Origin of the sequence: Serratia sp. CY83965 (assembly GCF_052166375.1) — a bacterium.
Lineage (GTDB): Bacteria > Pseudomonadota > Gammaproteobacteria > Enterobacterales > Enterobacteriaceae > Serratia > Serratia marcescens.
Window position 1 is genome coordinate 1 of sequence record NZ_JBJNOV010000011.1, and the last position, 57,115, is coordinate 57,115.

Here is a 57,115-nt window from a genome sequence, read left to right on the forward strand (position 1 = left end):
TCTCGCTGACCCGGCGGCTTGTCAGTCGTTGTTCCCGGTCAGTGGAGGCGCATTATAGGGAGTTCTCGGCAGGCCGCAACCCCTAATTGCAAAAAACTTTTCAAGCGCGTTTTTTTTCAACAAAAGGGCGAAAAAGCGGCGAATTTATGTCACTTTTTCAGGCAAACAGCCATAAAAGCTGGCGATCACTGGAGTAAAATAGAAATAACGATGTCAGTAAGGATCCGCAGCCATGCCGTTAAATGCACAACAACAGGCCGCCCAACGCAATCTTTCTTATCTGCTTGCAGAAAAACTCGGCCAACAAATTCTGGCAGGCGATTATCAGGCCGGCAGCATCCTGCCTGGTGAAATGGAACTGGGCGAGCAATTCGGCGTCAGCCGTACCGCAGTGCGCGAAGCGGTGAAGATGTTAGCCGCCAAAGGCATGTTATTGCCGCGCCCGCGCATTGGCACCCGCGTGATGCCGCAAAGCCAATGGAATTTCCTCGATCAAGATTTACTGACCTGGTGGATGACGCGGGAAAACTTCGATCAGGTGATGCAACACTTCCTTATCTTGCGCACCTCGCTGGAGCCGCAGGCCTGCGCATTGGCGGCAAACCACGCCAGCCCGCAGCAAACCAAGTTGCTGGCGGGGCTGATGGCGGAAATGCGCGCGCTGCATACCCAGTTTGATCGCGAGCGTTGGATCCAGGTCGATACCCAATTCCACCAGCTCATCTACGAGGCCAGCGGCAACCCGTTCCTGACCTCGTTCGCCAACCTGTTCAGTTCGGTGTACCAAAGCTACTTCCGCGCCATCACCGGCAATGAAGTGATCAAGCTGCGCCATCATCAGGCTATCGTCGATGCGATACTCGCCGGAGACAGCGCAGGCGCCCTCGTCGCCTGCCAGGTATTGCTGAAAGAGAAAGACTAGACACGCTCCCCGCTTATATATAGAAGAAAGAGACGAGGGACAGACGACCATTTAACCAGGACCGACCATGACCCAATCCGCGCGCAGTATGGCAGGACTACCGTGGATCGCCGCAATGGCGTTCTTTATGCAGGCGCTGGACGCCACTATCCTCAACACCGCGCTGCCGGCGATCGCCCAAAGCCTGGGGCGTTCGCCGCTGGCGATGCAATCGGCCGTCATCAGCTACACGCTGACGGTGGCAATGCTGATCCCGGTCAGCGGCTGGCTGGCGGATCGCTTCGGCACTCGACGGGTATTCATCTTCGCTGTCACGTTATTCACCCTCGGTTCGCTGCTGTGCGCCTTGTCTCCTACGTTGAGCGCGCTGGTTGCCTCTCGCGTGCTGCAGGGCATCGGCGGCGCGATGATGATGCCGGTCGCGCGCTTGGCGCTGCTGCGCGCCTACCCGCGCAGCGAACTGCTGCCGGTGCTGAACTTCGTCACCATGCCCGGCCTGGTCGGGCCGATTCTGGGGCCGCTGCTGGGCGGCTGGCTGGTAACCTACGCCACCTGGCACTGGATTTTCCTGATCAATATCCCTATCGGTCTGCTCGGCATCTTCTATGCACGCAAATACATGCCGGACTTCACCACGCCCAAACGCCGCTTCGATTTCCTTGGCTTTATGCTATTCGGCCTGAGCCTGGTGCTGATCTCCACCGGGCTGGAGCTGTTTGGCGAGCGGGTGCTGGCCAGCTACGTTTCGCTGGGCATTCTGCTCAGCGGCTTCGTAATGCTGTTCAGCTACATCGCGCACGCACGCCGCCATCCTCAGCCACTGATCGGTCTCGACCTGTTCAAAACCCGCACCTTCTCGGTCGGCATCGCTGGCAACGTCGCCTCCAGACTGGGCACCGGCTGCGTGCCGTTTTTAATGCCGCTCATGCTGCAGGTGGGATTCGGCTACACGGCGATCGTCGCCGGTTGCATGATGGCGCCAACCGCCATCGGCTCGCTGATGGCGAAATCCACCGTCACTCAGGTACTGCGCTGGTTCGGCTACCGTAAAACGCTGGTCGGCATCACCGTTATCATCGGGGTGCTGATCGCCCAGTTCGCCCTGCAAAGCCCGGGCATGCCGCTGTGGCTGATGATCCTGCCGCTGTTCGTGCTGGGCATGGCGATGTCCACCCAGTTCACCGCCATGAACACCATCAGCCTGGCGGATTTGAACGACGCCAACGCCAGCGCCGGCAACAGCGTCCTGGCGGTCACCCAACAGCTGTCCATCAGCTTCGGCGTGGCGATCAGCGCGGCGGTGCTGCGTTTTTACGAATCCCTGTCGTTAGGCACCATGATCGACCACTTCCATTACACCTTTATCACCATGGGGATCGTCACCGTGGCGTCGGCGCTGGTGTTTATGTTGCTGAGAAGGAAAGATGGCCGCAATTTGATCAGCGGCCAGGAAAGCAAGAAAGAAGCGAAGGCGGCCAGTTAACGGCGCCCCACCGAGGCGCGTTCCACCAGCTCGGGCGTCAGCACCAGCACCTGGGGTGCGCGCTCCGGGTTCTGCAGGCGGTTGATCAGCGCATCGATCGCCAATTCGCCCAGCGAATCCTTCGGTTGGTGAATGGTGCTCAGCGGTGGCGCCAAATAACGCGCCAGCTCAATGTCATCGTAACCCATCACCGCCATATCCTGCGGCACGGAAAGCCCGGCCTGATACAGCGCCTGATAAACGCCTACCGCCACCGCGTCGTTGCCGGCGAACACCGCATGCGGCGGCTCGTCCAGCGCCAGCAGTTGGCGCATGGCGTTTACCCCGCCCTCAAACTCAAAGTCGCAATGCACTTCATACCCTGGCGGAACCGGCAATCCGGCGCGACGCATCGCGTTGCGATAACCTTCCAGTCGGTGACGGGCGGTGGTTTTATCCTGCGGGCCGGCGATGCAGGCGATCTTGCGGTAGCCGCGGGCGATCAGATGGTCGGTCGCCATCTCGCCGCCCAGCAGCGAGTTATCCTGAATAATGTCGTTGGCGCCCTCGAACGGCGCCCAGTCCATCATCACGATCGGCAATGACGGGTAGCGGCTCAGGGCATCTTGCGATGGCCGGTGGTTTTCGGTGCACATCAACAGCAAACCGTCGACGCGCTTTTGCAGCAGCGTCTCCATGCTGCGGTTCATGCGCGCGGCGTCTTCTTCGGTATTGCACAGAATTAAACTGTAGCCGCGTTCATAGCAGCTGCGCTCCACGCCGCGCACCACTTCGGCATAAAACGGGTTGTTGCTGGCGGTCACCAGCATGCCGATGGTGCGCGTCTGATTGAGCTTCAGGCTGCGCGCCAGCGCGGAAGGCGCATAGTTCAGCTGTTCCACGGCCGCCATGACCTTGTCGCGCACGCTGTCGCTGACAAAGCGATTGTTGTTGACCACATGCGAAACGGTAGAAGTTGAAACGCCCGCCAGGCGGGCGACATCTTTCATGGTGGCCAAAGGATCACCCCTGCTGCTGCAAGAAGGCGTCGATCTCTTCACGCCACGGCACCGAAGGCTGCGCGCCTGGGCGGGTCACGGCGATCGCCGCCGCCGCATGGGCGAAACGCACCGCGTCGGCCATGACCTTGCCTTCCAACAGGGCGGTCACCAGCGCACCGTTAAAGGTATCGCCGGCGGCGATGGTATCCACCGCTTGCACCTTGAAGCCGGGCACCCGTTTGCCGCTGCCGTTGCCGTTGCCGTTTTCGCTCAGCCACACGCCGCGGCTACCGAGGGTGATGATCACCGTCGCGATGCCCTTGTCGTGCAGCGCCTGCGCCGCACGCGCCGCATCGTCGTCGTTGTCCACGGCGATGCCGGTCAGGCGCTGGGCTTCGGTTTCATTCGGAGTGATGATATCGATCATGGCCAGCAGCTCGTCCGGCAGCTCGCGCGCCGGGGCCGGGTTGAGGATCACCTGCGTTTGATGTTGTTTCGCCAGGCGGGCGGCGGCGATCACCGTCTCCAGCGGCGACTCCAGCTGCATCAGCAGGGCATCGGCGTCAATCACTTTTTGTTGGTAGCGCGCCAGGTAATCCGGCGTCACCGCGGCGTTGGCGCCGGCATCAATGCCGATCACGTTCTCGCCTTCGGCGTTGACGAAGATCAGCGCCACGCCGGTGGTGCTGTCGGCGATGGCTTCAATCGGTTGAGTATCAATGCGATCGCTCGCCAGCTGCCGGCGGATACGCTCACCGATATCATCGGCGCCTACGCAGGCGATAAAGGCGATCTCCGCCCCGCTGCGCCCGGCCGCCACCGCCTGATTCGCGCCCTTGCCGCCAAACGCCACCTTATACTGTTTCCCGATCACCGTTTCGCCCGGGTGGGGGAACTGTTCAATATTGAGGATATGGTCGGCATTGATGCTGCCAAGAACCACCAGCTTACCTGTTTCCATCGCATTGATTCCTGAATTGCGCGCCATCGTAAACGCCCCGTTCCGATGGCGCTGGTATGACTTACTGAGTGACCAGCTTCAAATCCACCGGGATGGTCGCCGGCACTTTTTCGCCTTTCAGCACCTTATCGGCGGTTTCCACACCGATCACGCCGATCTGATCGGGGCGCTGCGCCACGGTCGCCGCCAGCTTGCCGCCTTCGACCGCTTTCACGCCGTCGGCGGTGCCGTCGAAGCCTACCACGATCACGTCGGTTTTACCGGCAGTTTGCAGCGCACGCAGCGCGCCCAACGCCATTTCATCGTTCTGGGCAAATACCGCCTGCACATCCGGGTGAGCGGTCAGCAGGTTCTGCATCACGTTCAGACCCTTGGTGCGATCGAAATCGGCCGGCTGGCTGGCCAACAGTGTGAATTTATTCTGATCCAGCGACTGTTTGAAGCCTTCGCCGCGTTCACGCGCGGCGGAGGTGCCGGCAATGCCTTCCAGCTGAATCACCTTGGCATCGGTGCCCGCTTTCTTGGCGATGAAGTCGCCGGCCATTTTGCCGCCCACGCGGTTATCCGAAGCGATGTGGCTCACCACGTCGCCCTTGCTCGCCACACGGTCCAGCGTGATGACCGGGATCTTAGCCTGGTTGGCCATCTTGATGGCGTTACCCACCGCGTCGGAGTCGGTCGGGTTGATCAACAGCAGCTTGGGCGCCCGCACCATCAGATCCTGCACGTTGGCCAGCTCTTTCGCCGGGTTGTTCTGGGAATCCAACACCACCAGGTTGTAGCCCAACTTGTTGGCCTCTTGCTGCGCCCCATCCTTCATCGAAACGAAGAACGGGTTGTTGAGGGTGGACACCACCAGCGCGATGGTGTCTTTGGCCATGGCATTGGCGCTCAGGGTGGCGCTCAGCGCGATGGCGGAGGCTAAGGTTGCCAGTTTTTTCATTTTCATCATCGTGATTCCTGTAGGGGGAGGTTACTTGTTGCTTTTGTTATCTACCAGAACCGCCAGCAGTATCACCACTGCCTTCACGATCATTTGGTAGTAGGAAGAAACACCCAATAAATTCAGGCCGTTGTTCAGGAAGCCGAGGATCAGCGCCCCGATCAGCGTGCCGACGATGCGCCCCTTGCCGCCGGCCAGGCTGGTGCCGCCCAGCACCACGGCGGCGATGGCGTCCAGCTCATAGCCGGTGCCGGCGGTTGGCTGCGCCGACGACAGGCGCGCCACTTCGATTACCCCAGCCAACGCCGCCAGCAGGCCGCACAGCGAGTAGACGATAATCTTCACTTTATCGACGCTGATGCCGGACAGACGGGTCGCCGCTTCGTTGCCGCCCAGGGCATAAATATAGCGGCCCAGGCGCGTATGGTGCAGCATATACCAGGCGGCGATGAACACGATCGCCATGATCCAGATCGGCGTAGGCACGCCCAGCGGACGGCCGATGCCGAACCAGCCGAAGGTGTCGGCCACATCGGTGAAACCGGTGTTGATCGGGCTGCCGTTGGTGTACACCATGGTGACGCCGCGCAGCAACAGCATCATCACCAGCGTGGCGATAAAGGCCTGCACTTTGCCTTTGGCGACGATCACTCCGGTGCAGGCGCCAACCGCGGCGCCCAGCGCCAGTGCCGCCGCCACCGCCACCAGCGCGTTGACCTCAAAGCCGACGATCGACGCCGCCACCGCGCCGGTCAGCGCCAGTAGCGATCCCACCGACAGATCGATGCCGGACGTGAGGATCACCAGCGTCATCCCCACCGCCATGATGGCGTTCACCGAGGTCTGTTGCAGAATATTGAACAGGTTGTTCAGGGTGAAGAAGTTCGGGCTCATGGAAGAGACCACGGCGATCAGCACCAGCAGCGCAATCAACGACTTCTGCTCTAACAGCCACTCTTTACTGAACCAGCGCTTAGCTGCGATAGTCTGGGAACTCATATCTGATTACTCCTGCTTTACGCCGTATTGCTTGCCGACGGCTGCCGCCATCAACGCTTCCTGGGTGGCCTGTTCAATCGGGAACTCGCCGCTGAGATGCCCTTCGTGCATCACCAGAATGCGATCGCTCATGCCCATCACCTCCGGCATTTCCGAAGACACCAGAATGATGCTCAGCCCTTCCTGTTTGAACTGGTTGATTAACTGATAGATCTCTTTTTTGGCGCCGACGTCGACGCCGCGCGTCGGCTCATCGAGGATCAGCACCTTCGGCCGGGTCATCAGGCCGCGGGCGATCGCCACTTTCTGCTGATTGCCGCCGGAAAGCAGACCGATCGGCTGCTCCATCGACGGCGTTTTGATATTGAACAGGCGGATGAAGTCCCCCACCGCCTGCCGCTCGTCGGCCTGCTTCAGGCTGCCGTCGGCGCGGCTGAAGTAACGCAGCGCGGTCAGCGACATGTTTTCCTTCACCGACATGCCCAGCACCAGGCCGTCGCGCTTGCGGTCTTCCGAGATATAGACGATGCCGTTCGCCAACCCATCCTGCGGCGAATGGGTGACCACCTCGCGGCCGTCCAGGCTGACGGTGCCGGCCTTGCGCGGCGCGGCGCCATACAGGATCTTCATCAATTCGGTGCGCCCGGCGCTCATCAGCCCGGCCACGCCGAGGATCTCGCCGCGATACAGCGTAAAGCTGATGTCTTCAACGCCGGGGCCGGAAAGGTGGCTGACGTCCAGCCGCTTTTCCCCGCGCGGCAAATCAAGGCGCGGGTATTGTTCTTCCAGCTTGCGGCCGACCATCATCTCAATCAGCGAATCTTCCTGCAGCTCGCTCACCGGCCGCTCGGCGATGAACTGCCCGTCGCGAAATACCGTCACGTCGTCGCAGATTTCAAAAATCTCTTTCAGGCGGTGCGAGATATACACGATGCCGCGCCCTTCGGCCTTCAGCTCGTTGATCACCTTGAACAGCGAGGCGGTTTCGGTATCGGTCAGCGCATCGGTCGGTTCGTCCATGATGATCACTTTCGATTCGAAGCTCAGCACCTTGGCGATCTCCACCATCTGCTGATCGCCGATCGACAGCTCGCCCACCAGCCGATGGCTGCTGTAGCGCAGGTTGAGGCGCGCCAGCAAGCGATCGGCCTCGGCGTACATGCGCTTCCAGTCAATGCGGCCGAAACGGTTGACGAACTCGCGGCCGAGGAAGATGTTTTCCGCAATCGTCAGTTGCGGGATCAGGTTCAGCTCCTGATGGATAATGCCGATGCCCGCTTCCTGCGAATCCTTGGGCCCGTTGAATACCACCTCTTTACCGAGAAAATACTGACTGCCGGCGTCTTTCTGGTAGATGCCGGTCAGCACTTTCATCATGGTGGACTTCCCGGCGCCGTTTTCCCCCACCAGCGCCATCACCTTGCCGGGATAGACGCTGAGGGCGGCGCCAGAAAGCGCCTTCACGCCGGGAAAGGCTTTATCAATCCCTTTCAGTTGCAGTAAAGGTTGCATAAACGCCTCAGAAAGTTACGCCGGCGCACAGGATCACGTTCGCGTAAGGCGAACACTCCCCGCTGCGAATCACCGCCCGGCTGTGCTCGGTTTGCGCTTTAAACGCCTGATGGCTGATATAGCGCACGCTGATGGTGTTACCCTGGCGTTGGCCCAGTGCGGTCAGTTCCGCCAGCAGCGCCTCGTGGAGCGACGGATTCTGTTTCACGATCTCTTCCGCCAGGATGGCGCTTTCTACCTGCATCTCTTGCGTGACCGCCGCGAACACCTGCATGAAGGTCGGCACGCCCTGCGTCAGCGCCAGATCGATGCGCTGCGTTTCCGCCGGTATCGGCAGGCCCGCGTCGCACAGAGTGAGCTGGTCGGTATGCCCCAGCCGGGCAATCACGGCAGACACGTCGGAATTCAGTAATACGCCTTTTTTCATCTTCTCACTCCGCTAGCGAAACGTTTCGCTCTTTGGAGGAGTTTAAAAAAACGGCAGGGGAAGGCAACCAGGACAATGCAGAAGTGTGATCGTTATCGAAACGTTTCGTTCGCACACGGACAAAGCGCAAACAAAAGGGGCTCAGCCATGCTGAGCCCCTGTCAGGCGGATTAGATCTCGACCTGCGTGCCGAGTTCGATGACCCGGTTCGGCGGAATTTCGAACTGATCCGGCGCGCGCAGCGCATTGCGGCTCAGAGCGACGAACAGTTTGCCGCGCAGGTAGAGGTACCATGGCCGCTTGGTGAGGATCAGCGATTCATGGGACATGAAGAACGACGTCTCCGACATGCGGCACGGCAACCCTTCCAGCCCGCAGCGGTGGAACACTTCCTCGACGTTCGGCGTTTCACGCCAGCCGTAGCTGGCCACCACCCGCCAGAAGGTCGGCGACAGCTGCTCGATGGTTACCCGGCGCACGTTGTGCACGTAAGGTGCATCCTCGGTGCGCAGCGTCAGCAGCACCACACGCTCGTGCAGCACCTTGTTGTGCTTCAGGTTGTGCAGCAGCGCAAAAGGAATGACGTTGGTGGCGCGCGACAAGAACACCGCGGTACCCGGCACCCGTACCGGCGGCGATTTCTCCAGCGAGGCAATCATCGCCTCCAGCGAGTTGCCGTGCTCATGCAGACGACGCAACAGGCGGAAACGCTCGCTCTTCCAGGTAGTCATAATGATGAACATCACCAGCGCCAAGGTCAGCGGCAGCCAGCCGCCGGAGAACAGCTTCAGGGCGTTGGCGGAGAACATCGGCACGTCGATGATCAGCAAGATGGTTACGATGCCGATCGCCAGGAAGCGGTTCCAATGCCAGTTATTAATCGCCACCGAAGTGACCAGAATGCTGGTCAGCACCATGGTGCCGGTAACGGCGATGCCGTACGCCGCCGCCAGGTTGCTGGAGTGTTCGAAGCCGATGATCACCAGCACCACCGAGATATACAGCGTCCAGTTGATCACCGGAATGTAGATCTGGCCGGATTCCATTTCCGAGGTGTGAATGATGCGCATCGGCGACAGGTAACCCAGACGCACCGCCTGGCGGGTCAGCGAGAAGACGCCGGAAATCACCGCCTGCGAGGCGATAACCGTCGCCAGGGTCGCCAGAATCAGCAGCGGGATCAGCGCCCAGTCGGGCGCCAACAGGAAGAACGGGTTTTTGATCGCCTCAGGGTTTTTCAGCAGCAGCGCGCCCTGGCCGAAGTAGTTGAGCACCAGCGAAGGCAGCACCACGGTGAACCAGGCCAAGCGAATAGGGAACTTGCCGAAGTGCCCCATATCGGCATATAGCGCCTCGACGCCGGTGATGGACAGCACCACTGCCCCCAGCGCGAAGAACGACACCTTCTTATATTCCATGAAGAAGTTGAGCGCCCATTTGGGGTTCAGCGCCTGCAGCACTTCCGGGTTCGAAATGATGCTGCGCGCGCCCAGCACCGCCAACACGATGAACCACAGCAGCATTACCGGGGCGAACAGCTTGCCGACGCTGCCGGTGCCGTGCTTTTGGATAACGAACAGCAGCGTCAGCACCAGAATGGAGAGCGGCACGATATAGGCGTCAAGCGCAGGCGCGGCGATTTCCAACCCCTCTATCGCCGACATCACCGAGATCGCCGGGGTGATCACCACCTCGCCATAGAAGAAGCTGCCGCCGATCAGGCCCAGTATCACCAACACCGCAGTGGTGCGCGCCGAGGTATTGCGCCCGGCCAGCGACATCAGCGTCAGAATGCCGCCCTCGCCGGCGTTGTCCGCGCGCATCACGTAGGTGAGATATTTGAGGGAAACGATCACGATCAGCATCCAGAAAATCAGCGACAGGAAGCCGAAAACCACGTCTGGACGAACATCGAAGCCGTAATGGCCGGAGAAACACTCTCTCAACGTATAGAGAGGGCTGGTGCCGATATCACCGTAGACCACGCCGATGGCAGCCAAGGTTACCGCCGATAAGGACTGCTTATGCTCTGCGCTCATAATTCGTTTCTTTATCAGAACATCCGTTAGCGATGCATCCGCATCAGGCAAAATACGGGCTCAAAGATCCGTCACGCCCACCAGAAAGCCGCACAGTATGCACCATTTATACCGCTTGCCTACCCTTATATCAGAGCCGAAAAATAAACAAAATGTGAACCGAATATCCGACTTAACTTAGAAAAATATTACTAATCAACAGGCTATACCACTAAAAATAATGGTGGTTTATCATCGGATTATCGACCAAGATTGGCTAACTCTCGGACAATGCGACAATTATATGACGCCATCATCCCTTCTGGCAGAACGAATTTCCCGCCTCAGCAACGCGCTGGAGAGCGGTCTTTATGAGCGGCAAGAGGCAATCCGTCTGTGCCTGCTGGCGGCGCTGAGCGGCGAAAGCGTATTCCTGCTCGGCCCGCCCGGCATCGCCAAGAGCCTGATCGCGCGCCGGCTGAAGTTTGCCTTCCGCAACGCCCGCTCCTTTGAATACCTGATGACGCGTTTTTCCACGCCGGAGGAGGTCTTCGGCCCGCTCTCGATTCAGGCGCTGAAAGATGAGGGGCGCTATCAGCGTCTGACCGCCGGCTATCTGCCGGAAGCGGAGATCGTGTTTCTGGACGAGATCTGGAAGGCCGGCCCGGCGATCCTTAACACCCTGCTGACGGCGATCAACGAACGCCGTTTTCGCAACGGCAACAGCGAAGAACCGATCCCGCTGCGCCTGCTGGTCACCGCCTCCAACGAACTGCCCGAAGCGGACAACAGCCTCGAAGCCTTATATGACCGCATGCTGATCCGTCTGTGGCTGGACAAGGTGCAGGATAAACAGAATTTCCGCTCGCTGCTGGTCAACCGCCAGAGCGAAAGCCAAAACCCGGTGCCGGCAGCGCTGAGCATCAGCGACGAAGAGTTTCTGCAGTGGCAACCGCAGATCGACAAAGTTGCGCTGCCGGAAGCCTGTTTTGAGCTGATCTTCCAGCTGCGCCAGCGGCTGGATGCGCTGGAGCAGGCGCCTTACGTCTCCGATCGGCGCTGGAAAAAAGCCCTGCGCCTGCTGCAAGCCTGCGCCTTCTTCAGCGGGCGCGACGCCATCGCCCCGCTCGACCTGATGCTATTGAAAGACTGCCTGTGGCACGATCTCACCTCGCTGAAGCTGCTGCAACAGCAGATCGATCAGTTGCTGACCGAGTCGGCCTATCAGCAACAATCGATGCTGATCCAGTTGCAACAGATCCACACCCGCTGGCTGCAGGACCAGCAACAGCAAAGCGATCGGCAGGCCATCAGCCTGGTGAAAAAGGGCGGCATGTTCAGCCGTAAACCGCAATACGCGCCGGCCACGCCGTTCCCCGGCGGCACCCTCACCCTGCTGCTGCAAAAACCGCTGCAGCTGCATGACATTCAGGTCAATCATCTGAGCATCGAAAGCAGCGCGCTGGACAACTGGCTGCAAAAAGGCGGCGACGTGCGCGCCAAGCTAAATGGCATCGGCTTCGCGCAGCCGATCGATTTGGACGTGGACGATCAACTGCACCTCACGGTGTTGGACGTCAGCCGCCAGCCATCGTTGCTGGCGCTGCCGGGCAAACAGGCCACCGCCACGCCACAGGCGCTGCTGGATGAAATGGACGGATTGGCCCAGCGCCTGGCGGAGCAACGCCGCGCCTTCAGCCAACATCAGCCCTGTCTGTTCACGCCCGCCGCCGGCCTGGCCAAGATCGAAGCCAGTCTGCTGCAGGTCGCGGAACAGGTTAAACAACAACTGCAGCAAATGCGCGGCCAGTAACCATGCTCAGTCTGGAGACGCTCGATCTGCTGCTGGCGATCACCGAAGGCGAGATGATCGAGGAGATGATCGTCGGCATGCTGGCGGCGCCGCAGCTGTCGGTATTCTTTAAAAAGTTTCCGGCTCTTCGCCGGGCGCTGGATCGCGATCTGCCGCGCTGGAAGCTGCAACTTAAGGAACGTCTGCAGGAGGCGATGGTGCCGCCGGCGCTGGCGCAGGAATTTTACCGCTACCAACAGTGCCAGTTGGAGAACAACACCCAGTTTTATCACAACCTCAACGACACGATGGAACTGCTGCGCCAGCTGGTCTCGCCGTTTTATGAACAGGCGCGCGCGCTGGTGGACGCCGCCGATCTGCCCAATCACCCGCTTGACGACAGCTTTCAAACCCTGTTTCTGCAGCGCTGGCGCATCAGCCTGACGCTGCAGGCCACCATGCTGCACCACCAGTTGCTGGAACAAGAGCGCGAGCAGCTGATGGCGGAGCTGCAGGAGCGCCTGGCGCTGAGCGGCGCGCTGGAGCCGCTGCTGTCGGAAAATGACACCGCTGCCGGCAAGCTGTGGGACATGAGCAAAGGCCAGCTGCAGCGTGGCGATTACCAGCGGCTGGTGGAGTACGGCAACTTTTTGCAGCAGCAGCCGGAGCTGAAAAAGCTGGCGCAACAGCTGGGCCGCAGCTATCAGGCCAAGGCGGTGCAGCAACAGGACGCGCAGCCGGAGCCGTTCAGGGTCATGGTGCAGGTGCCGGCCACGCTGCCGGAAGAAGTGAGCGGCATTCATCAGAGCGACGACATCCTGCGCCTGCTGCCGCCGGAGCTGGCGACGCTGGGGATAGAAGAGCTGGAATTCGAGTTCTACCGCCGCCTGTTGGAAAAGCGGCTGCTGAGCTACCGTCTGCAAGGCGACGTCTGGCAGGAACAGATCCTGATCCGCCAGGTCACTCACCAGCAGCAGGATCAACAGCCGCGCGGGCCGTTTATCGTCTGCGTGGACACCTCCGGATCGATGGGCGGTTTTAACGAACAGTGCGCCAAGGCCTTCTGTCTGGCGCTGCTGCGCATTGCGCTGGCGGACAACCGCCGCTGCTATATCATGCTGTTCGCCAACCAGATCGTGCATTACGAACTCACCGCCGCCAGCGGCATCGAACAAGCGGTGCGCTTTCTCGGCCAGCAGTTTCGCGGCGGCACCGATCTGGCGGCCTGCCTGAACGCCACCGTCACCAAAATGGCGGAGAGCGGCTGGTTCGACGCCGATGCGGTGATCATTTCCGATTTTATCGCCCAGCGGTTGCCGGAGGAGGTAATAAAGAAGGTGAAACAGCAGCAACAAAGCCACCAGCAACGTTTCCACGCGGTGGCGATGTCCGCTTACGGCAAACCCGGCATCATGCGCATCTTCGATCATATCTGGCGCTTTGATACCGGGTTGAAAAGCCGTTTGATGCGCCGCTGGCGGCGCTAGGCGGTTAGAGCAGGCCTTCGACCGCGTCGCGCACTTCCGGCGACCACACACCGCACTGCACCTGGCCGATATGCGACAGCTGCAACAGCAGCATCACCAAACGCGACTGACCGATGCCGCCGCCGATGGTCTGCGGCATATCGCCGCGCAGCAGCGACTGGTGCCATTCCAGCTTCATGCGCTCTTCGTCGCCGGTCAGCGCCAGCTGATGTTTCAGCGCCGCGGCGTCGACGCGAATGCCCATGGAAGACAGCTCGAAAGCGTCCTGCAGCACCGGGTTCCACACCACGATATCGCCGTTCAGGCCCGCCAGTCCATCCGCCGTCGGCGTAGTCCAGTCATCATAATCCGGCGCACGCACATCGTGCGATTTGCCGTGCGACAGCTTGCCACCGATGCCGATCAGGAACACCGCGCCCAATTCTTTGGCAATCGCTCGTTCACGCCCTTTGGCGTCCAGATCCGGATAGCGCTGCAGCAGGGTTTCGCTGTGCACGAAGTGGATCTGTTCCGGCAGGAATGGGGTCAGGCCATGCTCACGGCTGACTTCCGCCTCCGTCGCCTTGATCGCAGCGTAAATGCTGCGCACGGTGTTTTTCAGGTAGTCCAGGCTGCGCTCACCGTCGCCCATCACCCGCTCCCAGTCCCACTGATCGACGTACACCGAGTGGATTGGCGTCAGACGGTCTTCATCCGGGCGCAGCGCCTTCATATGGGTATACAGGCCTTCGCCGGCACCGAAATCGTAGCTGCCCAGGGTTTTGCGTTTCCATTTCGCCAGCGAATGCACCACTTCGAAGGTGGCGTCCGGCAAGGTTTTGACTTTGACCTGCACCGCTTTCTCGCTGCCGGAAAGGTTATCCTGCGTGCCGTCGCCCAGGCGGCTAAGGATCGGGGCCTGCACTTCGATCAGACCGAGCTGTTGCTCCAGCTGGCGGGAGAAGAAGGATTTGACCTGGCTGATTTGTTGTTGTTTTTGGATAAACTGTTTTTTCATTGCCGTATCTCTTGTAAACCTGTCTCTGTTGCCATCGATTAAGCAACAAAATGACACTACTATTCAATATCCATTAATCAATATTGCCTTTTCACTTTTAATCGTTCATTTTTACCCGGACAGAATTCAACAATCGTTAATTAATGGGGGATTAAATGGCGGAAATTTATCAGATCGATAATCTCGATCGCGGCATTCTCAACGCCCTGATGGACAATGCGCGCACACCGTACGCCGAACTGGCGAAAAACTTCGCCGTCAGCCCCGGCACTATTCATGTGCGGGTGGAGAAGATGAAGCAGGCCGGGATCATCACCGGCGCGCGCATCGACGTCAGCCCCAAACAGCTGGGCTACGACGTGTGCTGCTTTATCGGCATCATCTTAAAGAGCGCCAAGGATTACCCTTCGGCGCTGAAGAAGCTGGAAAGCCTGGAAGAAGTGGTGGAAGCCTATTACACCACCGGCCACTACAGCGTCTTTATTAAGGTAATGTGCCGATCGATCGACGCGTTGCAACAGGTACTTATCAACAAGATCCAGACCATCGACGAGATTCAGTCTACCGAAACGCTGATCTCGCTGCAGAACCCCATTATGCGCACCATCGTGCCGTAACCCGCCAAATTGCATACCCACATTATCCACAGGTAGATCCCAGCCGATTCACAGCGTACAATGCAGCCACTTTGAGTGAGAAGGTTGGGATCGTTGGTTCATGGCAGACATTACTCTGATCAGTGGCAGTACGCTTGGCAGTGCCGAATACGTGGCTGAACATTTGGCTGAAAAGCTGGAAGACGCGGGTTTCTCTACCGAGATGCTGCACGGCCCTGAACTGGATGAACTGCCGTTGACCGGCCGCTGGCTGGTGGTCTCTTCCACGCACGGCGCCGGCGAACTGCCGGATAACCTTCAACCGCTGCTGGAACAGATCGCTGAGCAGCAGCCGGATCTTTCCGAGGTGCAGTTCGGCGCCGTCGGTTTGGGCAGTTCGGAATACGACACCTTCTGCGGCGCGATCAAACAGATCGACGATCTGTTGATCGCCAGAGGCGCTAAAAGGATCGGCGATCGTCTCGAGATCGACGTGACCGAGCATGAAATTCCCGAGGATCCGGCCGAGGAATGGGTAAAAAACTGGATTAATTTACTCTAATTCGTCTAAAGATCGCGCGAACGATTGTGGATAACTAAGCTTAAAAGCAGGGTAAAAGCCGTAGTTATCCCAATAACAACCGTAGAGCGCTTTTTGTCCTGTGCATAACAAGCCTTTTAGATCCCAGCTTATCTGCGTCGGGATCACCGATCATTCACAGCAAACGATCCTCCTTAATCTGCTGATCTTCATCGTGAATAGTCACTTATCCACAGAGGATCGCGATCCTAATAAGAGATCTAATAAAGAGATCTTTAAATAAAAAAGATCTTCTTTTAATTACCGACGATCCGGACCACTTGGTCGATCGTCTAAACTTGAGTAGAATCCCCGACCCCAGGGCAAATACGATCGTTCGCAATACGGCGAGGTGCAGTTCCATGTTTTATCCAGATCAATTTGACGTCATCATCATCGGTGGTGGCCATGCAGGTACCGAGGCCGCCATGGCCGCGGCGCGCATGGGACGTCAGACTTTATTATTGACACACAATATCGATACGCTGGGACAGATGTCCTGTAACCCGGCGATTGGCGGTATTGGTAAAGGGCATCTGGTTAAGGAAATTGATGCGCTCGGCGGCTTGATGGCGACGGCGATCGACCATGCCGGCATCCAGTTTAGGATACTAAACGCCAGCAAAGGCCCTGCCGTTCGCGCCACTCGCGCTCAGGCGGATCGCGTCTTGTATCGCCAGGCGATCCGTACCGCGTTGGAGAACCAGCCCAACCTGATGATCTTCCAACAGCCGGTTGAGGATCTGATCGTCGAAAACGATCGCGTAGTCGGCGCCGTCACCCAAATGGGCCTGAAATTCCGCGCCAAGGCGGTGGTATTGACCGTAGGCACCTTCCTGGACGGCAAGATCCATATCGGCTTGGAGAATTACAGCGGCGGCCGCGCCGGGGATCCTCCTTCGATCTCGCTGTCGCAGCGTTTGCGTGAACTGCCGCTGCGCGTTAACCGCTTGAAAACCGGTACGCCGCCGCGCATCGACGCCCGCACTATCGATTTCAGCGTACTGGCGCCGCAACACGGTGATACGCCGGTGCCGGTATTCTCTTTCCTGGGCGATGCCAGCCAGCACCCGGAACAAATGGCGTGCTACATCACCCACACCAATGAAAAAACCCATGACGTGATCCGCAATAACCTCGATCGCAGCCCGATGTATGCCGGGATCATCGAAGGGATCGGCCCACGTTACTGCCCGTCGATCGAAGACAAGGTCATGCGTTTTGCCGATCGCAACGCGCACCAGATCTTCCTTGAGCCGGAAGGGCTGACCAGCAACGAGATTTACCCTAACGGGATTTCCACCAGCTTGCCTTTCGATGTGCAGATGCAGATCGTCCGTTCGATGGAAGGAATGCAGAACGCGCGTATTATTCGCCCTGGTTATGCCATCGAGTACGATTTCTTCGATCCGCGCGATCTGAAACCTACGCTGGAAAGCAAATTCATTCAGGGCCTGTTCTTCGCCGGCCAGATCAACGGCACCACCGGGTATGAAGAAGCCGCCGCGCAGGGCTTGCTGGCCGGTCTGAATGCCGGGCGTTTCGCCGATGAACAAGAGGGCTGGGCGCCACGTCGCGATCAGGCCTACCTCGGCGTGCTGGTGGACGATCTCAGCACCCTTGGTACCAAAGAGCCGTACCGCATGTTTACCTCTCGCGCCGAGTATCGTCTGATGCTGCGCGAAGACAACGCCGATCTCCGCCTGACGGAAAAAGGCCGCGAGCTGGGCCTGGTGGACGACGTGCGTTGGGCGCGTTACAGCGAGAAGCTGGAGCGAATCGAACGCGAACGTCAGCGCCTGCGCGACATCTGGATGCATCCGCACGCCGAGAACGTCGAACAGGTCAATGTGCTGCTGAAAGCGCCGCTGTCGCGTGAAGCGAACGGCGAAGAACTGCTGCGTCGCCCGGAGATGGATTACGCGCAGTTGACCGGCACCGACGCCTTCGCGCCGCCGCTGGACGACGTCCAAGCCGCCGAGCAGGTCGAGATCCAGGTCAAATACGAAGGCTACATCGCTCGCCAACAGGAAGAGATCGAAAAACAGCAGCGCAACGAGAATACCGTGCTGCCGCTGGATCTTGACTACCGTCAGGTTTCGGGACTGTCGAACGAAGTGATCGCCAAGCTGAACGATCACAAACCGAACTCCATCGGCCAGGCTTCGCGCATCTCCGGCATTACGCCAGCGGCGATCTCGATTTTGCTGATCTGGCTGAAAAAGCAGGGACTGCTGCGCCGCAGCGCATAAATCCCGCATCCAGGCGGCCGTTTGCTCAACCCGTAGCCAAACGGCCGCTGACATCACTTGCGCCCTGAATTATCATAGTCGCCTCATTGCGCCAGCTAACCATCCGCTGGTCGTTCAGCGCCTGCCAGAGGATCCGTTGTGCAAAAAAAATTAGACTCGCTGCTCGCGGCAGCAGGCATTGAGCTGCCCGATCAGCAGAAACAGCAGCTGCTGGGCTATGTCGGCATGCTGGATAAGTGGAACAAGGCTTATAACCTCACGTCGGTGCGCGATCCGCAACAAATGCTGGTGCGCCACATCCTCGACAGCATTGTGGTCAATCCGCATCTGCAGGGCTCGCGTTTTATCGATGTCGGCACCGGCCCCGGTTTACCGGGCATTCCGCTGGCGATCGTGCGCCCGGACGCGCATTTCACGCTGCTCGACAGCCTGGGCAAGCGCGTGCGTTTTCTGCGTCAGGTGCAGCATGAGCTGGGCCTGAACAATATCGAGCCGGTGCAGAGCCGCGTCGAAGCGTTTCCGGCCGAGCCGCCGTTCGATGGCGTGATCAGCCGGGCATTCGCTTCGCTGCAGGATATGCTGTCCTGGTGCCATCACCTGCCGGCGAAAGGGCAGGGGCGTTTTTACGCGTTGAAAGGCGTGCGTCCGGATGAAGAACTGACGCAGCTGCCGGCTGGCGTTAGCCTGGAGTCCATCGTGCGGCTGCAGGTGCCTGAACTGGAAGGCGAACGTCATCTGGTGATTCTTAAGGCAAACTGAGTTTGCTTTTGATCAAACAAGCGTGAATTAAAGGTCGTATCAAGCAGAAAGGTAAGCAGGCTAATTAGTTGGTCGCTTTTTTTAGTTAATTTACTTTCTATTAACACAAAAAACGCGGCTAATTAGCGACAATAGAGTAATTGCATTTGGAAATAGTCACGTTAGCAATCATGTGCGAAAGATTGGCGTTTGCTGCTAATGTTAATTGGCTGTTGGAATATTGCCCCGCTGCTTGTCAATAAAAGGTTTTCATCGGGTATACGGATTGTTTTTGAACAGTTAACTGGTAATGTTTTGATTTATATAATTTTTTGATCGCTCAAATTGCTAAAGACGGTTTGGTTGACCATCGGCTATAAATCAGGAAGGGACATTACTGTGATCGGCTTCGCGTTTCTAAACGCAACGCTGGAATAATCAGACAATTAAATGCGCCCTATTATTCCGACCGTTTTCTTGTGAAAATAGGCTGGAATAGGGAAATTTAAATAATTGTTCACCTTTTCGCTACTTATCGATTGAATTCGTTGGTATGCCCCGTATAATTTGCTCGTTTTTTGCTGCTTGACTCAGGACAGCAAAAACAGTTGTATACGTCACTCAGCATACCCCCTCTGGGGTACGGAGAGAACAAACGTCATGTCTGTGTCCCTTTACAGCGGGAAAGTCGCACGCAAACTGCTGTTTTTGCAGTTAATGACTTTTGTTCTGATCAGCGTTGCTTTCTGGCTGAAAAGCCCGGAATGGAGCGCTTCGGCGCTGGCAGGTGGTCTCGCCGCCTGGTTGCCGAGTGCAATGTTTATGCTGTTTGCCTTGCGCCATCAGGCGCAAACGCCGGCGCCCGGTAGGGTTGCCTGGTCGTTCGCCATCGGCGAGGGGCTAAAGGTCGTGATCACCATCGTTTTGCTGATCGTGGCGCTGGGGGTGTTCAAGGCGGAGTTTATACCGCTTGGCCTGACCTATTTAGCGGTGTTAGTGGTGCAGATAGTGGCACCGGCCGTGATTAACAGTTACCGAACTTAACTAAATAAGGGTAAGAGGCATCATGTCTGCAGGAGAAGTCTTGACTCCACAGGAGTATATCGGTCACCACCTGACGCAGCTTCAGGTCGGGACTGGGTTCTGGTCGATCAACATCGACTCGATGTTTTTCTCCGTCGTCCTCGGGGCGCTTTTCCTGGTGATCTTCCGCAAAGTGGCCAAAAACGCCACCAGCGGCGTGCCGGGTAAACTGCAAACCGCCGTGGAGCTGGTGGTCGGTTTCGTCGACAGCAGCGTGCGCGACATGTACCACGGCAAGAGCAAGGTGATTGCGCCGCTGGCGCTGACCGTGTTCGTCTGGGTGTTCCTGATGAACTTGATGGACCTGCTGCCCATCGACTTCCTGCCTTACGTTGGCGAACACATCCTCGGCCTGCCTGCGCTGCGCGTCGTGCCTACCGCCGATGTGAACGTCACGCTGTCGATGGCGCTGGGCGTGTTTATCCTGATTCTGTTCTATAGCATCAAAATGAAAGGCGTTGGCGGGTTTGTTAAAGAGTTGACCATGCAGCCGTTCAACCACCCTGTATTCATTCCTATCAACCTGATTCTTGAAGGTGTCAGCCTGCTGTCCAAACCTGTTTCACTGGGTCTGCGACTGTTCGGCAACATGTATGCGGGTGAGTTGATCTTCATCCTGATTGCCGGCCTGTTGCCGTGGTGGTCACAGTGGGTCCTGAGCTTGCCTTGGGCTATCTTCCACATCCTGATCATTACGCTTCAAGCCTTTATTTTCATGGTTCTGACGATCGTCTATCTGTCGATGGCGTCTGAAGAGCACTGATTTTCTTAAAACACTTGCACTTTTAAACTGAAACAAACTGGAGACTGTCATGGAAAACCTGAGTATGGATCTGCTGTACATGGCTGCCGCTGTGATGATGGGTTTAGCGGCAATCGGTGCTGCGATCGGTATCGGCATCCTGGGTGGTAAATTCTTGGAAGGCGCTGCTCGTCAGCCTGACCTGATTCCTCTGCTGCGTACACAGTTCTTTATCGTTATGGGTCTGGTCGACGCCATCCCGATGATCGCTGTAGGTCTGGGTCTGTACGTGATGTTCGCCGTCGCGTAAGTAGAGCAACCCTCTACGACGTAACCAAACTATTAACTTTTAAAGAGGCATTGTGCTGTGAATCTTAACGCAACAATCCTCGGCCAGGCCATCGCGTTCGTTCTGTTTGTCTGGTTCTGCATGAAGTACGTATGGCCGCCGATCATGGCTGCCATCGAGAAACGTCAGAAAGAAATCGCTGACGGCCTCGCTTCTGCAGAGCGTGCCAAAAAAGATCTGGACTTAGCGCAAGCCAATGCGACCGACCAGCTGAAAACTGCCAAAGCAGAAGCTCAGGTGATCATCGAGCAAGCGAACAAACGCAAAGCTCAGATCATGGATGAAGCGAAAGCCGAAGCCGAGCAGGAACGTAACAAAATCGTGGCGCAGGCTCAGGCTGAGATCGAAGCCGAACGTAAGCGCGCTCGTGAAGAGTTGCGTAAGCAAGTCGCGATGCTGGCAATTGCCGGCGCCGAGAAGATCATCGAACGTTCCGTGGATGAAGCTGCTAACAGCGACATCGTTGATAAACTGGTCGCTGAACTGTAAGGAGGGAGGGGCTGATGTCTGAATTTGTAACTGTAGCTCGCCCCTACGCCAAAGCAGCTTTTGACTTTGCCGTTGAGCACCAAAGCGTAGAGCGCTGGCAGGACATGCTGGCGTTTGCGGCTGAAGTCACTCGCAATGAACAGATTTCTGAACTGCTGTCTGGCGCGGTTGCGCCAGAAACGCTGTCCAAGACGTTCATCGCGGTTTGTGGCGATCGGCTCGACGAACATGGCCAGAACTTTATCCGTGTAATGGCCGAAAATGGACGTTTACTGGTTCTTCCTGCCGTGCTGCAGCAGTTCATCGAACTGCGCGCCTCGCTGGAATCCACCGTCGAAGTCGAAGTGCTCTCTGCGAGCGCGCTGAACGACGAACAGCAGGCGAAAATCGCCGCTGCGATGGAAAAACGTCTGTCACGCAAAGTTAAGCTGAATTGCAAAATTGACAAGTCTGTACTGGCCGGCATCGTTGTTCGCGCCGGCGATATGGTGATTGATGGCAGCGTTCGCGGTCGTCTTGAACGCCTGACAGACGTCTTGCAGTCTTAAGGGGACTGGAGCATGCAACTGAATTCCACCGAAATCAGCGAACTGATCAAGCAGCGCATTGCTCAGTTCAATGTAGTGAGCGAAGCTCACAATGAAGGTACTATCGTTTCCGTCAGCGACGGGATCATCCGCGTACACGGCCTGGCCGAAGTTATGCAGGGCGAAATGATCGCGCTGCCTGGCAACCGTTACGCAATCGCATTGAACCTGGAGCGCGACTCCGTCGGTGCCGTGGTCATGGGTCCGTACGCGGATCTGGCCGAAGGCATGAAGGTTAAATGCACCGGCCGTATCCTGGAAGTTCCAGTCGGTCGTGGTCTGCTGGGCCGCGTAGTTAACACCCTGGGCGCGCCAATCGACGGCAAAGGCCCGATTGAGAACGACGGCTTCTCTCCGGTAGAAGCTATCGCGCCAGGCGTTATCGAGCGTCAGTCCGTTGATCAGCCGGTTCAGACTGGCTACAAATCCGTTGACGCCATGATTCCAATCGGCCGTGGCCAGCGTGAGCTGGTGATCGGTGACCGTCAGACCGGTAAAACCGCGCTGGCGATCGATGCGATCATCAACCAACGCGACTCCGGCATCAAATGCGTTTACGTGGCTATCGGCCAGAAAGCGTCCACCATCGCTAACGTGGTGCGCAAACTGGAAGAGCACGGCGCACTGGCCAACACCATCGTGGTGGTGGCGACCGCTTCCGAATCCGCCGCACTGCAATACCTGGCGCCATACGCCGGTTGCGCAATGGGCGAATACTTCCGTGACCGCGGTGAAGACGCGCTGATCGTGTACGATGACCTGTCCAAACAGGCCGTTGCTTACCGCCAGATTTCCCTGCTGCTTCGTCGTCCGCCAGGTCGTGAAGCTTACCCAGGCGACGTATTCTACCTGCACTCCCGCTTGCTGGAGCGCGCAGCGCGCGTCAACGCCGAATACGTTGAAGCCTTCACCAAAGGTGAAGTTAAAGGCCAAACCGGTTCACTGACCGCTCTGCCGATCATTGAAACCCAGGCGGGTGACGTTTCCGCGTTCGTTCCGACCAACGTAATCTCGATTACCGATGGTCAGATCTTCCTGGAATCCAACCTGTTCAACTCCGGTATTCGTCCGGCAGTTAACCCGGGTATCTCCGTATCCCGTGTTGGTGGCGCCGCGCAGACCAAGATCATGAAGAAACTGTCCGGCGGTATCCGTACCGCGCTGGCGCAGTATCGTGAATTGGCTGCGTTCTCCCAGTTCGCCTCCGATCTGGACGACGCGACCCGCAAACAGCTGAGCCACGGTCAGAAAGTGACCGAGCTGCTGAAACAGAAACAGTATGCGCCGATGTCGGTTGCACAACAGTCTCTGGTGCTGTTTGCCGCAGAACGCGGTTACCTGAACGACGTCGAAGTCGCCAAAGTGGTGAGCTTCGAAGCCGCGCTGGTAGCCTATGCGGATCGCGAGCACGCCGAACTGCTGAACCACATCAACCAAACTGGCAACTTCAATGATGAGATCGAGGGCAAGTTGAAAGACGTCCTCGAGACCTTCAAGAAAACCCAGTCCTGGTAACGCCGAACGGTCCTGCTGTTGAAAGACAGCAGGCCGTCTGGCACTGAGGAGAAGCAGAGATGGCCGGCGCAAAAGAGATACGTAGTAAGATCGCTAGCGTGCAAAACACGCAAAAGATCACTAAAGCGATGGAAATGGTCGCCGCCTCCAAAATGCGTAAATCGCAGGATCGCATGGCGGCCAGCCGTCCTTATGCAGAGACCATGCGCAAAGTGATTGGTCACCTTGCGTTAGGGAATCTGGAGTACAAGCACCCGTACCTGGATGAGCGTGACGTTAAGCGCGTCGGGTATCTGGTGGTGTCTACTGACCGTGGTCTCTGCGGCGGCTTGAACATCAACCTGTTCAAAAAGCTGCTGGCGGAGATGAAAGCCTGGTCCGAAAAAGGCGTCGAAACCGACTTGGCGCTGATTGGCTCTAAAGCGGCCTCTTTCTTTGGTTCCGTGGGCGGCAACGTGGTTGCCCAGGTGACCGGCATGGGGGACAAACCTTCCCTGTCGGATCTGATCGGGCCGGTGAAAGTGATGCTGCAGGCCTACGACGAAGGTCGTTTGGACAAGCTGTACATTGTCAGCAACAAATTTGTTAATACGATGTCCCAAGAGCCGCAAGTGCTTCAGCTGCTGCCGTTACCGCCAGCCGATGACGAAGAGCTGAAGAAAACGCCTTGGGATTACCTGTATGAACCCGATCCAAAAGTGCTGCTTGATACCTTGCTGCGCCGCTATGTGGAGTCGCAGGTTTATCAGGGCGTCGTGGAAAACCTGGCCAGCGAGCAGGCCGCACGAATGGTCGCGATGAAAGCCGCAACCGATAACGGCGGTAGCCTGATCAAAGAGCTGCAGTTGGTATACAACAAGGCGCGTCAGGCCAGCATCACTCAGGAACTCACCGAGATCGTTTCGGGAGCCTCCGCGGTTTAAGCTAGGTTTACGAATTACGTAGAGGATTCAAGATGGCTACTGGAAAGATTATCCAGGTAATCGGCGCCGTGGTGGACGTCGAGTTCCCTCAGGATGCCGTACCGAAAGTGTACGACGCCCTTGAGGTAGAAAACGGCACCGAAAAACTGGTGTTGGAAGTTCAGCAACAGCTGGGCGGTGGCGTGGTTCGCTGTATCGCAATGGGGACCTCCGACGGTCTGCGTCGCGGTCTGAAAGTGAACAACCTGGACCACCCGATTGAAGTGCCGGTGGGTAAAGCTACCCTGGGTCGTATCATGAACGTATTGGGTCAACCGATCGACATGAAAGGCGACATCGGCGAAGAAGAGCGTTGGGCGATTCACCGCGCGGCGCCAAGCTACGAAGAGCTGTCCAGCTCCCAGGAACTGCTGGAAACCGGTATCAAGGTAATGGACCTGATTTGTCCGTTCGCCAAGGGCGGTAAAGTCGGTCTGTTCGGCGGTGCGGGCGTAGGTAAAACCGTAAACATGATGGAGCTGATCCGTAACATCGCGATCGAGCACTCCGGTTATTCCGTGTTTGCGGGCGTGGGCGAGCGTACTCGTGAGGGTAACGACTTCTACCACGAAATGACCGACTCCAACGTTCTGGACAAAGTATCCCTGGTTTACGGCCAGATGAACGAGCCACCAGGTAACCGTCTGCGCGTTGCGCTGACCGGTCTGACCATGGCGGAGAAATTCCGTGACGAAGGCCGTGACGTTCTGCTGTTCGTTGACAACATCTACCGTTACACCCTGGCCGGTACCGAAGTGTCCGCACTTCTGGGCCGTATGCCATCCGCGGTAGGTTATCAGCCAACGCTGGCGGAAGAGATGGGCGTTCTGCAAGAACGTATCACCTCGACCAAGACCGGTTCCATCACTTCCGTACAGGCCGTTTACGTTCCTGCGGATGACTTGACTGACCCGTCTCCAGCCACCACCTTTGCGCACTTGGACGCAACCGTGGTACTGAGCCGTAACATCGCTTCTCTGGGTATCTACCCGGCCGTTGACCCGCTGGATTCCACCAGCCGTCAGCTGGATCCGCTGGTCGTTGGCCAGGAGCACTACGACGTAGCGCGTGGCGTGCAGTCCATTCTGCAACGCTACCAGGAACTGAAAGATATCATCGCGATCCTGGGTATGGACGAGCTGTCTGAAGAAGACAAGCTGGTCGTATCCCGTGCGCGTAAGATCCAACGCTTCCTGTCTCAGCCGTTCTTCGTGGCAGAAGTCTTCACCGGTTCTCCGGGCAAGTTCGTATCGCTGAAAGACACCATCCGTGGTTTCAAAGGCATTATGGACGGCGACTATGACCACCTGCCGGAGCAGGCGTTCTACATGGTTGGCACCATTGAAGAAGCAGTGGAAAAAGCCAAGAAACTGTAACGCCTTGAGAGGAGGGTGATATGGCTATGACTTACCATCTGGATGTAGTCAGCGCGGAAAAACAGATGTTTTCCGGCCTGGTGCAGAAGATCCAGGTGACAGGCAGCGAAGGTGAACTGGGGATCTTCCCTGGCCATGCGCCGCTGCTGACTGCCATCAAGCCTGGCATGGTGCGTATTGTTAAGCAGCACGGTGAAGAAGAGTTCATCTACCTGTCCGGCGGCATCCTCGAGGTGCAGCCGAGCGTGGTTACCGTGCTGGCGGACACTGCTATCCGTGGTACTGACCTCGACGAAGCGAGAGCGTTGGAAGCTAAGCGTAAAGCTGAAGAACACATTCGCAGCTCTCATGGCGATGTCGACTATGCTCAGGCATCCGCTGAACTGGCGAAAGCGATCGCAAAACTGCGCGTTATCGAGCTCACCAGAAAAGCGATGTAATGTTTGGGTGCTCTGCACCCAACTTTAAGAAAGCGGCCCATAGGGTCGCTTTTTTTTTACTTTAAAATAAGCATTTCGGCCCGGCTGGCAGAGTGGTGTATAACCCCTGATATCGGGCAAGAAACGTCGCCGAACGCCGACAGTTTTTTTGCCCTGGAGCTGAATTGGGCATGGTGGTGACAGACCACGCGCCGCGCGGCCTGCGCCGGGTTCGTGATGAGAAATATGTAGTAATATCGTCGCTAAACGGTTTTACTTTCGTCTATCAAAATGGAGTTATCAGGTTGCTTATGTCGAACAGCGCAATGAGCGTAGTTATCCTCGCCGCAGGCAAGGGTACGCGCATGTATTCCGATCTTCCCAAAGTGTTGCACCCGTTGGCCGGCAAGCCGATGGTGCAACACGTCATTGATGCCGCGATGAAGCTGGGTGCGCAACATGTTCACCTGGTATACGGCCACGGCGGCGATTTGCTGAAAAGCACGTTGACTGACGGCGCGCTGAACTGGGTGCTGCAGGCCGAGCAACTGGGTACCGGTCACGCAATGCAGCAGGCCGCGCCGCATTTTGCCGATGATGAAGACGTGCTGATGCTGTACGGCGACGTGCCGCTGATCTCCGTCGATACGCTGCAACGCCTGTTGGCGGCTAAACCGCAGGGCGGCATCGGCCTGCTGACGGTCAAGCTGGACGATCCGAGCGGCTATGGCCGCATCGTGCGTGAGAACGGCGACGTGGTGGGCATCGTCGAGCATAAAGACGCCAGTGAAGCGCAGCGGCAGATCAACGAGATCAATACCGGCATCCTGGTGGCGAACGGGCGCGATCTGAAACGCTGGCTGGGAATGTTGAATAACGACAACGCACAGGGCGAGTTTTACATCACCGATATCATTGCGTTGGCCCATGCCGACGGCAAGAAAATCGAAGCCGTGCACCCGTCGCGTTTAAGTGAAGTGGAAGGTGTGAACAACCGTCTGCAGCTGGCGACTCTGGAGCGCGTATTCCAGTCGGAACAGTCTGAAAAGCTGCTGTTGGCCGGCGTGATGCTGCTGGATCCGGCGCGTTTCGATCTGCGCGGGGAACTTGTTCACGGCCGTGATATCACTATTGATGCGAATGTGATTATCGAAGGTCACGTCAAGCTGGGCGATCGGGTGAGAATCGGCGCCGGCTGCGTGCTGAAAAACTGCGTGATCGGTGATGACTGCGAGATCAGCCCTTACAGCGTGCTGGAAGACAGCGTGCTGGAAGCAGACTGCACGGTTGGGCCGTTCGCCCGCTTGCGCCCAGGCGCGGAGCTGGCGGCAGGGGCTCACGTCGGCAACTTCGTGGAAATGAAAAAGGCGCGCCTGGGCAAAGGCTCCAAGGCCGGTCACCTCAGCTACCTGGGCGATGCTGAAATCGGCGATGACGTGAATATCGGCGCCGGCACCATCACCTGCAACTACGATGGCGCCAACAAGCACAAGACGCTGATCGGCGACGGCGTGTTCGTCGGTTCCGATACTCAGCTGGTGGCGCCGGTGTCGGTCGGCAAAGGCTCCACCATCGCCGCCGGCACCACGGTGACGCGTGATATCGCCGAGAACGAACTGGTGTTGAGCCGCGTCAAGCAGGTGCACATTCAGGGCTGGCAACGTCCGGTGAAGAAGAAGTCATAGTGTGTTTTGCGTTGGGCTCCGTTCACGAGCCCAATACAAAACATAATAATCCCCACCATCTACAGGCTCGGGGGCGCACGGTAAAAACCGGCAAAAATCAGGTCAAGGCATCGAAAGCGCCCATGAAGGGCGTTCATTAGGAATATAACTGAATGTGTGGAATTGTAGGCGCAGTAGCGCAACGTGATATCGCAGAAATCCTGTTGGAAGGTTTACGTCGTCTCGAGTACCGCGGTTATGACTCCGCCGGTCTGGCGGTGGTCGATGAAAAAGGCAACGTCAGTCGCCTGCGTCGCGTTGGCAAGGTACAAAAGCTGGCCGAAGCGGCGGAACAAACCGATCTGCACGGCGGTACCGGCATCGCTCACACCCGTTGGGCTACGCACGGTGAACCGACCGAAGCGAACGCGCACCCGCATGTTTCCGACTACATTACCGTGGTGCATAACGGCATCATCGAAAACCACGAGCCGCTGCGCGAACTGCTGATTGAACGCGGTTACCGTTTCAGCTCTGAAACCGATACCGAAGTGATTGCGCACCTGGTGCACTGGGAACAACTGCAAGGCGGTACGCTGCTGGAAGTGGTTCAGCGCGTGATCCCGCAGCTGCGCGGCGCTTATGGCACCGTGGTGATGGACAGCCGCGATCCGAGCGTGCTGGTCGCGGCGCGTTCCGGCAGCCCGCTGGTTATCGGCCGCGGCGTTGGGGAAAACTTCATCGCTTCCGATCAGCTGGCGCTGCTGCCGGTCACCCGCCGCTTCATCTTCCTGGAAGAGGGCGACGTGGTGGAAGTGACTCGCCGCACCGTCAACATTTTCGACAAACAGGGCAACGCCATCGAGCGCCCTGAGATCGAGTCCCAGGTGCAGTATGACGCCGGCGACAAGGGCGCTTACCGCCACTACATGCAAAAAGAGATTTACGAACAGCCGCTGGCGCTGAAAAACACCCTGGAAGGGCGTTTCAGTCATGGCCAAATCAACCTGAGTGAGCTGGGGCCGCACGCCGACGAGCTGCTCGCCAAGGTGCAGCACGTGCAGATTATCGCCTGTGGCACTTCTTACCACTCCGGTATGGTGGCGCGTTACTGGTTCGAAGCGCTGGCCGGCGTGCCGTGCGATGTCGAGATCGCGTCCGAATTCCGTTACCGCAAATCGGCGGTGCGTCCGGGCAGCCTGATCATCACTCTGTCGCAGTCCGGCGAAACCGCCGACACTCTGGCGGCGCTGCGCCTGTCCAAAGAACTGGGTTATCTCGGTTCGCTGGCCGTTTGTAACGTTGCCGGCTCTTCGCTGGTGCGTGAATCCGATCTGGCGTTGATGACCAAAGCGGGCACGGAAATCGGCGTAGCCTCGACCAAAGCCTTCACCACGCAGCTCACCGTGCTGTTGATGCTGGTGGCGCGCCTGGGCCGTCTGAAAGGCATGGCGGAAAGCGTGGAGCACGAGATCGTGCATGGTCTGCAGGCGTTACCGGCGCGTATCGAGCAGATGCTGTCGATGGATAAAGATATCGAAGCGCTGGCGGAAGGCTTCTCCGACAAGCACCATGCGCTGTTCCTCGGCCGTGGCGATCAGTATCCGATCGCCATGGAAGGGGCGCTGAAGCTGAAAGAGATCTCCTATATTCACGCCGAAGCTTATGCGGCGGGCGAGTTGAAACACGGCCCGCTGGCGCTGATCGACGCCGATATGCCGGTGATTGTGGTGGCGCCGAACAACGAACTGCTGGAAAAGCTGAAGTCCAACATTGAAGAAGTGCGCGCGCGCGGCGGCCAGCTGTACGTGTTCGCCGATCAGGACGCCGGCTTCGTCAGCAGCGAAGGCATGACCATCATTCCTCTGCCGCACGTCGAGGAAATCGTCGCTCCGATCTTCTACACCGTGCCGTTGCAGCTGCTGTCTTACCATGTGGCGCTGATCAAAGGCACCGACGTTGACCAGCCGCGCAACCTGGCGAAGTCTGTCACCGTAGAGTAATTTGCCGCAGGTAAACTGCAAAAGCCGGCCTTAGCGCCGGCTTTTTTCATGAGTGACCTTAAAGATGACAGCGCTGCCGTTTCGGTGATAAACGTTGTCATATTCAAGCGGATAGGCCGCGCCAAGCCGGTTTTTTATTGCTTGGGAAATGTGCTGTTTCACGGCTAACCTTCTGATTTAAATACAAACAAACACTCATTAAATGCACTGTAATATAACTGTCATATTGCGTACATTTTTCTGTCACCAAACTGTCCTATTTTCCCTCCTGCAGCAATACTTACTCTGATTAAAACGACTCGAAGTCGATTTTAAGTATCCCATTAGGAGGGATTATGAAACTGATGCGTACCACCGTCGCCAGTATTGTGGCAGCGACCTTCTCCCTGACCGCCGTGTCCGCGTTCGCTGCTGCCAGCCTGACCGGTGCAGGTGCGACATTCCCCGCTCCGGTTTACGCCAAGTGGGCAGATTCTTATCAGAAAGAAACCGGCAACAAAGTTAACTATCAGGGCATCGGCTCCTCTGGCGGCGTAAAGCAAATCGTGGCCAACACCGTTGACTTTGGCGCTTCCGACGCCCCGCTGTCTGACGACAAGCTGGCGGCCGACGGCCTGTTCCAGTTCCCGACCGTGATCGGCGGCGTGGTGCTGGCGGTGAATATCCCGGGCATCAAATCCGGCGAACTGACGCTGGACGGCAAAACCCTGGGCGATATCTACCTGGGCAACGTCAAAAAATGGAACGATCCGGCTATCACCAAGCTGAACCCAGGCGTGAAACTGCCTGACCAAAACATCGCCGTAGTGCGCCGCGCCGACGGTTCCGGCACTTCGTTCGTGTTCACCAGCTACCTGTCCAAAGCCAATGCGCAGTGGAAAGAAAAGATTGGCGCCGGTTCTACCGTTAACTGGCCGACCGGTCTGGGCGGTAAAGGCAACGACGGCATCGCCGCCTTCGTTCAGCGTCTGCCAGGCTCTATCGGCTACGTAGAATACGCTTACGCCAAGCAGAACAACCTGGCTTACACCAAGCTGGTGTCCGCTGACGGCAAACCGGTCAGCCCGACCGAAGAGAGCTTCAGCAACGCCGCCAAAGGTGCAGATTGGAGCAAAACCTTTGCTCAGGATCTGACTGACCAGAAAGGCGACAACGTGTGGCCAATCACCTCCACCACCTTCATCCTGGTGCACAAAGAGCAGAAAAACCCTGTTCAGGGCGCCGAAGTGCTGAAGTTCTTCGACTGGGCCTACAAAACCGGTGCAAAACAAGCTAACGAGCTGGATTACGCCACCCTGCCGGCAGAAGTGGTTGAGCAGGTGCGTGCGGCCTGGAAAACCAACGTAAAAGACAGTTCAGGTAAAGCGCTGTACTAACAACGCAGGGGCGCGGGTTCGCCGCGCCCCACACAGTTCTTCAGGCTCCGATCCCGGTTGGGGCTGCCAGGGTTCAAACAGAGAGTAATCTATGGCTGAGTACAAGCCGACCATCAAAGCACCGGGCAAAAACGGTGACATCATTTTCAGCGCGCTGGTGAGACTGGCTGCGCTGATTACCCTATTGTTGCTGGGCGGCATCATTGTTTCGCTGATCTTCGCCTCCTGGCCAAGCATGCAGAAATTCGGTTTTGCGTTCCTGTGGACCAAAGAGTGGGACGCGCCGGCGGAGCAGTTCGGCGCGCTGGTGCCGATCTACGGCACCGTGGTCACCTCGCTTATCGCGTTGATCATCGCCGTGCCGGTGAGCTTCGGCATCGCGCTGTTCCTGACCGAACTGGCGCCGAACTGGCTGAAGCGGCCGCTGGGCATCGCCATTGAGCTGCTGGCGGCCATTCCGAGCATCGTCTACGGCATGTGGGGACTGTTCGTGTTCGCCCCGCTGTTCGCCGAATACTTCCAGACGCCGGTGGGCGACGTGCTGTCGGGCATTCCAATCGTCGGCGAGCTGTTCTCCGGCCCGGCCTTCGGCATCGGCATCCTGGCCGCCGGGGTGATCCTGGCGATCATGATCATTCCTTACATCGCCGCAGTGATGCGCGACGTGTTCGAACAGACCCCGGTGATGATGAAAGAGTCGGCCTACGGCATCGGCTGCACCACCTGGGAAGTCATCTGGCGCATCGTGCTGCCGTTCACCAAAAACGGCGTCATCGGCGGGGTGATGCTGGGCCTGGGCCGTGCGCTGGGGGAGACCATGGCGGTGACCTTTATCATCGGCAACACTTACCAGCTCGACAGCGCTTCGCTGTACATGCCGGGCAACAGCATCACCTCGGCGCTGGCCAACGAATTCGCCGAGGCCGAGTCCGGCGTGCACACCGCCGCACTGATGGAGCTGGGCCTGATTCTGTTTGTTATCACCTTTATCGTGCTGGCGCTGTCGAAACTGATGATCATGCGTCTGGCCAAGAATGAGGGGCGTTAACATGGCGACGATGGATATGCAAAACGCAGTCGTTCTGGCGGAAAGCCGCCGCAAAATGCAGGCCTGGCGCCGGCAGAAAAATCGCCTCGCGCTGTTCCTGTCGATGGCGACCATGGCGTTCGGGCTGTTCTGGCTGATCTGGATCCTGATCGCCACCGTCACCAAAGGCTTCGACGGCATGTCGCTGGCGCTGTTCACCGAGATGACCCCGCCGCCGAACACCGCGGGCGGCGGCCTGGCCAACGCCATCGCCGGCAGCGGCCTGTTGATCCTGTGGGCGACCCTCTTCGGTACGCCGCTGGGCATCATGGCCGGCATCTACCTGGCGGAATACGGCCGTAAATCTTGGCTGGCGGAAGTGATCCGCTTTATCAACGACATCCTGCTGTCCGCACCGTCGATCGTGGTGGGCCTGTTCGTTTACACCATTGTGGTGGCGAAGATGGAACACTTCTCCGGTTGGGCCGGCATCGTGGCGCTGGCGTTGCTGCAGGTGCCGATCGTCATTCGCACCACCGAGAACATGCTGAAGCTGGTGCCGGATACGCTGCGCGAGGCCGCCTATGCCCTGGGCACGCCGAAATGGCGCATGATTTCCGCCATCACGCTGAAGGCGTCGGTGTCCGGCATCATCACCGGCGTGCTGCTGGCGATTGCGCGCATCGCGGGGGAAACCGCGCCGCTGCTGTTCACCTCGCTGTCGAACCAGTTCTGGAGCACCGACCTGATGCAGCCGATCGCCAACCTGCCGGTGACCATCTTCAAATTCGCCATGAGCCCGTTCGCCGAATGGCAACAGTTGGCCTGGGCCGGGGTGCTGTTGATCACCCTGTGCGTACTGTTACTGAATATCCTGGCGCGCGTAATTTTCGCCAAGAAAAAGCATTCGTAAAATTTTGAGCGCCGCTTTGGCGGCGCTGATGAAAAGAGAGAAGTCTTGATGAGTATGGTTACTGACGCTTCCAGCAGCAAAATTCAGGTACGCGATCTGAACTTCTACTACGGCAAATTCCATGCGCTGAAGAACATCACGCTGGATATCGCCAAGAACAAGGTCACCGCGTTTATCGGCCCATCCGGCTGCGGCAAATCCACCCTGCTGCGCACCTTTAACAAGATGTACCAGCTGTACCCGGAACAGCGTGCGGAAGGCGGCATTCTGCTGGACGGCCAGAACATCCTGACCGACAACTCGGATATCGCGTTGCTGCGCGCCAAGGTCGGCATGGTGTTCCAGAAGCCGACGCCGTTCCCGATGTCGATTTACGACAACATCGCTTTCGGCGTTCGCCTGTTTGAAAAGCTGTCGCGCGCCGATATGGACGAGCGCGTGCAGTGGGCGCTGACCAAGGCCGCGCTGTGGAACGAAACCAAGGACAAGCTGCACCAGAGCGGTTACAGCCTCTCCGGCGGCCAGCAGCAGCGTCTGTGCATCGCCCGCGGCATCGCCATTCGTCCGGAAGTGCTGTTGCTGGATGAGCCTTGCTCGGCGCTGGATCCGATCTCTACCGGCAAGATTGAAGAGCTGATCAGTGAACTGAAGGCCGATTACACCGTGGTGATCGTGACGCACAACATGCAGCAGGCAGCGCGCTGCTCCGACTCTACCGCATTTATGTATCTGGGCGAGCTGATCGAGTTCAGTGATACTGATAACCTGTTCACTGCGCCGCAGAAAAAGCAGACTGAAGACTACATCACTGGCCGTTATGGTTGATAGGAAGCATCATGGATAACCTGAATTTAAACAAACACATTTCCGGCCAGTTCAACGCAGAGCTCGAGCATATCCGCACCCAGGTGTTGACCATGGGCGGGTTGGTGGAGCAACAGCTGACCGACGCCATCACCGCGATGCACAATCAGGATGGCGAGTTGGCCAAGCGCGTAATTGAAGGCGACGCCAAGGTCAACATGATGGAGGTGGCGATCGACGAAGCGTGCGTGCGCATCATCGCCAAGCGCCAGCCGACCGCCAGCGATCTGCGCCTGGTGATGGCGATCATCAAAACCATTTCCGAGCTGGAGCGCATCGGCGACGTGGCGGACAAGATCTGCCGCACCGCGCTGGAAAAGTTCTCGCACCAGCATCAGCCGCTGCTGGTCAGTCTGGAGTCGCTGGGGCGCCACACCGTGCAGATGCTGCACGACGTGCTGGACGCGTTCGCGCGCATGGATCTGGACGAAGCGATCCGTATTTACCGCGAAGATAAAAAGGTCGACCAGGAATACGAAGGCATCGTGCGTCAGCTGATGACCTACATGATGGAAGACTCGCGCACCATTCCGAGCGTGCTGACCGCGCTGTTCTGCGCCCGCTCTATCGAGCGTATCGGCGACCGCTGTCAGAACATCTGCGAATTTATCTTCTATTTCGTCAAGGGGCAGGATTTCCGTCATTTGGGCGGCGATGCCCTGGAAAAGCTGCTCTCTCCGGGCGGTAAAGACGAAAAGGCCGACTAACTCTTTCCGGGTAATATCCTTCAAAGGCGCGGTTTCCCGCGCCTTTATTCCATCTTAAGCGCGTAAAGATAAAAAGGTTATAAATATAGCTTTTTATATTATTTCCTGACCTATGTGGCGCTTGCTAGCTTATTCGCCAGCAGGACATCAACCACTTAGGAGCTTTCTATGAAACATCGCGCTTTGGCCTTAACGTTGTTAGCCAGTCTGACCGGCCTCGCCGCCGGCGCCGCGCACGCGGACAAACTTGACGATATCAAGCAAGCCGGCGTGGTGCGTATCGCGGTGTTCGACAGCAACCCGCCGTTCGGCTACATCGATCCGCAGAGCAAAAAGCTGGTGGGCTACGATGTGGACGTCGCCGACGCGATCGGCAAAGCGCTGGGGGTGAAAGTGGAGCTGCGCGCCACCAACCCGGCCAACCGCATTCCGCTGCTGGTGTCGAAGAAGGTTGACCTGATTGCCGCCAACTTCACCATTACCGACGAGCGCGCCAAGGAAGTGAACTTCAGCGTGCCGTATTTCGCCACCGGCCAGAAATTCATCGCCCGCAAAGGCGTATTGAAAACCCCGGAAGACATCAAGAAGCTGCGCATCGGCGCGGACAAGGGCACGGTGCAGGAAATCACCCTGCGCGAGCGTTTCCCGACGGCGAAAGTGATCTCTTACGATGATACCCCGCTGGCGTTCGTGGCGCTGCGCAACGGCAACGTGCAGGCGATCACTCAGGACGACGCCAAGCTGGTCGGCCTGCTCGGCAACCTGCCGGCGGCGCAGAAGGCGGAATTTGAAATTTCGCCGTTCAGCCTGACCAAAGAGTATCAGGGCGTGGGCATTCCCAAGGGCGAGGATCGCCTGACCGCCGCGGTGAATGAGACGCTGATCAAGCTGGAAAACGACGGCGAAGCGGTTAAGATTTACGATCGCTGGTTCGGGCCGGAAACCAAATCCGCCCAGCCGCGCGGCGATTTCAAAATCGCGCCTTTGGATCAGCAACCGAAAGCCTGATTTAACCGCTCGCGGTGAGATCGGTACGGAGGGGCGCAGCTTGCTGCGCCCCTGATGCATTCTGCAAGACAAGGATTGAACATGAACCTGGACTGGCTGCTGGCGCCGCAATACCTGAACTGGCTGTGGCACGGCTTTCTGCTGACGCTGTGGCTTTCCGCCTGCGCGGGCCTGGCGGCCACGCTGTTGGGCTTCGTGCTGGCGGCGATGCGCGACAGCAGCCTGCGGCCGTTGCGTTGGCTGGCGATGGGGTACAGCTCGTTGTTTCGCAATACGCCGCTGCTGGTGCAGCTGTTCTTCTGGTACTTCGCCGCCGGGCAAATCCTGCCGTCCGCCGCCATGCAGTGGCTGAACAGCGCACATCAGGTCGGCCCGCTTGAGTGGCCGTCGTTCGAGTTTCTCGCCGGTTTCTTCGGCCTGACGCTGTACTCCACCGCCTTTATCGCCGAAGAGATCCGCTCCGGCATTCGCGGCGTCGCCGGCGGGCAGAAATATGCCGCTCAGGCGCTGGGGCTGACCGGCTGGCAGGCGATGCGCTACGTGGTGCTGCCGCAGGCGCTGAAAATCGCGCTGCCGCCGCTGCTGGGGCAATACATGAACGTGATCAAGAACTCGTCGCTGACCATGGCGATCGGCGTTGCCGAACTCTCTTACGCCTCGCGTCAGGTCGAAACCGAAACCCTGCGCACCTTCCAGGCGTTCGGCGTGGCGACGGTACTGTATATCGCCATCATCGCGCTGCTGGAAGGTTGGGGCATGTGGCGACAACAGCGTAAACCGCTGGGAGGACATTGAGATGGATTTCAGCGTGATTCACGACAACCTGGGTTACCTGCTGTGGGGCACCTGGCCGGATGGGCCGCTGGGCGGCGCGGCGCTGACGTTGGCGATCAGCCTGATGGCCGGGGTCGCCTCGGCGGTGCTCGGCACCTTACTCGGCGTGGCGCTGGCAATGTCGCGCGGCGTCGCCGCCGGGCTGCTGGCGGCGGTGTTGGGCTTTTTCCGCGCCATTCCGGTCATCATGCTGATCTTCTGGACCTATTTCCTGCTGCCGATGGTGTTTGGCGTCGAGATCCCGGAAATTACCACCGTGGTGTGTGCGCTGGCGCTGATCGCCTCGGCCTATCTGGCTCATGCGGTGAAGGCCGGCATCGCCGCGATCGGTCCCGGCCAGTGGCAGGCCGGGCTTTCTCTGGGGCTGACGCGCTGGCAGACGCTGCGCATGATCGTGCTGCCGCAGGCGCTGCGCATGATGGTGCCGTCGTTCATCAACCAGTGGATTTCTCTGATCAAAGACACCTCGTTGGCTTATATCGTCGGCGTTGGCGAATTGACCTTCCTGGCGACCCAGGTTAACAACCGCAGCATGGTCTATCCGATGGAAGTGTTCCTGTTTGTGGCGCTGGTCTATTTCGTATTCTGCCTGGCGCTCGATCTGCTGGCCAACGCGGTCAACCGCCGCTTCGGCGCGCAAACCCGCGCGCTGAAGCGGTCCTGGCGCTGGTGGCGCAACAAGCCGCCGTTGCCGGCCAGTTAATCGGCCGTCAGCCGCCAGCCGCGTTCGCGCCACAGCGCGGGCAATTGAGCCAGGTCGTCAAACGTGGTCACCAGCGGGTGATCGATCGGCGGATTATGCGGATCGGCGCAGAAGTAAAAGACCGGAATGCCGGCATTGATGCCGGCCTGCGCGCCGGCGGGCGAATCGTCCACCAGGATGCAGCGCGTCACCGGCACCCGCATCTGTTCGGCGGCGTGAAACACGATCGCCGGATCCGGCTTCCAGCGCTGAATGTCATAGCCGCTGAACAACCGGTCATCAAAATAAGGCAGCATGCCGGTCAGGCCGAGCGAGTGCTGCATCTTGCTGACCGGCCCGTTGGAGACGGTGCAGACAGGCACCGTCACCTGCGCCAGCAGCTCGCGGGCGCCGGCAATCTGTTGCAGCTCGCTGTCGAACAGCCGCGCCACTTCCTGCCGATACAGCGGCACCAGCGTCTCTTTTTCCAGGTCAGTGCCCTGCTCGGCATTGACCCGATCGATAATCTCGTACAGCTTCACCCCTTTGTATTTCTTGAATACCTCTTCCAGCGACAGATGAATGCCGTAGTGGGCGAACATATGGACATAGGCTTTGCTGCACAGCACTTCGCTGTCCACCAGCGTGCCGTCGCAGTCGAACAAAATGCAGTCAATCTGATTCATGCGGGACAGGTTCCTTCGGGTTAACGCCGCTGAGGCGACTCAGCGATCACTTGATCAGGTTACGCGCCTTGAGATCGTGCAAAATCAGCGCGGCGACGTGTGAGCACTGCGGCAGATCGCGGCTGTCGCACCACTTCAGCTCGGCGATTTCGGCGGCGGGCTGCAACTGCCCGGTAAAGTCGGCCTGGTAGCAGCGAATGCGCACCTGGGTACCGTCCTGCTTGCCGTCCGCCGGGCCGGTGAACTCGCCGTAAAACGCGATGGATTGCGACAGCAGCGCAACGGTCAGCTCTTCGTCGATTTCGCGGCACAGCGCCTGTTCGTCGGTTTCGTCCGCTTCGCGCTTTCCGCCCGGCATATAAAACAGCGTCTTGTTGTGCGAGCGCACCAGCGCCACTTTGTCATCTTTCAGCGCGATCAACGCCAGCTTATCGATAAAGGTCGAAGACATGCGGATTCCTGTTTTAACGGATAGGGATAGAGGGGCGATAGGCTATTTTATCGGCCGTGCCGGCAAACGGCAACGCAGCGGGCGGCAAGGGGGATGAATGCCTGTAAATACAAGCCGTTGACGCGTTTAGCCGTAAAGACGGCGAAAAAAACCTGTGACCGGCGTCAAAAGCCCCACTTTTTGTTATAGGATAGCCGGCGACTGTCCATTCCCATTTTCGGAATTCTGATAATGACCAAACCAGTATCTGGCCTTGACGCTGAGCAAGGCTTGCTTGGGCGCGTGTTTAAACTCAAGCAACATGGCACGACGGCGCGTACGGAAACGATTGCCGGTATCACCACCTTCCTCACCATGGTGTATATCGTGTTCGTTAACCCGCAAATTTTGGGCGCAGCGGGCATGGATACCCAGGCAGTATTTGTCACCACCTGTTTGATCGCCGCCTTCGGCAGCATCTTTATGGGCCTGCTGGCAAACCTGCCGGTGGCGCTGGCGCCGGCGATGGGCCTGAACGCCTTCTTCGCCTTCGTGGTGGTCGGGGCGATGGGCATTTCCTGGCAGGTGGGCATGGGCGCCATCTTCTGGGGCGCGGTCGGCCTGCTGTTGCTGACCATTTTCCGCATCCGTTACTGGATGATCGCCAACATTCCGGTCAGCCTGCGCGTCGGCATCACCAGCGGCATCGGGCTGTTCATCGGCATGATGGGGCTGAAAAACGCCGGCATCGTGGTGGCCAACCCGGACACGCTGGTGACCATCGGCAGCCTGACCTCGCACAACGTGCTGCTGGGGGCGCTCGGCTTCTTCATCATCGCCGTGCTCTCTTCGCGCAACTTCCACGCGGCGGTGCTGGTGTCGATCGTGGTCACCACCCTGATCGGCTGGATGCTGGGCGACGTGAAATACGGCGGCCTGTTCTCCCTGCCGCCGAGCATCACCTCGGTGGTGGGCCAGGTCGACGTGGCCGGCGCGCTGAACATCGGGCTGGCCGGGGTCATCTTCTCGTTTATGCTGGTGAACCTGTTCGACTCTTCCGGCACCCTGATCGGCGTCACCGATAAAGCCGGCCTGACCGACAGCCAGGGCAAGTTCCCGCGCATGAAGCAGGCGTTGTACGTTGACAGCATCAGCTCAGTGGCCGGTTCGCTGGCGGGGACCTCTTCCGTGACCGCTTACATCGAAAGCTCGTCCGGCGTCGCCGTCGGCGGCCGCACCGGTCTGACGGCGGTGGTCACCGGCCTGCTGTTCCTGCTGGTGATCTTCCTGTCGCCGTTGGCGGGCATGGTGCCGGCTTATGCCGCCGCCGGCGCGCTGATCTATGTCGGCGTGCTGATGACCTCCAGCCTGGCGCGGGTGAAGTGGGACGATCTGACCGAAGCGGTACCGGCGTTTGTCACCGCGGTGATGATGCCGTTCAGTTTCTCGATCACCGAAGGCATCGCGCTCGGCTTTATCTCCTACTGCGTGATGAAGCTCGGCACCGGCCGCTGGCGTGAAATCAGCCCGTGCGTGGTGGTCGTGGCGCTGCTGTTCGTGCTGAAGATCGTCTTCGTCGACGGCCATTGACAGCCAAAGGGCCGACGCCCGTCGGCCCTGAAACCCTAGACGCCCGGCGTCGCATCCGGCGCCTGATCCAACACCCACTGCAACGGCCGCCTGAAGCGCGCCTGCCAACTGCCGGCGGCATCCTCTCCCTGGGCGAAGTGCAGCGTTTGCACCTGATTATCCTCCCCGAACAGATTGGCGAAGTGCAATGCCAGCGCCTGTTCGCTGAAATTCTGCCGATCGTAATACGCCATCACGATTTTCTTTTGCGCCGCCAGCGACTGCTGGGCCGGCTTGATCTCGCCGTTGGGGGCGATCAAGAGCGCGCCGGCATAAAACTGCGGGTACTTGGCGATCAGGTTGGCGGCGTGCAACGCGCCCTGGCCGCGGGCGCTGAGGTAAATCCGCCGGGGATCCAGCTTTAGCTGCGGAGCCAGCTGTTGCAGCGTACGCTGAATGGCGGTTTGGGTGCTCTCGTCGCTGTAATTCGACCAGCGGAAGCTGTTTTCCGACAGCATCTGCGTGCCGTTGAGCTCGATGTAGGCCACGCCCATTTCGCCGAACAGCAGCCGCTCCTCGGGGCTGATGGCGGCGGCTTTGCCGTAGGTATGCAGGAAGATCACCGTTGGCCACCCTTCGGGTGGCGTTTCGCCGTCCGGTATCGCGTAGCTGGCCTTGCCTTCATAGCGGCGAGCGTGCTGCAGATAGCGCGCTTTGGTGGCGGCCAGGATAGATTGGTAGGTGGCGGAGTGCTGGATGCTGTTGAAGGCGTCGTCCTCCAGCAGGTTGTAGTAGTACCACAGGCCGCGGTCGGCGCTCAGCTGCAGGTAGCGCTCCGCCAGCTCGGTTTGCCCTTTCTCCGCCGACGACACCGCCAGCTGGTAGGGCGCCCAGACATTGCGGCCGTCTTCGCGCATCAGCGTCAGGTACAGCGACATGGCGCCCAGTTTTTTATCTTCCTGGTTTTGCGCGGATCGCGACAGCTGGGCGTTGAGCGCGCTGTGCGCAGGCAGCTCCAGCGGTTCTTCACCGGCGGGATAACGTATGTCTGCGGCGAAAGCGGGACTGGTGATGGAAACGAAAAATAACGCTAAAATGAAAAAATACATGATGCTATGGCTTTAATTTCAATAAATTGACGGACGTCATGTCCTGTTGCGGCGCCCCGCGGGCGCCGCGAGACCTTCACTCCACGCGGCGAATAAAATCGCTGAACGCGGACAGCTGGCCGGTCAGGAAATCCAGCGTTCCCTGATCGCTCAGTTCACCGGCCTGTTCATCGACCTTGCTTTGGATCACGCCGCCCATAAACTCAGGCTTGTTCATTACCATCGCATCGAGGAACACCAGGATCTGACGCAGATGGTATTGGCAGCGCGCGCCGCCGATCGGCCCCATTGAGCTGGTTTGAATGGCCACCGGCTTGCCGGCCAGCGGCTGATTCGGTACGCGAGACAGCCAATCGATGGCGTTTTTCAACCCGCCGGGCACGGAATAGTTGTATTCGGGGGTGACGATGATCACGCCGTCGGCCTGGCGGATCTGCTCTGCTATCGCTTCGACTGCGGCAGGAAAGCCTTCACCCTGTTGCATGTCGGCGTCGTACAGCGGGATATCGCGGATGGAGGGCAGCGCTTCAATGGTGACGCCCTGCGGAGCCAGGCCAGGCAGGGCGCGGGCCACCATGGCGTTGTAGGAGCCTTTGCGCAGGCTGCCGAGTAGAGTGACGATTTTTAAGGCTTGGTCTGACATGGTGATTCTCCCTTTCGAATGAGCAGATTCAGCGTACAACATGGGCGAATAGTAGGCTAAAGCGCGGGTCGAGAATAGGCGATTGCTCAACATTTAGCTGTCTTTACAATTTAATCCAGTAACTCGTGCGGTAAAGACCGCGTTATCCGCTTTGCGCCGCGTCAACCTGGCGTCTTCAGGCCTGTCAGTTTAACGAAGCGTGAGGATGCCGCCGGGCTGCGCGGCGAGATTTCCCCGTCTTTGTGCAGGCCGCCGCGCTCTTCGTAGCGCCAGCACAGCAGGCGATCCAGCTCGGGGCTGCCGGCGCAGGCCCAGCTCAGATATTCGTCGGCGTCGCTCATCACCTGAACGTCCGGCGTGGCGCTGGAGCGCAGGTGACCGGAGAAGGGATGCAGACGTAGCGTGGATTGGCCGCTGTTGCCGAGGCCGGAAATTTTCAGCACGCTTTGCCGAATGCTCCACAGCTGAGTCTCCGCCTCCAGCCGATCGTCCTGCGCGCCGATCCAGGCACTTTCCGCCGGCGTCTGATGCGCGTTCTGCAGCGCGCTTTGCCGGCTGCCGCGCGCCCGCATCACTTCGATATCCAGTCCGACTTTGCCCTCGTCGCTAAGCAGCACGCCCACGGTGTTGCTGGCGTAGGCGAGGCTAAAATCGGGCAACTGATGATCGGCGAAGCAGGGGCGGCCGGTCGGCGTGGTGGCGATGGGGGGCAGCGTCGGCAGGCCGTACAGGTAGAACATCATTTCGGCGAGCAGAATGCGCCCTTGCAGGTAACGCGTGCGGCGCTTAACGGAAAAGGTGCGGGTGGCGGCTATCACTTCGTCGGAGAGTCTCTGGGTATCCAGGACAGCGGAGGCCGGGGTCCATCGGGCAAAATGACACGCCATTGTTCACTCCATGACAGAGGGTCGCTAAGAACGCAGGGGTGTTAGATTAAGACTAAGTTGAGGATTTATCATCAAAAAACACTATGCGGATTATCCGATTTGTTGGCTTTTGCGCTGTGCAGGAGGGCATGGGGGCATGCAAGGCGAAGGTTATTCAGACCTCAAATCGCGTTGCGTAACGGGGTCGTGCATAAAATTAATCAGTTCCGAAGCCAGCCGCTTTCGAATCGACGGCGTCCAATGAACCCATAAAATATCGCCTGATAAGAAAAAGTTGGCGGAGAGAGCAGGATTCGAACCTACGACACGATGACTCGTGTGGATTTAAGAAACGGTTAGTTTCTTAAATCTGGCTTAAACCACTCGCCCACCTCTCCGCGTTCGTTTGTTGGAAACATAAAACCACATAATTAAAATGGTTAAAATAACCTGAACTTGAAAATGTGAGCAAACCCACAAAAACCCTATTTATTGTGTGTGTTTATTAATTATCAGAGTCAGGTCACTAAATTTACATTAGCTATTGTTATAAAAAGTTGGCGTCATTGGCTACGAATAGGGAAGAAGGGTATGCCAGATCTCGAATTAATGCCGCTGCAAAGCGCCGATTTTTATAAGACAGCTGAACGTGTTGTTTTTAAAGAATATAAATGTAACTGCAAAAAAGGTTGGAAGGGTGAAGATCGCTTTATCGTCTACAAAGCCGATCAGAATAGGATCGCTGAGGTTATCAACAATGAGGTTTCAAATAACAACGTTGAAGACCTCATCGCGCTGGCATCGTCTTTTTTGACGGATAAGGTGGTGATTTCCGGCGGGCATACCGTGGTTAATTTGGACGATCGTTTTTCTGTCAGCAGTGAAGTGGAAAAGTCTGCGCGCTTCTGCATTGACTACATTGCCGAATCCATCAGACGGCTCAGTGTTCAGCCTGACTTCTTGATGGAAATAAATGATTTCTATATGGAAAAAAGCGATGGCAGCGAGATAGACGGCGCTAACGAATTCAGGAAGATGGCGACATCGCCGTACATTATTCCGGAAAAAATAAACGACTACATTCTGGCGTCGAATCAACGTCATGGCATTGATATCAATACATTTTATGTCAGTGAAAAAAACATGGCGGATCGCTTTAAACGCCACATTAAAAACCGTATGGATAAAGAGGCGTATTTTCAGCGCCAAGACGGAAATGTGAAGATGACGGTGGGTGAACACACGTTCGATATCATCAAGGAAAATAAACCGACCTGCGCGGCGGGAAATGCTGCGACGTTCAGGGCTATTCGGTATCGCATTTCCCCCAATAAAATCTTTGATAATTACACGTCGCATATTGGCGTTTTTCCGCTGTGTTCACGCGTCAACGTGCTTAACGGCTATCGTGCGGCCGCGACTTTTTACGATAACTTCGCTTTGCCTTCTTTACTGGTCTTCTTCGGCAAATCCTGTTTCGAATGACATTTTTGTGCCAGCTGGCTATGCGTCACGCATAGCCATGATGGTCGAGCATCATCATGAAAATCTCACACCTGTATTGGCCTGTCACTTTCTTCTCCACGGCATTTGGCGCCGGGATTTTCTTTTTGCCACAGGCGGTGGGGCCGGGCGTGCTGGGGATGAAAGTGTTCATGCTGTTTATCGTTATCGCCATGTCGGTATCGATGATGGCGCACTATCTTTTTTTCAAATTCATCATTTCGCACCCGGAGAAAGATTTCCTGGCGGCATCATCGACATTTATCGGCGAGCGGGCAGCGGCAATCGTCTGTGTGCTGTTTATTTTGTCGATGATTATTATCGTGCTGATAAATTTCATCACCTTGGTCAACGTCGTCGCGTCTTTTTTCCACAACGGATTCTGGGTCAGGGGCGGCATTTCGCTGTTGCTGAGTGCCGCGCTGTCGGCGGCATGGTTGGCGTTTAGTCAGCGAATCGAGCACCTGATTTCCAGAATGGCACTGGTTTCTATCGTACTGGTGGCGATCCTGGCGGTGTTTTTCCTGTTACAACCTGCGGGGGGGCCGCAGGCGGTGCAGGCGCCGCCTGGCATTTCATTGCAGACGTGGCTGCTGCTGCCGATTTTTCTTTTTACATTTAACTTTACCCCGTGCATCCAACGCTTTGCGAAAAGCGCCTTACGACCGCAGGCGCGCAGTATTCTGTTTGGCAAGGTACTGATCATGGCGTTTATCGTCATGATCGTTATCGCCATCAGCCGCTTGCTGACGCTGGATGACATCTCAATCATTAACAGCCGCAATGTGGATGCGCTGTTTTATACCGCCGGTTTGACCGGCAACGCCACGGCGTGGTTAGGCGCTGCCCTGTTGCTGTGTTTACTGACCGGCGGCGCCTATATCGGCACGTTGACCGGCGTGATCGATGGCATTACGTCCTTCGGCGTGGCGGGCAAAAAGAGAATCATCGCAGGGAATATCGTTGTCTGTACGTTTATTGGCGCGATCAACCCGAGCATTATCAAGATCATCTCGGGCTGGTCGATACCCGTTATCGTGATGACCGTCTTTTTCATCCCATCACTGTATTTTTTGCTACGGGGCGGCGGCAGGCAAAAGGGGATCGGCGTCGTCGTGCTGGGCTGCGGGATCGCGGTAATCGCAACGTTGTTGGTGTAAAGCGGCACGCTTAATCCAGAACCAGCCTATCGCCGGTGGCCGGCGCGATCCCTTCCGGCAGCCATAGCCGGCCCCAGGCGCCGGTACAGTGGCAGCCCATAATCTTTTCCGGCTGATGCTGGCGCAAAAAACGGCGGACGCGCCAGAGCGTGCGCGGGGAAGCGCAGCGTAGATGAAAACCGCCGATCAAGGCGTGGATCCGATCGATCCCGGTGATTTGCTGGCAATGGCGCACGATATTCACGATCCCGCGGTGCCCACAGCCGGTCACGATCACCAGACCGCGATCCGATTTGTAAATCAGCACCCCTTCGTCAATAACGTAATCTACCGCTGCGTTCTCCCCGGCGATCACCCCGTAGGCGCGGGGTGCGGGCACCGCGATTTCGCCTGACCACATAAAGCGATCGCCGATCGCCAGCGGTTCGCGGCTGTATTGCATGCGGTGGCGCGAGTAGTCGATATCCAAAGAGAGCTTTTTGATTTTCCGAGTGTGGCCCAGCACCTTCAGCGCCGCATAGCGCTCATCGCCGACCTGCGGGTGGCAGATGATACGGCTGTTGTCTGGCAGCCAGGCGACGCCGCCGCAGTGGTCATAGTGGCCGTGGGAGAGCACCGTCGCGGTGATACGGGAGAGATCGACACCCATCAGCGCCGCATTGCGCAGAAAGCTGTCGTCGGGGCCGGTATCGAACAGTATGGACGTCGTATCATCCTCAATCAGCAGGCTTAACCCGGCCTTGGCCTGCAATAGCGGGTTGGCGCCGGCGGCGCGGCGGTTTTCCAGCAGTACCCTGAGGGTCAATGCCATGTTGACTCGTTCCTGAGAGAGATTCCTGACTGGCCAGTATAGCGCGGGACGCTGCGGCGGCTCTGTGAGCCGGCGCGCAGAGCGAGAGCGGAAAAGAAAAACGGCCGGAACAAGGGCTTGTCCCGGCCGTGAAGGTGTCTGGCGGTGTTACTTGCCGATACAGAAGCTGGAGAAAATGCGGCCCAGCAGGTCGTCGGAGGTGAATTCACCGGTGATTTCACTCAAGGCCAGCTGCGCCTGGCGCAGTTCTTCGGCCAACAGCTCCCCCGCGTAAGCGCTCACTAACTGTTCTTTGCCCTGCACCAGGTGCTGCGCCGCCAGTTCCAGCGCCTGCAGGTGGCGGCGGCGCGCCAGGAAGCCGCCTTCCATGTTGCTGGTGAAGCCCATGCTCTGTTTAAGATGATCGCGCAGCACATCGACGCCTTCGCCGGTGCGGGCCGACAGGCGAATAAGTGAGTGGTTATTCACTTCCGTCAGACCCAGCGTTTCACCGGTGATGTCGGCCTTATTGCGCACCACGGTGATCGGCAACGTGCCTGGCAGACGCGCCATAAACTCCGGCCAGATCTCCGCCGGCTCGGTGGCGGCGGTGGTGGTGCCGTCAACCATAAACAGCACCCTGTCGGCCTGTTCGATTTCGTTCCATGCACGTTCGATGCCGATGCGCTCCACTTCGTCGCTGGCGTCGCGCAGGCCGGCGGTGTCGATGATGTGCAGCGGCATGCCGTCGATATGGATATGTTCGCGCAAGACGTCGCGGGTGGTGCCGGCGATATCGGTGACGATCGCCGCCTCGCGCCCGGCCAACGCATTGAGCAGGCTCGATTTGCCGGCGTTGGGGCGCCCGGCGATCACCACCTTCATCCCTTCACGCAGCAGGCTGCCCTGGCGCGCTTCGCCTCGCACGCTGTCCAGATCCGCCATGACGTCGTTGAGCTGCGCCTCGATTTTACCGTCGGACAGGAAGTCAATTTCCTCGTCCGGGAAGTCGATCGCCGCTTCCACGTAGATTCGCAGGTGAGTGAGCGCTTCCACGAGCTGGTGGATGCGGGTGGAGAACGCGCCTTGCAGCGAGTTCATCGCCGAACGCGCCGCCTGCTCGGAGCTGGCGTCGATCAGATCGGCAATCGCTTCGGCCTGCGCCAGATCGAGTTTGTCGTTGAGAAACGCGCGCTCGGAGAACTCGCCCGGCCGCGCGATGCGCACGTCGGGCAGCGCCAGCACGCGCTTGAGCAGCAGATCGAGGATCACCGGCCCGCCGTGGCCCTGCAGCTCCAGCACGTCTTCGCCGGTAAAGGAGTTCGGCCCCGGGAACCACAGCGCGATGCCCTGATCGAGGGTGGCGCCCGTGGCGTCGCGGAACGGCAGATAGTCAGCGTAGCGCGGCTTCGGCAGCTTGCCGAGCAACGCCTGGGCGACGTCTTTGGCCTTGCTTCCTGAAATGCGCAGAATGCCGACGCCGCCGCGTCCCGGCGGGGTGGCTTGGGCTACGATGGTATCGGTGGTGCTCATAACGGTTCTCTCTGACGATTAAGATGCAAAAAGGCGGTCTAATGACCGCCTTTGGTGTTACTGCAAGGGTCGGCGCGCCGAACCCCTACACTACGCTTAGCTTTTTTTCTTGTCGCGGCTGTGCAGACCGCGTTTTTCCAGACCACGGTAAATCAGCTGCTGCTGCAGGATGGTCACCAGGTTGCTGACGATGTAGTACAGCACCAGACCGGACGGGAACCACAGGAAGAACACTGTGAAGATCACCGGCATGAAGGTCATGATTTTCTGCTGCATCGGATCAGTCACGGTGGTCGGCGACATCTTCTGAATGAAGAACATCGTCACACCCATCAGGATTGGCAGGATGTAGTACGGGTCTTGCGCCGACAGGTCATGGATCCACAGGGCGAACGGCGCGTGGCGCAGCTCGACCGAACCCATCAGCATGTAGTACAGCGCCAGGAAGATCGGCATCTGAATGATCAGCGGCAGGCAGCCGCCGAGCGGGTTCACTTTCTCCGCCTTGTACAGCGCCATCATCTCTTGGCTCATGCGCTGTTTGTCATCACCGATGCGCTCGCGCATCGCCTGCAGCTTCGGCTGCAGCATGCGCATTTTCGCCATCGAGGTGTACTGCGCCTTGGTCAGCGGGTACATGATGCCGCGCACGATGAAGGTGATGATGATGATGGAGAAGCCCCAGTTGCCGATAAAGCCGTGGATGAACTTCAGCAGTTTGAACAGCGGCTGGGAGATGAACCACAGCCAACCGTAATCCACGGTCAGATCCAGGTGCGGCGCCAACTGGGCCATCTGGTCCTGCAGCTCCGGGCCGACCCACAGGGTCGCGTTCAGCTGCTGCTGAGCGCCCGGCTGCACCACGACCGGCGTAGATTTGAAGCCGATGGTGGACAGGTTGTCGCCCGGTTTGGCGGTGTAGAAGGTGTTGTCACCCTTGGTCGCCGGCACCCACGCGGTGGCGAAGTACTGCTGCAGCATGGCGACCCAACCGTCTTTGGTGGTGACGCTCAGGTTTTCATCTTTGTCGAACGCGTATTTCTGGTACTTGTCCTCGCTGGACGAGTACGCCGCGCCGCGGAAGGTGTGCAGCGCAAAGTTGCTGCTGCCGGTGTCACGGTGCTTAGGCAATTCGGTGGTCTGCTTCAGCTGGCCGAACAGGGTCAGCTCCAGCGGCGTCGCGCCTTTGTTGTCGATGCTGTAATCCACGCCGACCGCATAGTGGTTGCGTTTAAGCACGAAGGTCTTGGTGTAGACCGCGCCGTCTTTATCGGTGTAGGTCAGCGGGATGCGCAGCTCGTCCTGGCCTTCCGGCAGGGTGTAGCTGTCCTGCGCCGCCTGATACAGCGGGCGTTCGCCGTTGGCCGGGTTGTCCGGGCCGTTTTTACCGGTCAGGCCGCTTTGCGCCTGATAGACGAACGACGGGGTGGTTTCCAGCAGTTGGAACGGAGTCGATGAACCCAGAGTATCCGGGTAGGCCAACAGTTTAGCCTGCTCGATATCGCCACCACGGGTGTTGATGGTCAGTGACAGCACGTCGGTGTTCACGGTAATCAGCTTACCCTGACCACTGGCTGGCACGGCCTGGCTGGCGGCATCACCGGCTACTGCGTTCGAAGTCTGTTGCGTGGTCTGTGCGGCCGGCTGCGGAGCATTGTCCGTTTGCCATGCCTGCCAGATCATGAAAGACACGAACAGCAGAGCGATGAGAAGAAGATTGCGTTGCGAATCCATCGTTAGTGTTCTCTGTTATCGTCGGTTTTTGGCGGCACCGGATCATCGCCACCTGGGTTCAAAGGGTGGCATTTTAATACGCGTTTCAATGCTAACCAACTGCCTTTTATCATGCCAAACCTGCTTAATGCCTCAATTGCGTAATGAGAGCATGTCGGCTGGAAGCGACAACGAGGCCCTAGCAGCGGGCTGATGACGAGCTGATAGGCCCGCACCAGCCCGATCAGGATGCGGGAGCCTGGCGACAGTGGCGACGCCATAATTTATCCAAAGCTTCCGTCAGCGCGCGGTTATCCAAATCCGCTATCCCCTTTTTGGCCACCACGACAAAATCCATCGCCGGTAATTCGTGCTGGCGCAGGCGGAAGCTCTCGCGGGTTAGGCGTTTGATCCGATTACGCTCGTGCGCGCGTTTGACGTGTTTTTTGGCGACGGTAAGACCGATGCGGGGATGCCCCAGCTGGTTCAGGCGGCCGAGGATGGTGATTTGCGGCGTGCCAGCCCGTTGTGGCTGCTGGAAGACGAAAGTGAAATGAGTGGGAGTTAACAAACGTAACTCCCTGGGAAAAGCGAGCTTAACCACTCAGCGGGTTAGCTTTATTACTTAGAAACAGTCAGACGAGCACGGCCTTTCGCACGACGGCGGGCCAGAACTTGACGACCATTTTTGGTGGCCATACGAGCACGGAAACCGTGGCTACGGTTGCGCTTCAATACGGACGGTTGGAAAGTGCGTTTCATAGCGATTTCTACCTAAACTTAAAATAATTACTGATCAGTAAACGCGTTTGGCTACTCGGCGTGAAGATGACCGACGCCTCAATCGCAATACATAAAGAAGCGGGATTGTAATAATTGTACAGTCCTGAGTCAATTCGCATCGCGCCAGCCTACCTGGTTGTCTGCCAATAACGGAACAAAATCCGGTCTTGGCCCGTGGTCACCGCAGAATCCTGTCTGGCTAATGACGCACCATAAGGAACCAGGTATCACACGTAGGGCGAAGATTATACGGACTCGGGGTGAAATCGCAAGGATCCCCGTGAGATCCTTTGCGCGCGATCGCAGGATCCGGCGTGGATAACAGGGTATAACCGGTTGACAATGTAAAAAACGCGGCGCAGCGGCCGGGATCTGCGCGGTCATTCGGCGCTGGCGGTGAAAAGATCGCCGCCGGCCGCGGCCTGTGGATAAAATGGATCTAATCTGTGAGGAAGGGGAGGATCTCTTGCTCGGATTGCGCTATGATCCGTCATTCCGATCGCGATCCCTCATGCCGGGATCGTGAGGGACACAAACCGTGAAAGGCGGTTCGCATCCCCCACAGGCAAACAGCCGATGCCGGGTATGTGTCAAAAATCATGAGTTATAAAAAAGTTGCCCGTTTCTTTTCTTTATTGATCTTGTTCGAGTGGAGTCCGCCGTGTCACTTTCGCTTTGGCAGCAGTGTCTTGCCCGATTGCAGGATGAGTTACCTGCCACAGAATTTAGTATGTGGATTCGCCCATTGCAGGCGGAACTGAGTGACAACACCCTGGCGCTGTACGCGCCTAACCGTTTTGTGCTGGATTGGGTTCGCGATAAGTACTTAAACAACATCAATGGTCTGCTGAATGATTTCTGCGGCACGGACGCGCCTTTGCTGCGTTTTGAAGTCGGCAGCAAGCCGATCACGCAGGTGATCAGCCAGACCGTGACCGCCAGCGTCAGCAGCGCCCCTGCGGCTCCGGCGGCGCGCACGGCCGCGCCTTCGCGCCCGAGCTGGGACAACGCGGCGGCGCAACCCGAGCTCTCTTATCGCTCCAACGTCAACCCCAAACACACCTTCGACAACTTCGTCGAGGGTAAGTCCAACCAGCTGGCGCGCGCGGCGGCTCGCCAGGTGGCGGACAATCCGGGCGGCGCCTACAACCCTTTGTTCCTGTATGGCGGCACCGGCCTGGGTAAAACTCACCTGCTGCACGCGGTCGGCAACGGCATCATGGCGCGCAAGGCCAACGCCAAAGTGGTCTACATGCACTCGGAACGCTTTGTGCAGGACATGGTCAAAGCGTTGCAGAACAATGCCATCGAAGAGTTTAAGCGCTACTACCGTTCGGTCGACGCGTTGCTGATCGATGACATCCAATTCTTTGCCAACAAGGAGCGTTCGCAGGAAGAGTTCTTCCATACCTTTAACGCCCTGTTGGAAGGCAATCAGCAGATCATCCTGACTTCGGATCGCTACCCTAAAGAGATCAACGGGGTGGAAGATCGTCTGAAGTCCCGCTTCGGCTGGGGGCTGACGGTGGCGATCGAGCCGCCGGAGCTGGAAACCCGCGTGGCGATCCTGATGAAAAAGGCCGACGAAAACGACATTCGCCTGCCGGGCGAAGTGGCGTTCTTCATCGCCAAGCGCCTGCGTTCCAACGTGCGTGAGCTCGAAGGGGCGCTGAACCGCGTGATCGCCAACGCCAACTTTACCGGCCGGGCCATCACCATCGATTTCGTGCGCGAAGCGCTGCGCGATCTGCTGGCGCTGCAGGAAAAGCTGGTCACCATCGACAATATCCAAAAGACGGTGGCGGAGTATTACAAGATTAAAGTCGCGGATTTGCTGTCCAAGCGGCGTTCGCGATCCGTTGCCCGCCCGCGCCAGATGGCGATGGCGCTGGCGAAGGAACTCACCAACCACAGCCTGCCGGAAATCGGCGATGCGTTTGGTGGCCGCGACCATACCACGGTGTTGCACGCCTGCCGGAAGATCGAGCAGTTGCGTGAGGAAAGTCACGACATCAAAGAAGATTTCTCCAATTTAATCAGAACATTATCTTCATAGCGCTATGAAATTTATCGTTGAACGTGAGCATCTGCTAAAACCGCTGCAACAGGTGAGCAGCCCGCTGGGCGGCCGCCCGACCTTGCCGATCCTGGGCAACCTGCTGCTGCAGGTGACGGAAGGCTCCCTGCTGCTGACCGGCACCGATCTGGAGATGGAGATGGTGGCGCGCGTCGCCCTGTCCCAGCCGCACGAGCCGGGCGCGACCACCGTGCCCGCGCGCAAATTCTTTGATATCTGCCGTGGCCTGCCGGAAGGGGCGGAGATTGCCGTCACGCTGGAGAGCGAGCGCATGCTGGTGCGGTCCGGCCGCAGCCGCTTCTCGCTGTCCACGCTGCCCGCGGCGGACTTCCCGAACCTGGACGACTGGCAGAGCGAGGTGGAATTCACCTTGCCGCAGGCGACGCTGAAGCGCCTGATCGAAGCCACCCAGTTCTCGATGGCCCACCAGGACGTGCGTTACTACCTGAACGGCATGCTGTTTGAAACCGAAGGCGAAGAGCTGCGCACCGTCGCGACCGACGGCCACCGCCTGGCGGTGTGCTCGATGCCGATCGGCCAGCAGCTGCCGTCGCATTCGGTGATCGTGCCGCGTAAAGGGGTGATGGAGCTGGTGCGCTTGCTGGACGGCGGCGATTCGCTGCTGCAGCTGCAGATCGGCAGCAACAACATTCGCGCCCACGTCGGCGATTTCATCTTCACGTCCAAGCTGGTTGACGGCCGTTTCCCGGACTATCGCCGCGTCTTGCCGAAGAACCCGGACAAAACGCTGGAAGCCGGCTGCGATCTGCTCAAGCAGGCGTTCGCCCGCGCGGCCATTCTCTCGAACGAGAAATTCCGCGGCGTGCGGCTGTACGTCAGCCAGAACCAGCTGAAGATCACCGCCAACAACCCGGAGCAGGAAGAGGCGGAAGAGATCCTCGACGTCAGCTACGACGGCGCGGAGATGGAGATCGGCTTCAACGTCAGCTACGTGCTGGACGTGTTGAACGCGCTCAAGTGTGAAGACGTGCGCCTGCTGTTGACCGACTCGGTCTCCAGCGTGCAGATCGAAGACGGCGCCAGCCAGGCGGCGGCCTACGTTGTCATGCCAATGCGGTTGTAGTCTCGTTACCTTGAATTACAGCACCGTCATCGGTAAAGAGATTGCATGGCTCTGACGCGTTTATTGATTAAAGACTTCCGCAATATCGAGGCGGCGGATTTGGCGCTGGCGCCGGGATTCAACTTCCTGGTCGGCGCCAACGGCAGCGGCAAGACCAGCGTGCTGGAGGCGGTGTATACGCTCGGCCATGGCCGCGCCTTTCGCAGCCTGCAGGCCGGTCGGGTCATTCGCCACGACCAACCGGAGTTCGTGCTGCACGGCCGCATCGAAGGCGCGGAGCGCGAGCTGTCGGTAGGATTGAGCAAGAGCCGTCAGGGTGACAGCAAAGTACGCATCGATGGCAGCGACGGCCACAAGGTGGCCGAGCTGGCGCAGCTGCTGCCCATGCAGCTGATCACCCCCGAAGGTTTTACCCTGCTGAACGGCGGGCCGAAATTCCGGCGCGCTTTCCTGGACTGGGGCTGTTTTCATAACGAACCCGGTTTTTTCACCGCCTGGAGCAACCTGAAACGGTTACTGAAGCAGCGCAATGCCGCGCTGCGCCAGGTGAGTCGCTATGCGCAGATCCGCGCCTGGGATCAGGAACTGATCCCGCTCGCGGAGCGCATCAGCGAATGGCGGGCGGAATACAGCGACGCGATCGCCGCGGATATCACCGCGACCTGCGCGCAGTTTCTGCCTGAATTCGCCCTGAGCTTCTCCTTCCAGCGCGGCTGGGATAAAGAGAGCGATTACGGCGAGCTGCTGGAGCGCCAGTTTGAGCGCGACAGGGCGTTGACCTATACCGCGGTGGGGCCGCATAAAGCGGACTTTCGCATTCGTGCCGACGGCACGCCGGTAGAGGATTTGTTATCGCGCGGTCAGCTTAAGCTGCTGATGTGCGCGTTGCGCTTGGCGCAGGGTGAGTTTCTCACCCGGCAGAGCGGGCGGCGTTGCCTGTATCTGATTGATGATTTTGCCTCCGAGCTGGACACCGGCCGTCGCCGGTTGCTGGCCGATCGCCTGAAAGCCACCCAGGCCCAGGTTTTTGTCAGCGCGGTCAGCGCTGAGCAAGTGACCGACATGGCCGGTGAAAAGGGCAAGATGTTCCGCGTGGAACAGGGTAAAATAGAGGTTCAACCACAGGACTAAAATGAGCGAGAAACGTTGATGTCGAATTCTTATGACTCCTCAAGTATCAAGGTATTAAAAGGGCTGGATGCGGTGCGCAAGCGCCCGGGCATGTATATCGGCGATACCGATGACGGCACCGGTCTGCACCACATGGTATTCGAGGTTGTGGACAACGCTATCGACGAAGCGCTCGCGGGCCACTGTAGCGACATTCAGGTCACCATCCATGCCGACAACTCGGTATCGGTGCAGGATGACGGCCGCGGCATTCCGACCGGCATTCACCCGGAAGAAGGGGTTTCAGCCGCAGAGGTCATCATGACCGTGCTGCACGCCGGCGGTAAATTCGACGACAACTCCTATAAAGTTTCCGGCGGCCTGCACGGCGTGGGCGTCTCGGTGGTTAACGCCCTGTCGGAGAAACTGGAGCTGGTGATCCGCCGCGAAGGCAAAGTGCACGAACAAACTTACAGCCACGGCGAGCCGCAGGCGCCGCTGACCGTGGTGGGCGAAACCGAGCAGACCGGCACTATGGTGCGCTTCTGGCCAAGCCACCAGACCTTTACCAATGTGACCGATTTCGAGTACGACATTCTGGCCAAGCGCCTGCGCGAGCTGTCCTTCCTCAACTCCGGCGTGTCTATCCGCCTGAAGGACAAGCGCACTGACCGTGAAGACCACTTCCATTACGAAGGCGGCATCAAGGCGTTTGTCGAGTACCTGAACAAGAACAAAACGCCGATCCACCCGAACGTGTTCTACTTCTCCACCGTGAAAGACGACATCGGCGTGGAAGTGGCGCTGCAGTGGAACGACGGTTTCCAGGAAAACATCTACTGCTTCACCAACAACATTCCGCAGCGCGACGGCGGCACGCACCTGGTCGGTTTCCGTACCGCGATGACCCGTACGCTGAACAGCTACATGGAGAAGGAAGGCTACAGCAAGAAGGCCAAGGTCAGCGCCACCGGCGATGACGCGCGTGAAGGCCTGATCGCCGTGGTGTCGGTGAAGGTGCCGGATCCCAAGTTCTCCTCTCAGACCAAGGACAAGCTGGTCTCTTCTGAGGTGAAAACCGCGGTTGAAACGCTGATGAACGAGAAGCTGGTGGATTACCTGATGGAAAATCCGGGCGACGCGAAAATCGTGGTCGGCAAAATCATCGACGCGGCGCGCGCGCGCGAAGCGGCGCGTAAAGCGCGTGAGATGACCCGCCGCAAAGGCGCGCTGGATCTGGCCGGCCTGCCGGGCAAGCTGGCGGACTGCCAGGAACGCGATCCGGCGCTGTCCGAACTGTACCTGGTGGAAGGGGACTCCGCGGGCGGCTCTGCCAAGCAGGGGCGCAACCGCAAGAACCAGGCTATCTTGCCGCTGAAGGGGAAAATCCTCAACGTCGAGAAGGCGCGTTTCGACAAAATGCTCTCTTCCCAGGAAGTGGCGACGCTGATCACCGCGCTGGGCTGCGGCATCGGCCGTGACGAGTACAGCCCGGACAAGCTGCGTTACCACAGCATCATCATCATGACCGATGCTGACGTCGACGGTTCGCACATCCGTACGCTGCTGTTGACCTTCTTCTACCGCCAAATGCCGGAAATCATCGAGCGTGGCCACGTGTTCATCGCACAGCCGCCGCTGTACAAGGTGAAGAAAGGCAAGCAGGAGCAGTACATCAAAGATGATGAGGCGATGGATCAGTACCAGATCGCCATCGCGATGGACGGCGCCACGCTGCACACCAACGCCAGCGCACCGGCGCTCGGCGGCGAGCAGTTGGAAAAACTGGTGGCCGAGCACTATGGCGTGCAGAAGCTGATCGGCCGCATGGAGCGCCGCTACCCGCGCGCGCTGTTGAACAGCCTGATCTATCAGCCGACGCTGAACGAAGGCGATCTCAGCGATGAAGCCAAGGTGAAGACCTGGATCGCGTCGCTGGTGCAGGCGCTGAACGACAAAGAGCAGCACGGCAGCAGCTATGATTTCGTGATCTTCGAGAACCGTGAGCGCCAGATGTTCGAGCCGGCGCTGCGCATCCGCACCCACGGCGTGGATACCGACTACAAGCTGGACTTCGACTTCATCCACGGCGGCGAATACCGCAAGATCTGCCAGCTGGGCGAGCAGCTGCGCGGGCTGATCGAAGAGGGCGCGTTCATCGAGCGCGGCGAACGCCGTCAGCCGGTAGACAGCTTCGAGCAGGCGCTGGAGTGGCTGGTGAAAGAGTCGCGCCGCGGCCTGTCGGTACAGCGTTATAAAGGTCTGGGCGAGATGAACCCGGAGCAGCTGTGGGAAACCACCATGGATCCGGAAAGCCGCCGCATGCTGCGCGTGACCGTCAAGGACGCCATCGCTGCCGATCAGCTGTTCACCACGCTGATGGGCGATGCGGTTGAACCGCGTCGCGCCTTTATCGAAGAAAACGCCCTGAAAGCGGCGAACATCGATATCTGATGCGTTAATGGCTGTGAAAATCCGCGCCGGGCGACCCGCGCGGATTTTTTTTGGCCTTTTTTGGCGCTGACAGCCGAGGCTGAAACGCGTTAGCATGAATAAAAACCACTGGGAGAAGCGTTGAATGGCTATTGAACTGATTGCGATCGACATGGACGGCACGTTGCTGGATCCGCAGCATCAAATCACGCCGGCGGTAAAGCAGGCTATCGCGGCGGCGCGGCGCAAAGGGGTGCACGTGGTGCTGGCCACCGGGCGGCCATATGTCGGCGTGCAGGACTATCTGCGCCAGTTGGACATTCAGGGCCCTGGCGATTT

54 protein-coding genes and 1 pseudogene (1 of these 55 cut by a window edge) are annotated in these 57,115 nt (G+C 58.3%); 35 read left to right on the top strand and 20 right to left on the bottom strand.

The genetic code is table 11. The features are described from left to right. Positions 1-232: 232 nt before the first annotated feature. Positions 233-922, top strand: coding sequence for a FadR/GntR family transcriptional regulator (locus ACJ8PL_RS19755; RefSeq protein WP_004933751.1), 690 nt, complete (start codon positions 233-235; stop codon positions 920-922). Positions 923-989: 67 nt separating this feature from the next. After that, positions 990-2,405, top strand: a complete 1,416-nt coding sequence (gene mdtD / locus ACJ8PL_RS19760; protein ID WP_079452260.1) for a multidrug transporter subunit MdtD — start codon at positions 990-992, stop codon at positions 2,403-2,405. Here mdtD and rbsR read toward each other — a convergent pair. From rbsR to kup, 7 genes are all read right to left on the bottom strand, one after another. Then, positions 2,402-3,403 carry a ribose operon transcriptional repressor RbsR gene (gene rbsR, locus ACJ8PL_RS19765; protein WP_025160301.1) on the bottom strand — a complete coding sequence of 334 codons (1,002 nt, stop codon included), beginning with the start codon at positions 3,401-3,403 and terminating at the stop codon, positions 2,402-2,404. The two genes, mdtD and rbsR, sit on opposite strands and share 4 nt — an antisense overlap. A 4-nt stretch (positions 3,404-3,407) precedes the next feature. Beyond that, positions 3,408-4,346: a ribokinase gene (gene rbsK / locus ACJ8PL_RS19770; protein WP_110147544.1), complete on the bottom strand. Its 939-nt coding sequence runs from the start codon at positions 4,344-4,346 to the stop codon at positions 3,408-3,410. Between the two features lie 61 nt (positions 4,347-4,407). Then, positions 4,408-5,295, bottom strand: a complete 888-nt coding sequence (gene rbsB, locus ACJ8PL_RS19775; RefSeq protein ID WP_049299635.1) for a ribose ABC transporter substrate-binding protein RbsB — start codon at positions 5,293-5,295, stop codon at positions 4,408-4,410. 24 nt (positions 5,296-5,319) lie between these two features. Next, on the bottom strand, positions 5,320-6,288 hold the full coding sequence (rbsC, locus tag ACJ8PL_RS19780; protein ID WP_004933766.1) for a ribose ABC transporter permease: 969 nt from the start codon (positions 6,286-6,288) through the stop codon (positions 5,320-5,322). A 6-nt stretch (positions 6,289-6,294) separates the two neighbouring features. Continuing rightward, entirely contained in the window at positions 6,295-7,800 is a 1,506-nt protein-coding gene (gene rbsA, locus ACJ8PL_RS19785; protein ID WP_442531336.1) for a ribose ABC transporter ATP-binding protein RbsA, read from the bottom strand. Positions 7,801-7,807: 7 nt separating this feature from the next. Then, entirely contained in the window at positions 7,808-8,227 is a 420-nt protein-coding gene (gene rbsD, locus ACJ8PL_RS19790; RefSeq protein WP_016929625.1) for a D-ribose pyranase, read from the bottom strand. A 170-nt stretch (positions 8,228-8,397) separates the two neighbouring features. Then, on the bottom strand, positions 8,398-10,266 hold the full coding sequence (kup, locus tag ACJ8PL_RS19795; protein WP_015379467.1) for a low affinity potassium transporter Kup: 1,869 nt from the start codon (positions 10,264-10,266) through the stop codon (positions 8,398-8,400). A gap of 283 nt (positions 10,267-10,549) precedes the next feature. On the opposite strand from kup, the gene ravA reads away from it, so the two are divergent. Continuing rightward, complete coding sequence (ravA, locus tag ACJ8PL_RS19800) at positions 10,550-12,058, top strand: ATPase RavA (RefSeq protein ID WP_016929624.1); 1,509 nt, start codon at positions 10,550-10,552, stop codon at positions 12,056-12,058. A gap of 2 nt (positions 12,059-12,060) precedes the next feature. Continuing rightward, complete coding sequence (gene viaA, locus ACJ8PL_RS19805) at positions 12,061-13,524, top strand: ATPase RavA stimulator ViaA (protein WP_442531337.1); 1,464 nt, start codon at positions 12,061-12,063, stop codon at positions 13,522-13,524. Positions 13,525-13,528: 4 nt separating this feature from the next. Here the strand turns inward: viaA and asnA are convergent, their stop codons facing one another. Continuing rightward, positions 13,529-14,521 carry an aspartate--ammonia ligase gene (asnA, locus tag ACJ8PL_RS19810; RefSeq protein WP_442531338.1) on the bottom strand — a complete coding sequence of 331 codons (993 nt, stop codon included), beginning with the start codon at positions 14,519-14,521 and terminating at the stop codon, positions 13,529-13,531. Positions 14,522-14,676: 155 nt separating this feature from the next. On the opposite strand from asnA, the gene asnC reads away from it, so the two are divergent. The 23 genes from asnC (at position 14,677) to ACJ8PL_RS19925 (ending at position 37,308) form a co-directional block, all read left to right on the top strand. Next, a complete protein-coding gene (gene asnC, locus ACJ8PL_RS19815; RefSeq protein ID WP_004933786.1) occupies positions 14,677-15,138 on the top strand; it encodes a transcriptional regulator AsnC in 462 nt (153 codons plus the stop codon). 100 nt (positions 15,139-15,238) lie between these two features. Continuing rightward, complete coding sequence (mioC, locus tag ACJ8PL_RS19820; RefSeq protein ID WP_016929621.1) at positions 15,239-15,679, top strand: FMN-binding protein MioC; 441 nt, start codon at positions 15,239-15,241, stop codon at positions 15,677-15,679. Positions 15,680-16,059: 380 nt separating this feature from the next. Further along, complete coding sequence (mnmG, locus tag ACJ8PL_RS19825; protein ID WP_033639108.1) at positions 16,060-17,949, top strand: tRNA uridine-5-carboxymethylaminomethyl(34) synthesis enzyme MnmG; 1,890 nt, start codon at positions 16,060-16,062, stop codon at positions 17,947-17,949. Between the two features lie 138 nt (positions 17,950-18,087). Further along, complete coding sequence (gene rsmG / locus ACJ8PL_RS19830; protein WP_015379471.1) at positions 18,088-18,708, top strand: 16S rRNA (guanine(527)-N(7))-methyltransferase RsmG; 621 nt, start codon at positions 18,088-18,090, stop codon at positions 18,706-18,708. 639 nt (positions 18,709-19,347) lie between these two features. Continuing rightward, positions 19,348-19,731, top strand: coding sequence for a F0F1 ATP synthase subunit I (gene atpI / locus ACJ8PL_RS19835; protein WP_004933796.1), 384 nt, complete (start codon positions 19,348-19,350; stop codon positions 19,729-19,731). A 22-nt stretch (positions 19,732-19,753) separates the two neighbouring features. Continuing rightward, positions 19,754-20,533 carry a F0F1 ATP synthase subunit A gene (gene atpB / locus ACJ8PL_RS19840; protein ID WP_015376132.1) on the top strand — a complete coding sequence of 260 codons (780 nt, stop codon included), beginning with the start codon at positions 19,754-19,756 and terminating at the stop codon, positions 20,531-20,533. Between the two features lie 49 nt (positions 20,534-20,582). Then, a complete protein-coding gene (gene atpE / locus ACJ8PL_RS19845; protein ID WP_004093904.1) occupies positions 20,583-20,822 on the top strand; it encodes a F0F1 ATP synthase subunit C in 240 nt (79 codons plus the stop codon). Positions 20,823-20,879: 57 nt separating this feature from the next. Further along, positions 20,880-21,350 carry a F0F1 ATP synthase subunit B gene (gene atpF, locus ACJ8PL_RS19850; RefSeq protein WP_004933804.1) on the top strand — a complete coding sequence of 157 codons (471 nt, stop codon included), beginning with the start codon at positions 20,880-20,882 and terminating at the stop codon, positions 21,348-21,350. A 14-nt stretch (positions 21,351-21,364) separates the two neighbouring features. Then, complete coding sequence (gene atpH / locus ACJ8PL_RS19855; protein ID WP_015376133.1) at positions 21,365-21,898, top strand: F0F1 ATP synthase subunit delta; 534 nt, start codon at positions 21,365-21,367, stop codon at positions 21,896-21,898. 12 nt (positions 21,899-21,910) lie between these two features. Continuing rightward, the gene (atpA, locus tag ACJ8PL_RS19860) at positions 21,911-23,452 is read left to right on the top strand and encodes a F0F1 ATP synthase subunit alpha (RefSeq protein ID WP_016929618.1); all 1,542 of its coding nucleotides are present in this window, start codon (positions 21,911-21,913) and stop codon (positions 23,450-23,452) included. Positions 23,453-23,511: 59 nt separating this feature from the next. Beyond that, positions 23,512-24,375: a F0F1 ATP synthase subunit gamma gene (atpG, locus tag ACJ8PL_RS19865; protein WP_004933811.1), complete on the top strand. Its 864-nt coding sequence runs from the start codon at positions 23,512-23,514 to the stop codon at positions 24,373-24,375. A 32-nt stretch (positions 24,376-24,407) separates the two neighbouring features. Then, positions 24,408-25,790, top strand: coding sequence for a F0F1 ATP synthase subunit beta (gene atpD, locus ACJ8PL_RS19870; RefSeq protein ID WP_004933813.1), 1,383 nt, complete (start codon positions 24,408-24,410; stop codon positions 25,788-25,790). Between the two features lie 20 nt (positions 25,791-25,810). Beyond that, entirely contained in the window at positions 25,811-26,230 is a 420-nt protein-coding gene (locus ACJ8PL_RS19875) for a F0F1 ATP synthase subunit epsilon (protein WP_004933814.1), read from the top strand. Positions 26,231-26,520: 290 nt separating this feature from the next. Then, positions 26,521-27,894 carry a bifunctional UDP-N-acetylglucosamine diphosphorylase/glucosamine-1-phosphate N-acetyltransferase GlmU gene (gene glmU / locus ACJ8PL_RS19880; protein WP_033634231.1) on the top strand — a complete coding sequence of 458 codons (1,374 nt, stop codon included), beginning with the start codon at positions 26,521-26,523 and terminating at the stop codon, positions 27,892-27,894. Between the two features lie 152 nt (positions 27,895-28,046). Further along, positions 28,047-29,876, top strand: a complete 1,830-nt coding sequence (gene glmS / locus ACJ8PL_RS19885; protein WP_097103044.1) for a glutamine--fructose-6-phosphate transaminase (isomerizing) — start codon at positions 28,047-28,049, stop codon at positions 29,874-29,876. A 335-nt stretch (positions 29,877-30,211) separates the two neighbouring features. Continuing rightward, complete coding sequence (gene pstS, locus ACJ8PL_RS19890; RefSeq protein ID WP_079450353.1) at positions 30,212-31,252, top strand: phosphate ABC transporter substrate-binding protein PstS; 1,041 nt, start codon at positions 30,212-30,214, stop codon at positions 31,250-31,252. Positions 31,253-31,343: 91 nt separating this feature from the next. Further along, positions 31,344-32,300, top strand: coding sequence for a phosphate ABC transporter permease PstC (gene pstC, locus ACJ8PL_RS19895; protein WP_016929615.1), 957 nt, complete (start codon positions 31,344-31,346; stop codon positions 32,298-32,300). Position 32,301: 1 nt separating this feature from the next. Then, positions 32,302-33,192, top strand: coding sequence for a phosphate ABC transporter permease PstA (gene pstA / locus ACJ8PL_RS19900; protein ID WP_004933824.1), 891 nt, complete (start codon positions 32,302-32,304; stop codon positions 33,190-33,192). Positions 33,193-33,246: 54 nt separating this feature from the next. Continuing rightward, positions 33,247-34,017 carry a phosphate ABC transporter ATP-binding protein PstB gene (pstB, locus tag ACJ8PL_RS19905; protein ID WP_016929614.1) on the top strand — a complete coding sequence of 257 codons (771 nt, stop codon included), beginning with the start codon at positions 33,247-33,249 and terminating at the stop codon, positions 34,015-34,017. A gap of 11 nt (positions 34,018-34,028) precedes the next feature. Next, a complete protein-coding gene (gene phoU / locus ACJ8PL_RS19910; RefSeq protein ID WP_016929613.1) occupies positions 34,029-34,763 on the top strand; it encodes a phosphate signaling complex protein PhoU in 735 nt (244 codons plus the stop codon). A gap of 168 nt (positions 34,764-34,931) precedes the next feature. Continuing rightward, on the top strand, positions 34,932-35,771 hold the full coding sequence (locus tag ACJ8PL_RS19915) for an ABC transporter substrate-binding protein (protein ID WP_016929612.1): 840 nt from the start codon (positions 34,932-34,934) through the stop codon (positions 35,769-35,771). 81 nt (positions 35,772-35,852) lie between these two features. Beyond that, positions 35,853-36,566 (top strand): amino acid ABC transporter permease, encoded by a 714-nt coding sequence (locus ACJ8PL_RS19920; RefSeq protein WP_016929611.1) that lies wholly within the window; start codon positions 35,853-35,855, stop codon positions 36,564-36,566. A gap of 1 nt (position 36,567) precedes the next feature. After that, positions 36,568-37,308 carry an amino acid ABC transporter permease gene (locus ACJ8PL_RS19925; RefSeq protein ID WP_004933841.1) on the top strand — a complete coding sequence of 247 codons (741 nt, stop codon included), beginning with the start codon at positions 36,568-36,570 and terminating at the stop codon, positions 37,306-37,308. On the opposite strand, the gene yieH is transcribed toward ACJ8PL_RS19925, so the two are convergent. After that, positions 37,305-37,973: a 6-phosphogluconate phosphatase gene (yieH, locus tag ACJ8PL_RS19930; protein ID WP_442531339.1), complete on the bottom strand. Its 669-nt coding sequence runs from the start codon at positions 37,971-37,973 to the stop codon at positions 37,305-37,307. The two genes, ACJ8PL_RS19925 and yieH, sit on opposite strands and share 4 nt — an antisense overlap. A 46-nt stretch (positions 37,974-38,019) precedes the next feature. Then, the gene (locus ACJ8PL_RS19935; RefSeq protein WP_079450354.1) at positions 38,020-38,424 is read right to left on the bottom strand and encodes an NUDIX hydrolase; all 405 of its coding nucleotides are present in this window, start codon (positions 38,422-38,424) and stop codon (positions 38,020-38,022) included. 231 nt (positions 38,425-38,655) lie between these two features. Between ACJ8PL_RS19935 and ACJ8PL_RS19940 the strand changes: the two genes are divergently transcribed. Continuing rightward, positions 38,656-39,993: an NCS2 family permease gene (locus ACJ8PL_RS19940; protein ID WP_028128066.1), complete on the top strand. Its 1,338-nt coding sequence runs from the start codon at positions 38,656-38,658 to the stop codon at positions 39,991-39,993. Between the two features lie 35 nt (positions 39,994-40,028). Here the strand turns inward: ACJ8PL_RS19940 and ACJ8PL_RS19945 are convergent, their stop codons facing one another. The 4 genes and pseudogenes from ACJ8PL_RS19945 to ACJ8PL_RS19960 form a co-directional block, all read right to left on the bottom strand. Then, positions 40,029-41,081, bottom strand: coding sequence for a hypothetical protein (locus ACJ8PL_RS19945; protein ID WP_117287577.1), 1,053 nt, complete (start codon positions 41,079-41,081; stop codon positions 40,029-40,031). Positions 41,082-41,157: 76 nt separating this feature from the next. After that, positions 41,158-41,724, bottom strand: a complete 567-nt coding sequence (locus ACJ8PL_RS19950) for an NADPH-dependent FMN reductase (protein WP_004933859.1) — start codon at positions 41,722-41,724, stop codon at positions 41,158-41,160. A gap of 161 nt (positions 41,725-41,885) precedes the next feature. Then, a complete protein-coding gene (locus ACJ8PL_RS19955) occupies positions 41,886-42,611 on the bottom strand; it encodes a 4'-phosphopantetheinyl transferase family protein (protein WP_033639103.1) in 726 nt (241 codons plus the stop codon). A 275-nt stretch (positions 42,612-42,886) separates the two neighbouring features. Continuing rightward, positions 42,887-42,988 (bottom strand): annotated as a pseudogene (locus ACJ8PL_RS19960). 193 nt (positions 42,989-43,181) lie between these two features. Between ACJ8PL_RS19960 and ACJ8PL_RS19965 the strand changes: the two are divergent. Beyond that, a complete protein-coding gene (locus ACJ8PL_RS19965) occupies positions 43,182-44,075 on the top strand; it encodes a hypothetical protein (RefSeq protein ID WP_079452264.1) in 894 nt (297 codons plus the stop codon). A 56-nt stretch (positions 44,076-44,131) separates the two neighbouring features. Next, on the top strand, positions 44,132-45,253 hold the full coding sequence (locus ACJ8PL_RS19970) for a threonine/serine transporter (protein WP_442531340.1): 1,122 nt from the start codon (positions 44,132-44,134) through the stop codon (positions 45,251-45,253). Between the two features lie 10 nt (positions 45,254-45,263). On the opposite strand, the gene ACJ8PL_RS19975 is transcribed toward ACJ8PL_RS19970, so the two are convergent. The 6 genes from ACJ8PL_RS19975 to rpmH all read right to left on the bottom strand — a co-directional run bounded on the left by ACJ8PL_RS19975 (position 45,264) and on the right by rpmH (position 50,051). Then, positions 45,264-46,064: an MBL fold metallo-hydrolase gene (locus ACJ8PL_RS19975; RefSeq protein WP_016929603.1), complete on the bottom strand. Its 801-nt coding sequence runs from the start codon at positions 46,062-46,064 to the stop codon at positions 45,264-45,266. A 147-nt stretch (positions 46,065-46,211) separates the two neighbouring features. Further along, positions 46,212-47,576, bottom strand: coding sequence for a tRNA uridine-5-carboxymethylaminomethyl(34) synthesis GTPase MnmE (gene mnmE / locus ACJ8PL_RS19980; protein WP_016929602.1), 1,365 nt, complete (start codon positions 47,574-47,576; stop codon positions 46,212-46,214). A gap of 96 nt (positions 47,577-47,672) precedes the next feature. Further along, positions 47,673-49,310, bottom strand: a complete 1,638-nt coding sequence (yidC, locus tag ACJ8PL_RS19985; protein WP_016929601.1) for a membrane protein insertase YidC — start codon at positions 49,308-49,310, stop codon at positions 47,673-47,675. 2 nt (positions 49,311-49,312) lie between these two features. After that, positions 49,313-49,570, bottom strand: a complete 258-nt coding sequence (gene yidD, locus ACJ8PL_RS19990; RefSeq protein ID WP_004933881.1) for a membrane protein insertion efficiency factor YidD — start codon at positions 49,568-49,570, stop codon at positions 49,313-49,315. Then, complete coding sequence (gene rnpA / locus ACJ8PL_RS19995) at positions 49,534-49,893, bottom strand: ribonuclease P protein component (protein ID WP_004933883.1); 360 nt, start codon at positions 49,891-49,893, stop codon at positions 49,534-49,536. The genes yidD and rnpA overlap by 37 nt, the downstream gene beginning before the upstream one ends. Positions 49,894-49,910: 17 nt before the next feature. Continuing rightward, entirely contained in the window at positions 49,911-50,051 is a 141-nt protein-coding gene (rpmH, locus tag ACJ8PL_RS20000) for a 50S ribosomal protein L34 (protein ID WP_000831330.1), read from the bottom strand. Positions 50,052-50,733: 682 nt separating this feature from the next. Here rpmH and dnaA point away from each other — a divergent pair. The 5 genes from dnaA to yidA all read left to right on the top strand — a co-directional run. Continuing rightward, a complete protein-coding gene (dnaA, locus tag ACJ8PL_RS20005; protein ID WP_004933889.1) occupies positions 50,734-52,128 on the top strand; it encodes a chromosomal replication initiator protein DnaA in 1,395 nt (464 codons plus the stop codon). A 4-nt stretch (positions 52,129-52,132) separates the two neighbouring features. Next, the gene (dnaN, locus tag ACJ8PL_RS20010) at positions 52,133-53,233 is read left to right on the top strand and encodes a DNA polymerase III subunit beta (protein ID WP_004933892.1); all 1,101 of its coding nucleotides are present in this window, start codon (positions 52,133-52,135) and stop codon (positions 53,231-53,233) included. 45 nt (positions 53,234-53,278) lie between these two features. Then, positions 53,279-54,364, top strand: a complete 1,086-nt coding sequence (gene recF, locus ACJ8PL_RS20015; protein ID WP_004933895.1) for a DNA replication/repair protein RecF — start codon at positions 53,279-53,281, stop codon at positions 54,362-54,364. Positions 54,365-54,382: 18 nt separating this feature from the next. Then, on the top strand, positions 54,383-56,797 hold the full coding sequence (gyrB, locus tag ACJ8PL_RS20020; RefSeq protein ID WP_016929599.1) for a DNA topoisomerase (ATP-hydrolyzing) subunit B: 2,415 nt from the start codon (positions 54,383-54,385) through the stop codon (positions 56,795-56,797). Positions 56,798-56,921: 124 nt separating this feature from the next. Next, a protein-coding gene (gene yidA / locus ACJ8PL_RS20025) for a sugar-phosphatase (protein WP_016929598.1) crosses the window boundary here: on the top strand, positions 56,922-57,115 show its start. Its footprint extends 622 nt past the window's final position; the window shows 194 of its 816 coding nt (coding positions 1-194); its start codon is at positions 56,922-56,924; its stop codon lies beyond the right edge, outside the window.

Excerpts from the sequence above, each read along its gene's own strand:
- kup (WP_015379467.1), bottom strand. The coding sequence starts at position 10,266 with ATGAGCGCAGAGCATAAGCAGTCCTTATCGGCGGTAACCTTGGCTGCC.
- gyrB (WP_016929599.1), top strand. The coding sequence starts at position 54,383 with ATGTCGAATTCTTATGACTCCTCAAGTATCAAGGTATTAAAAGGGCTG.
- ACJ8PL_RS19970 (WP_442531340.1), top strand. The coding sequence starts at position 44,132 with ATGAAAATCTCACACCTGTATTGGCCTGTCACTTTCTTCTCCACGGCA.
- rbsA (WP_442531336.1), bottom strand. The coding sequence starts at position 7,800 with ATGCAACCTTTACTGCAACTGAAAGGGATTGATAAAGCCTTTCCCGGC.
- rbsK (WP_110147544.1), bottom strand. The coding sequence starts at position 4,346 with ATGGAAACAGGTAAGCTGGTGGTTCTTGGCAGCATCAATGCCGACCAT.
- ACJ8PL_RS19920 (WP_016929611.1), top strand. The coding sequence starts at position 35,853 with ATGAACCTGGACTGGCTGCTGGCGCCGCAATACCTGAACTGGCTGTGG.
- atpG (WP_004933811.1), top strand. The coding sequence starts at position 23,512 with ATGGCCGGCGCAAAAGAGATACGTAGTAAGATCGCTAGCGTGCAAAAC.
- atpA (WP_016929618.1), top strand. The coding sequence starts at position 21,911 with ATGCAACTGAATTCCACCGAAATCAGCGAACTGATCAAGCAGCGCATT.
- viaA (WP_442531337.1), top strand. The coding sequence starts at position 12,061 with ATGCTCAGTCTGGAGACGCTCGATCTGCTGCTGGCGATCACCGAAGGC.
- rbsC (WP_004933766.1), bottom strand. The coding sequence starts at position 6,288 with ATGAGTTCCCAGACTATCGCAGCTAAGCGCTGGTTCAGTAAAGAGTGG.
- phoU (WP_016929613.1), top strand. The coding sequence starts at position 34,029 with ATGGATAACCTGAATTTAAACAAACACATTTCCGGCCAGTTCAACGCA.
- mnmG (WP_033639108.1), top strand. The coding sequence starts at position 16,060 with ATGTTTTATCCAGATCAATTTGACGTCATCATCATCGGTGGTGGCCAT.
- yieH (WP_442531339.1), bottom strand. The coding sequence starts at position 37,973 with ATGAATCAGATTGACTGCATTTTGTTCGACTGCGACGGCACGCTGGTG.
- ACJ8PL_RS19925 (WP_004933841.1), top strand. The coding sequence starts at position 36,568 with ATGGATTTCAGCGTGATTCACGACAACCTGGGTTACCTGCTGTGGGGC.
- ravA (WP_016929624.1), top strand. The coding sequence starts at position 10,550 with ATGACGCCATCATCCCTTCTGGCAGAACGAATTTCCCGCCTCAGCAAC.
- ACJ8PL_RS19965 (WP_079452264.1), top strand. The coding sequence starts at position 43,182 with ATGCCAGATCTCGAATTAATGCCGCTGCAAAGCGCCGATTTTTATAAG.
- mdtD (WP_079452260.1), top strand. The coding sequence starts at position 990 with ATGACCCAATCCGCGCGCAGTATGGCAGGACTACCGTGGATCGCCGCA.
- rbsD (WP_016929625.1), bottom strand. The coding sequence starts at position 8,227 with ATGAAAAAAGGCGTATTACTGAATTCCGACGTGTCTGCCGTGATTGCC.
- ACJ8PL_RS19915 (WP_016929612.1), top strand. The coding sequence starts at position 34,932 with ATGAAACATCGCGCTTTGGCCTTAACGTTGTTAGCCAGTCTGACCGGC.
- rbsB (WP_049299635.1), bottom strand. The coding sequence starts at position 5,295 with ATGAAAATGAAAAAACTGGCAACCTTAGCCTCCGCCATCGCGCTGAGC.
- pstC (WP_016929615.1), top strand. The coding sequence starts at position 31,344 with ATGGCTGAGTACAAGCCGACCATCAAAGCACCGGGCAAAAACGGTGAC.
- ACJ8PL_RS19755 (WP_004933751.1), top strand. The coding sequence starts at position 233 with ATGCCGTTAAATGCACAACAACAGGCCGCCCAACGCAATCTTTCTTAT.
- atpI (WP_004933796.1), top strand. The coding sequence starts at position 19,348 with ATGTCTGTGTCCCTTTACAGCGGGAAAGTCGCACGCAAACTGCTGTTT.
- yidD (WP_004933881.1), bottom strand. The coding sequence starts at position 49,570 with ATGGCGTCGCCACTGTCGCCAGGCTCCCGCATCCTGATCGGGCTGGTG.
- atpD (WP_004933813.1), top strand. The coding sequence starts at position 24,408 with ATGGCTACTGGAAAGATTATCCAGGTAATCGGCGCCGTGGTGGACGTC.
- ACJ8PL_RS19950 (WP_004933859.1), bottom strand. The coding sequence starts at position 41,724 with ATGTCAGACCAAGCCTTAAAAATCGTCACTCTACTCGGCAGCCTGCGC.
- pstA (WP_004933824.1), top strand. The coding sequence starts at position 32,302 with ATGGCGACGATGGATATGCAAAACGCAGTCGTTCTGGCGGAAAGCCGC.
- ACJ8PL_RS19935 (WP_079450354.1), bottom strand. The coding sequence starts at position 38,424 with ATGTCTTCGACCTTTATCGATAAGCTGGCGTTGATCGCGCTGAAAGAT.
- recF (WP_004933895.1), top strand. The coding sequence starts at position 53,279 with ATGGCTCTGACGCGTTTATTGATTAAAGACTTCCGCAATATCGAGGCG.
- pstS (WP_079450353.1), top strand. The coding sequence starts at position 30,212 with ATGAAACTGATGCGTACCACCGTCGCCAGTATTGTGGCAGCGACCTTC.
- ACJ8PL_RS19945 (WP_117287577.1), bottom strand. The coding sequence starts at position 41,081 with ATGTATTTTTTCATTTTAGCGTTATTTTTCGTTTCCATCACCAGTCCC.
- atpH (WP_015376133.1), top strand. The coding sequence starts at position 21,365 with ATGTCTGAATTTGTAACTGTAGCTCGCCCCTACGCCAAAGCAGCTTTT.
- ACJ8PL_RS19955 (WP_033639103.1), bottom strand. The coding sequence starts at position 42,611 with ATGGCGTGTCATTTTGCCCGATGGACCCCGGCCTCCGCTGTCCTGGAT.
- mioC (WP_016929621.1), top strand. The coding sequence starts at position 15,239 with ATGGCAGACATTACTCTGATCAGTGGCAGTACGCTTGGCAGTGCCGAA.
- glmS (WP_097103044.1), top strand. The coding sequence starts at position 28,047 with ATGTGTGGAATTGTAGGCGCAGTAGCGCAACGTGATATCGCAGAAATC.
- ACJ8PL_RS19975 (WP_016929603.1), bottom strand. The coding sequence starts at position 46,064 with ATGGCATTGACCCTCAGGGTACTGCTGGAAAACCGCCGCGCCGCCGGC.
- dnaN (WP_004933892.1), top strand. The coding sequence starts at position 52,133 with ATGAAATTTATCGTTGAACGTGAGCATCTGCTAAAACCGCTGCAACAG.
- mnmE (WP_016929602.1), bottom strand. The coding sequence starts at position 47,576 with ATGAGCACCACCGATACCATCGTAGCCCAAGCCACCCCGCCGGGACGC.
- asnA (WP_442531338.1), bottom strand. The coding sequence starts at position 14,521 with ATGAAAAAACAGTTTATCCAAAAACAACAACAAATCAGCCAGGTCAAA.
- asnC (WP_004933786.1), top strand. The coding sequence starts at position 14,677 with ATGGCGGAAATTTATCAGATCGATAATCTCGATCGCGGCATTCTCAAC.
- atpE (WP_004093904.1), top strand. The coding sequence starts at position 20,583 with ATGGAAAACCTGAGTATGGATCTGCTGTACATGGCTGCCGCTGTGATG.
- glmU (WP_033634231.1), top strand. The coding sequence starts at position 26,521 with ATGTCGAACAGCGCAATGAGCGTAGTTATCCTCGCCGCAGGCAAGGGT.
- pstB (WP_016929614.1), top strand. The coding sequence starts at position 33,247 with ATGGTTACTGACGCTTCCAGCAGCAAAATTCAGGTACGCGATCTGAAC.
- ACJ8PL_RS19875 (WP_004933814.1), top strand. The coding sequence starts at position 25,811 with ATGGCTATGACTTACCATCTGGATGTAGTCAGCGCGGAAAAACAGATG.
- atpB (WP_015376132.1), top strand. The coding sequence starts at position 19,754 with ATGTCTGCAGGAGAAGTCTTGACTCCACAGGAGTATATCGGTCACCAC.
- yidC (WP_016929601.1), bottom strand. The coding sequence starts at position 49,310 with ATGGATTCGCAACGCAATCTTCTTCTCATCGCTCTGCTGTTCGTGTCT.
- rpmH (WP_000831330.1), bottom strand. The coding sequence starts at position 50,051 with ATGAAACGCACTTTCCAACCGTCCGTATTGAAGCGCAACCGTAGCCAC.
- ACJ8PL_RS19940 (WP_028128066.1), top strand. The coding sequence starts at position 38,656 with ATGACCAAACCAGTATCTGGCCTTGACGCTGAGCAAGGCTTGCTTGGG.